This is a genomic window from Halopelagius longus (assembly GCF_900100875.1).
Lineage (GTDB): Archaea > Halobacteriota > Halobacteria > Halobacteriales > Haloferacaceae > Halopelagius > Halopelagius longus.
The window spans coordinates 219,636-276,483 of sequence record NZ_FNKQ01000003.1 but is presented as its reverse complement, the minus strand read 5'-3'; the positions used below and the strand labels follow the sequence as shown (position 1 = coordinate 276,483).

The following is a 56,848-nucleotide window of genomic DNA, read 5'->3' as shown; positions in this document are numbered from 1 at the left end:
CGGACGAGAGGTCGAAGACGGCCTGCACGGGGCCGCTTCGGCCGCTTCCCTTCGCCTCGATGGCCTTCTCCTCGCGCAACTTCTCTAACACCTCGTCGGCGCGCCCCACCACCGGGCCGGGGACGCCGGCGAGTTCCGCGACGTGAATCCCGTACGAACGGTCCGTCGGGCCCTCCTCGACCGTCCGCAGGAACGTCACGTCTCCGTCTCGTTCCTCCGCGGCGACGTGGACGTTTGCCACGCGTTCGAGATGGTCGGCCAACGATGTAAGTTCATGGTAGTGGGTGGCGAACAGCGTTTTGGCTCGCACCTCGTTGTGGAGATACTCCGTGGCCGCCCACGCGATGGAGATGCCGTCGTACGTCGCCGTCCCGCGGCCCACCTCGTCTAAGATGACCAGCGACTCTTCCGTCGCGGAGTGGAGGATGTTCGAAAGCTCCTGCATCTCGACCATGAACGTCGAGCGACCCTGCGCGAGTTCGTCCAGCGCGCCGACGCGGGTGTAGATACCGTCCACGAGGCCGATTTCGGCGTCGCGCGCGGGGACGAAACTCCCCACCTGCGCCAACAGGACGATGAGCGCCACCTGCCGCATGTACGTGGACTTCCCCGACATGTTCGGCCCGGTGACGATGAGGAAGCCGCGTTCCTCGTCCATGTGAAGGTCGTTCGGGACGAACTCGGTGGTGCGTTCGACGACGGGGTGTCGCCCGGCGTCGATGCGGAGGGGACCGGACGGCGAGAGCGTCGGGCGCGTCCAGTCGTTGCCGGCGGCGTGGACGGCCAGCGACGCCAACACGTCCACCTCCGCCAGCGTCCGCCCCACGTCCTGCAGGAGTTCCGCGCGGGCGGCCACCCGTTCGCGCAGTTCGCAGAAGAGGTCGTACTCTACGTCGCCGCGCGTCTCCTCCAAGCGGAGTATCGTCCGCTCTTTCTCCTCTAACTCCTCCGTGACGAACCGCTTTGAGTTCTTCAGCGTCTTTATCTCGCGGTAGTGCTCCGGCACCCGGTCTGCGACGGACTTGCCGACTTGGATGTAGTAGCCGTCCGTCTTGTTGCGGTCCACCGTCACGTGCGAGAGGCCGTGCTGGCGCTTCTCCCTCTCGGCGAGGGTGTCTATCCACTCTTCTGCGGACTCGTGGCGGTCGATGAGTTCGTCGAGTTCGTCGTCGTACCCGCGCTTGAACAGGCCGCCCTGCGTCACCGTCTTCGGGGGGTCCTCCGCGAGTGCGGCTTCGAGTTCCTCGCGGACGTCGGCGGCCGCCTCCCTGTCGGGTCGGGCCACCACGTCCGCGAGGGGCGAGTCGGCGAGGCGACTCCCCTCTATCGCCTCCGCGAGTTCCGGGAGGACCGCGAGGGTGTCGCGGACGGCCAAGAGGTCCGACGCGTCGGCGCTTCCGGACGCCGCGCGGGCGGCGAGTCGTTCGAGGTCGTACGCGCCGTCTAAGGCGTCGCGGACGCGTTCGCGCGCCAACGCCTCGGCGGCGAGGGCCTCCACGCAGTCGAGGCGGCGGCGGAGTTCCTCGGTGTCGCGGCGGGGACGCGTCACCCACTCCCGCAGGAGGCGGCCGCCGGGACTCGTGACGGTGTGGTCGATGGCGTCCACGAGCGTCCCTTTTCGCTCGCCGTGCATCGTCTCCGTCAGTTCGAGGTTCCGCTGTGTCGTCGCGTCGAGTTCGAGGTGGTCGCGCGTCTCGTACGTCTGCAGGCGCGTCATCGACTGGAGGACGCCCGCGCCCGTCTCCTCGACGTACCGCAGGACGCCGCCCGCGGCCCGAACCGCGAGGTCGGACTCCAAGCCGACGCTTTCGAGCGTCTCGCGGCCGAACTGCTCTCGGACGACGTGCTTCGACCGGCCGGGCGCGAACGCCTCCGCCTCGAAGAGAGACAGGGAGGCGTCGGTCCCCTCCCGGAGGCGGCGGAGGAACTCGTCGTCGCTCCGAACGGTCGGCCCGGGGAGTATCTCGACGGGCGCGAAGCGGTACAGTTCCGAGTGGGCGGCGTCGGCGTCCTCGGCCTCGGTCACGAAGAACCGGCCGGTGGTCACGTCGGCGAACGCGAGGCCGACGCCCGCCTCGGTTCCGGCGTCGTCCGACACGACGGCGGCGATGTACCGCGCGTCGTCGTCCGTCGTCTCCAGTAGCGTCCCGGGGGTGACGACGCGCGTCACCTCCCGGTAGTGGCCGCCGGAGTCGTCCTCGAACTGGTCGGCGACGGCCACCCGGTAGCCGCGTTCGACCAGCGCTTTCAGGTACGGTGTCAGGTCGTCGAGGGGGACCCCCGCCATCGGGTACGACGACCCGTGGGAGGACTTCTGTGAGACCTTCAGGTCGAGTTCCTCGCCGACCAACTCGGCGTCGTCGGCGAAGAACTCGTAGAAGTCGCCGCACTGCATCGTCAGGAGGTCCGCGTCCGTCTCGGACTTGAGAGAGAGAAACTCCCCGACGATTCCCTGCGAAGTCATATCCGAAGGTGGGGGTTCAGGCGGATAAAACGCTGTGGTCCCGGGGTTCGACACCCTCCCCCATCTCCCGGGCGAGTCGCCGGACGCCCCGACGACGCCGACGGCGCGCGCGGTAAAAATTGCGGCGAGACGCTCCGAGACCCCCGTCGGCGAACCGCCGTCGAGCACTCTCGTTATCATCGCTGATAGTAAACTCGGCCGGGATTTCTTTCACGAACGATTCAACGAGGGCGAAAATCGACGGACGGAAGCGGGGCGATCGATTCATCTCGTTCGGCTGTCACCTCCGCGGAAGTTTAATTCGCAGTTCCGATATTCGTTTTTATGGCTAAACGTTATCAACAGATGTACGTTCCGGGGAGCTAACGTGAAGTCAGATATCTCTACACGGAGCGACGGTACGACGTCGCGGCGGCGTTTCCTCGCCGCCGGCGTCGGCACCCTCGGACTCGGTACGTTCGGCGGGTGTCTGAGCTCGGTTCGGGGAGACGGCCGGGACCCGGTCAAGTTCGGGATGGTCGCTCCCCTGAGCGGGTCGCTCGAACGTATCGGGACGCACTGCAAGCGCGCGGTCGAACAGGCCGTCGCCGACGTGAACGACGCGGGCGGCGTCCTCGACCGGCCGGTCGAACTCGTGGTCGTAGACAGCGGTGCCAGCGCCGAAACCGCGGTCTCCGAGTACGAGTCCATGCGCGGGGAGGGCGTAGTCGGCTTCGTCGGCGGCCTCGTCAGCGACGTGTCGATAGCCCTCGCGCCGAAAGCGGCGGAGGACGGACTCATGGAGGTCAGCCCCGCGAGTACCAGCCCCTCGCTGACCGGGGCCGGGGTGAACGGCGACCGCACCTTCTTCGGTCGGACCATCCCCAGCGACCTCCTCCAGTCTGTCGTCATGGCGAAGGCGCTCGACGACCCGCGGTACGTCGACGCCGACCGCGTTTCGCTCGTCTACATCGACAACGCGTACGGGAGCGGACTCGCGGAGGCGCTTCACGAGAACCTCTCCGCGTCCGTCGCCGCGGATGTCGCGTACGATCCTTCGGCGGACGACTTCGCTCCCGTCGTCGAGGAAGCGTTCGCCGACGACCCCGACGCGGTCGGATTCGTCAGCGCGTCCGGACAGGAGAAGGGCGTCCTCGACGCCTACGACGCCTCCGACTACGAAGCGCCGTGGGTGTTCTCGACGGGGATGCTCTCCGGCGACCTTCCCTCCTACTACGAGGGGTTCTACAGCGCGTCGCTGTCGTCGGTCCGGACGAACGGCTACCTCACTCTGACGAAGAAGCTCTCCGAACTCGACCCCATCGCGCCGTACGCCGTCAACGGCTACGACGCGCTGATGCTCATGGCCGCCGCGGCGGAGCACGCAGGCGAAGCCGCGGGGCCGGCCATCGCCGACTCGATTCGGGCGGTGTCCGGCGGAACGGGTCACACGTTCTCGGTCGGCGAGTTCGACCGCGCACGGGCGCTTCTGGACGCCGGTCGCGACGTGAACTATCAGGGCGCCGCGAGCGGCGTCGACCTGAACGCCGACCTCGAACCGCTCAGCCCCTACGTCGTCGAACGCGTCACGGACGGCGGGGTGGAACAGCTCGAACTCATCCAGAAGGGGTACTTCGGGGGTGACGGCCAGTGAGCGACGGGTCTCGAGGCGTCGTCTCGCGCCTCCTCGGCACGTTCGAACGCCTCCTGCCGAACGTGATTCGCCGGCGGTACGCCGCGAAGTTCGGACTCGTCCTCCTCGTCATCGTCGTCCTCATCGCGGCGGCGGGGACGTTCATCCACCTCGACACGAAGGCGTCGGTCGAACAGCAGACCGAATCGCAGATTCGCGGCGTCGCCGACACTGAAGCCCGGGCCGTCGCGGAGTGGGTCTCGAAGAAGCGCTCGACCGCCTCCTTGCTCGCGGGGTCGCTCTCCGAACGCGGCGCGAACACCACCGACGCGGAGAACGAACGGTGGCTCGAACAGAAACTCATCGAGATGCCGAGCGACGTTCGAGCGATTCACTACGTCAACGCCGACACGGGGAACGTCGCCGCCAGCACGACGGACAGCCTCGGCGGGACCGGACTCTCCGGCCACGACGCGCCGTGGGCCTCCGACGCCGGGTCGTTCCTCGAAACCACCGACACGACGGTGACGAGTCCGTACTCGCTCGACGGCGAACCGGTCGTCGCGTTCGTCGCGCCCGTCTCGGGGCAGGACGGGTTCGTCGTCCTCACCGCGTCGCTCCGAGAGCGCTCCTACCAGTTCAAATCGCCCATCGCGACGGGCGACACGAAGGTCGTAGACGCCGAGGGCACCATCCTGATGGACAGCAGGAACCAGAACCTGCTCGACGCGTACGAACCCCTCGGCGGGGGGAACGTGACCGCTATCGAGTCGGGACTCCACGGTAACGCGGGCTACCACGTCGTCGGCGCGCGCACCGGCATGGAGTCCGGCGAGTACGCCATGGCGTACTCCCCCGTCGTCGGAACCGACTGGGTGCTGACCTACCACGTTCCGAAGGAGCGCGCGTTCGCGCTCCAGTCGCAGGTGACGACTAACCTCGAACTCCTCGTCGGACTCGCACTCGCGGCCCTCCTGCTGGTGGGTGCGACGCTCGGTCGGGGCACCGCGAAGTCGCTCTCGACCATCGCCGCGAGCGCCGACGCCATCGCGGGCGGCGACTTGGACGTCGACGTACCCGAGACCCACCGCATCGACGAGATGGGTCGGCTCTACGACTCGTTCGACTCGATGAGCGACTACCTCGACACCGTCGCGGGGCAGACCGAAGCGCTCGCGGAGAAGGACTTCGACGACCCGGTCCTCGACGAGGAGGTGCCGGGGACGTTCGGCGAGTCGCTCTCGCGCACGCAGACCGAACTCGAAGGCCTCATCACGGAACTCGAACGGAAGGCCGAGGAGTTCGGCGACGTGATGGCGTCGGCGGCCGAGGGCGACCTGACTCGCCGGATGGCCGTCGACGGCGACAACGAGTCGATGAACGGCGTCGCGCGGTCGTTCAACGAGATGATGGTCGAACTGGAAGCGACCATCGCGGAGGTGTCGCAGTTCGCCGAGACGGTCGCCGCCGCCAGCGAGGAAGTGACCGCGAGCGCTCAGGAGATAGAGCGCGCGAGCCAAGAGGTGAGCGAATCGACGCAGCTGATGGCCGAGGGGGCCGACGAGCAACAACAACACCTCGAACAGACCGCCACGGAGACGAGCAACCTCTCTGCGACCATCGAGGAAGTCGCCTCGTCGGCCTCGGAGCTGTCCGAGACGGCCGAGAACACGGAAGCCGCGAGCGACGAGGGGCGCGAGGCGGCCGAGACGGCCCTCGATACGATGTCCGAAATCGAGCGACAGACCGTCGAGACGGTCGAACACATCGAGGACCTCGAAGACGACATGAGCCGCATCGGCGACATCGTCGAACTCATCTCCAGCATCGCGGAGCAGACGAACATCCTCGCGCTCAACGCCAACATCGAGGCGGCGCGGGCGGGCGAGGCCGGCGAAGGGTTCGCCGTCGTCGCCGAGGAGGTCAAATCGCTCGCCGAGGAGACCCAAGAGTCCGCACAGGAGATAGAGGAGACCATCGACACGGTCCAAGAGAAGTCCGCCGACGCCTTAGAGGAGGTTCACGGCGCGCGGGAGGCCGTAGACGAGGGCGTCGAAGCGGTCGAACACGCCCACTCCTCGCTCGACGACATCGTGACGAACGTCGAGGAGACGACGGAGGGCGTCGCGGAGATAAGCCGCACGACCGACGAGCAGGCGGCCTCCACCGAGGAAGTCGCCTCGATGATGGACCGGGTGACCGACCTCAGCAACGAGGCGGCCGACCGGGCGCAGAACGTCGCCGCCGCCGCCGAGGAGCAGTCGTCGTCGCTCTCTGAGGTGTCCGACGGCACGGAGGAACTCGCCTCGCAGTCCGAGCGCCTCATGTCGCTCGTCGCGCAGTTCACCGTCGGTAGCGACGCGGCGACGGGCGCGGCGGCGGGCGACGACGGGTCGCCGTCGCCGACCCCCCCCGACGCCGACCGGACGCCCACCGTCACCGACGGCGGCGAGTAAGCTCCGGTCGCTCGCGTTTCCGCTCTCGTTTTCTCCGCTTCTGTCTCTCCTCCCGCGTCAGTCGTCGTCCTCGACGCGCCCGGTGTGACGCTCGAACAACCACTCTCGGAGGGAGAGCCGACGCCGCCGGTTCTCGTCGGGGAATCGGTGTTCGGTCTGGCCGAAGTTCAGCAGGGTGACCAGCACCACCCCGCCGAGGGTGTTGCCGACGAGCACCGGAAGCGGAAACTGGACGAGGGCCGTGAGAAGTCCCAGTTCGCCGGCGAAGACGACGTAGACGGCGTCGGTGAAGCTGACGACGATGTGGTTCAGCCCCGTCGCGGGGATGGTGAAGATGACGAGGTACACGAGGACGACGCGGGAGATTGAGTCCCGAACCGCGTGTTCGAGCCACACCATCCCGGCGACCAACCACCCCGCGAACATCCCCTTGAACACGAGGTCCCACCACGCCGTCTCGACGCCCTTGGTGCCGATATCGACAGCGGCCGTCGCCGCCGCCGAGGAGAACACCCCGGTGTTCGCCAAGACGAACGCGCCGACGGCCCCGCCGGTGAGGTTCCCCGCGAGGACGAACACCCAGACGCGGAGGACCGACGGAACGCTCGTCACGCGGGTCAACGCCAGCGTGACGGGCGTGAGCGTGTTCTCCGTGTAGAGTTGGTACCGTCCGATGATGATGTAGACGAAGCCGACCGGATACAGGAGGGGAGCGAGCAGTCCGGCGGCGTCGATACCCTCCGCCGCCGCCGTCATCGACGCGTAGAAGAAGAAGGTGAGCGTGATGGCGAACCCCGCGGCGAGACCGCTGAGGAAAAGTCTCGTCGCCGACGCTCCGACTTCCTCGTCGGCGGTGGCGACCACGCGCTGGAATATTTCGTCAGTCGAGAAGCGGTCCCTGACCGCGCCGCCCACCGCGGGGGCACCGCTTCGGGAACGGTCGGCCGTATCTCTGACCGCGCTGTCGTCGCGCCCTCGGTCGCGAGAACTCATCCTGTACCCGTCCGGTCGCACGCGGCGCGTATCAAAACTGGCCCGTCCGCCCCGCGGCGGGTCCCTCGAATGCCCGAACTCGAACGCCGATACCGAGACGATAAATCGGCCGTTCCGGTCGCACGACTCCCCTTCTCGCCGGTCGTGAATTATCAAATGTGGGAATCGGCGCGACAGAGTTATGTTGGGGATGTGTGAGGTGTTCACGATGTCAGACTCGTTGTTCTCTCGACTCGCCGCGGTACTGCCGTTCGGCGGCGAGCGAACCCGGGCGGATGGTGGGGTTACCACCGGTGACGCACGGACCGTAACGGGAGTTGCGCGTTCGCTCGCACCGGCGCAACTGCTCGACGGCGTGGGGTCGCCCGTGTTCGTCCTCGACGCGGACGGACGAGTCGTCGCGTGGAACCGGCCCATCCAGGGTCTCACCGGCGTCTCCGCGGAGGAGGCGCTCGGTTCGGAGCACGCCAGCGAGGCGTTCTACCCCGACGGCCGCCGCGCGAAGACGCTCGCGGACAAGGTGCTCGAAGCGCCGCGCGACGCCGACGAACGGTTCGGCGTCACCTCCGTCGAGGACACGGTGGCCTTCGAGGACGCGAGCACGATGGTGACCGCAGACGGCGTCGAACGGCACATCCGCTTCGTCGCCCAACCCATCTTCGACGGCGACGAACTCGTCGCGGTGATGGAAGTCGTCCACGACCAGACGGACACCGTCGCGCGGGACAACGCGTCGCTCGCACTCGTTCACGAACTCCTCGACACCATCGGCGCTCTCGCCGACGGCGACCTGTCGGCGCGCGTCGAGTACCGGGACGAACGCGGCGTCCTCGACGAGGACGTTCTCACCATCGTCCCCGAGTTCAACGCGATGGCCTCCCGCTTCGAACGACTCGCGGACGAGGTAGACGAGAAGGCCGCCCACCTCGGCGAGGCGATAGAGCGCGCGGCCAACGCCGCGACGCGCATCGAGGCGCAGGTGGGCGAACAGAGCACGCTCCTCGATAAGGGAGCCGACGAGATGCAGGACCTCTCTGCGAGCATGGAGGAGATAGCCGCCACCTCGGACGAAGTCGCCACCGCGGCCGAACAGGCCCGGTCCGCGGCGGAGAACGGCCGCGAGGCCGGCGAGTCCGTCCGGACGGCGACGGACAACGTCATCGACATCTCCGACGACCTACTGGAGAGCGTCACCGAACTCCAAGAGCGGATGGGCGCGATAGAGGAAGTCGTCGAGGTCATCGCGGAAGTCGCGGACCGGACGAACCTGCTGGCCCTCAACGCCAACATCGAGGCGGCGCGGGCGGGCGAGGCCGGCGAGGGCTTCTCCGTCGTCGCAGACGAGGTGAAGCAACTCGCCAACCAGACGCACACCCACACCGAGGAGATAGCCGAGAGCATCGAGGAGATTCAGGAACAGGCCGACGTGACCGTGGACGCCTCCGAACAGTCCCACGAGCAGATACAGGTCGCCTCCGGCGAGATAGAGGACGTGCTGGGGTCGCTCGAAGAGATAGCCGACGCGGCGGACGCCGCCGCAAACGGCGTCTCGGAAGTCGCGCGCGCGACGGACAGTCAGGCCACGAACATCGAGGGCGTCACGACGACGATTCAGTCCGCACAGACGCACGCAAGCGACACGGAGGAGGCGTCCGCGGAGATTACCGACGCCACCGCCGACCAGACGATGGCCCTCGACGAACTCACGGAACGCGTCGCCCGCCTCTGCGGCGACGCCTCCGCTACGGACGTGGACATCGACTTCGACGCCCACGGCGCGGACTCGAACGGCGACGAGGCGACGGCGGAGACGCGCCCGGACGGCGGGAGCGACGGAGAGGCGGACGTAGAGCAGATGACCGGCGGCGGTCAGGCGCAGACCGACGGGGGTCACGCAACTGAGGGAGCACGTCGGACGGAGTCCGACGGCGGTCACGCATCTTCCGATGCGGGAGAACGTGAGACGGAGTCTGACGGCGGATTCGAGTTCGACACCTGAATCGGAATCGGCTTCTTTCGTTCGCCGCGCGCCGCGGAGCGACGCGACTACCGCGACACCGCGCAGGCGTCCGCGTACTCGACGTCCGTCACGGAGTCGATGGGGTCGTCGCCGCAGACGGGGCAGTCGGGGTTCCGCCGGTACTGTACCGTCTCGAACGTCGCGTCCATCGCGTCGTAGAAGAGGATGCGGCCGACGAGGGGTTCGCCGACGTCGAGGACGAGTTTCGCGGCTTCCGTCGCCTGCAGACAGCCGAGCGTCCCCGGCAGGACGCCGAGGACGCCCGTCGTCGCGCAGTCGGGGACGGTGCCCGGTTCGGGCGCTTCGGGGAACAGACACCGGTAACAGGGGCCGTCGGGGACGAGCGTCGTCGCCTGTCCCTCGAACTTGTATATCGCCCCGTGGGCGACCGGAATCTCCCGGAGGCGACAGAAGTCGTTGAGGAGGTAGCGCGTCGGGAAGTTGTCGGAGGCGTCCACCACCACGTCGTAGCCCGGAACCACCTCGGAGACGTTCGATTTCTCGAGTCGCGTCTCGTACGTCTCGACGGTCACGTCGGGGTTGAGGTTCGCCACGAAGTCGGCGGCGCTCTCGACTTTCGGCCGGCCGACGTCGTCGTCGCCGTGGACGACCTGTCGCTGGAGGTTGCTCCGTTCGACGGCGTCGTCGTCGACGATGCCGAGGGTGCCGACGCCCGCGCCCGCCAAGTACTGGACGACGGGCGACCCGAGTCCGCCCGCGCCGACGACGAGGACGCGCGAGTCGAGGAGTCGTTCCTGTCCCTCCGGGCCGACTTCGTCCATGATGATGTGCCGGGAGTACCTGTCCAACTGCGTGGAGTCGAGCGAGAGGGGCATACCCCTACGTCGGAATCGGACCCGGATAACTCCTCCCCGCCCGGCCGAACGCGCCGGTACCGGACGGCGAACGCGGCGGCCGAGGCGAACGCAGGTGTGGACGCACGCGCGGAAGCCGAACCGTAGCCGGTTTCAGTCGCCGTCCGAACCTCCTCGTATGGTACCCGAGACGACTCCCGACGAACTGGCGTCGAAACTCGACGCCGACGGAGAGACCGACCTCACCGTCCTCGACATCCGAGACCCTTCGTCGTACGACGAGGGCCACGTCGCGGGCGCGGAGAACGTCCCCGCCCAGCGACTCTCGGCGGAGACGCTTGACCGCGAGTGGGGCGACGAGGTGGTCGTCGCCTGCTACGTCGGCAAGAGTTCTCGGCGCGTCGCTTCGATACTCGATTCGCGCCTCGACGCCGACGTCTCCAGTCTCAGCGGCGGGTTCGACGCGTGGGACGGTCCCACGGAGTCGGCGGACGACTGACCGGCGGTTCGTCGCCGCGTTTATCCGCTCACCGGACATGTTGCCACTATGACGATGCGCTCGCCCACCGACGCGTCCGCCGGGTCCGGCGGAACCGACGCCGGCGGCGGGTCGTATCTGCGGCGCGCGGGTGCGCTCCTCGGGTTGGGGCTCGTCGGCGTCGCCTCCCTCGGGGCGACCATCGCGCTCACGGGTGCGCTCCCCGTCGTGCCCGGACTCTCGACGCTCGCGGTGTTATTTCTCTCCTTGGTCGCTCCGACGACGTTTCTCCTCCTCGCCGTCCTCGTCGGGACGCGGGCGGCTTCCCTCGTCGGCCTTCGCTCCCTCGTCGCCGACCGGGTGACCCACGGAACGCCGGTGCTCCCCGAACTCGGCGATATCGCCCCCTACGCTATCGGCGCGGGTGCGGCCGTCGGCCTCCTGTTGGCGTCGCTGGACGTCGTCTTCGCGCCGTTGGGGGCGACGCCCGCGGTGGAGGGGCGGCCGACGTTCCTTCAAGTGTTCGCGTCGGTGCCCGTCCGGTTCCTCTACGGCGGCATCACCGAGGAACTCATCCTCCGGTGGGGGGTGCTCTCGGCCGTCGCGTGGGTGGGCTGGCGCGCCACCGGCGGCGTCCGCAAACCTGGACCGACCGTGATGTGGCCCGCCATCGGCATCACCGCCCTCCTGTTCGGTCTGGGCCACCTCCCGGCGGTGGCGGGCATCGGGACGCTCACGCCGTCCGTCGTCGCCCGGACGGTGCTTTTGAACGCCCTCGGCGGCGTCGTCTACGGGTGGTTCGCGTGGCGGTACCACCTCGAAGCCGCCATGCTGGCGCACGCCGGAACCCACGTCGTCTTCGTGACGCTTTCGCTGTTGGTCGTCGTGCTCTCCTGAGGGCGGCCCGTCGAATCGCCGGAGCGGTCGCTGTTCGGGCGGTCGCGAAAGAAAATCCGAATCGGAGCGGCGCGTTACTTGCCGCGGCGGCGGTTGCTGCCGACGCTGGGACGGGTGTGTTCCGAACCCTTCCCGCGCTTGCGGAGGCCGCGGTTCGACTTGCCCGAGTTCGTCAGACCGCGGAAGGCGCGGCCCTTGTGGTCGTCGCTGCAGATCCAGTTGAGTTCGTCGTCGCTCTGGATGGCGGGGTGCTCGGGGTCCACGAGAATCACTTCGTGCCACTTCTGGGAGCCGTCTTCGCCGACCCAGTACGACGCGAGGACGCGCAGGTTCGGGAACTTCCGCGAGGCGCGTTCCTCGGCGATGCGCTGGATGCTCTTGCGGCGACCGATGCGGTTGACGCCCTGCCGCTTCGACCGGCGTCCGGCCTTGTGGCGCTGCTTGCGCGCGTTACCCTTGCGGACGGAGACGCGCGCGACGACGATGCCCTGCTTTGCCTTGTAGCCGAGTTCGCGGGCCTTGTCGAGGCGCGTCGGACGCTCGATGCGCTCTATCGCGCCTTGGTCGCGCCACTCCTGCTTTCGCTGCCACTGCAGCTCGGCGAGTTTGCCGTCGCCGGGCTGCTTCCATGCCTCCTTGATGTGAGAGTAGAAGCTTCGTGCCATAGTTTCACCACGGGCGCTTGCGATTCGGAGGGGCGTTCGACGCTCCTCCACATTTCGTCCCGTTCTCACGGGTGCCCGCTGGCGTGCCCGTCTGACCAGCGAGTTACCGAACCTTCCTTCGGTTCGCCTTTAACGACTTCGAATCCGCACCGAACGCGTGGGAACGTCTCTCGGGGGACGGGAGGGCGTCGGTCGCCGCGCCCCGTCGCCGATACGCGCGCACGCGAAGAAAAGATATAACCGCGGGTTCAGCCTTCCATCCCGCTGAACGAGAGGCCGCCCTCGATGTACCGTTGGGCGAACAGGTACACGAGCATGATGGGCGCGGCGAACGTGAGCGCGAACGCCGAGAACCGCGCCCACGGGATGGAGTACTCGCTTATCAGCGAGAACAACCCGACCGGGAGCGTGTAGTTCTCCGTGCCGAGGAGGGTTTGGGCGACGACGAACTCCGTCCACCCCGTCAGGAAGGTGAAGATGAACACCGTCGCCAGTCCCGCCGCAGACAGGGGGACGATGACTTCGGTGACGACGCGCCACGGCGGCGCGCCGTCCACCACCGCCGCCTCCTCGTAGGAGACGGGGATGCCGTCCATGTACGTCTTCAAGAGCCACGTGTTGAACGGCACCGCCGTCGCCGCGTAGTAGACGGCGAGTGCGAGTTTGTTGTCGTTGATGCCGAACTGGACGTACACCGTGTACAGTCCGATGAGGAGGGCGATGCCGAGTCCGCTCCCCACCTGCGTCATCAGCACGTAGACGAACAGAATCTTCCGGCGGAGGATGAACTCCCGCCGCGAGAGGGCGTATGCCGCCGGGACGACCAGACACATCGAGATGATGACCGTCGGAATCGCCACGGTGAGGCTGTTCCAGAAGAACTTCTTGAACGTCGAGGGGTTCTCGACGGGTTGGACGCCGAACCCGGGGAACAGTTCGGTCGAACCGAACGCGATTCGCCCGACCGTCCCCGGTTTCAGCGCGCTCACGTCGAGGAACACCACCTGCGGCGTGTTGAACACGACGGCGATATCGCTCAACGGAACGTTCAGCGAGATGCTGTACGCCGGGATTATCAGGTCGCCGACGACCCAGAGGAACGGCACCAAGGACGGACTCTCCGGGAACAGTTTCAGACCGCTGGAGGAGTAGATGGAGCCGCCGGTCCCCGAGAGCGCCGCGATGAGTATCCAGTAGATGGGAAACAGGAGCAACAGGACGCCGACGAGTGCGCCGAGCGTCGCGCCCGTCGTCTTCAGCGGTTCGACGGGCGATATCTCGCCGTTGCGGACGCCCTCGACGGTGTACGCCGCGTCGCGGGCGACTTCGAGGGGTGCGGAGACGACGGTGAGCGTGTCCTCCTTCAACTTCCGTGCGACGCCGTCGAAGAGGCTCACGCTTCGTTCACCCCGTCTGCGAGTCGTCCGCGCTTGACGTTCAACCACATGAACGCGCCGATGAACAGGACGGCGATGAGGCTTATCGCCGCCCCGCGACCGTACTGCGAGAACGACAACGCCTCGCGGTAGCCGTACACGACGATGAGTTCGTTCTGCCGCGCCGGTCCGCCCTCGTTGAACACGAAGGGGATGAGGAACTGCTGGAACGACGCCGCCGCGGTCAGAATCGACGCGAACAGCACCGGCTTCTTGATGGAGGGAAGGGTGACGTGGAAGAAGCGAGCGACGTAGCCCGCGCCGTCGACCATCGCCGCCTCGTGGAGTTCGTCGGGCACGTCCTGAAGCGCGCTGACGGTGATGATGACCATGAACGGGTAGGCCAACCACGCCTCCGTGACGTTGTAGGCGAGGAACGCCATCCACCGGTTACTGAGCCACGACACCGTCTCCAACCCGAGCGCGGCGAGAATCTGGTTCGCGAGCCCGAACTCGGCGGAACTGAAGATGCCGCGCCAGACGGTGATGGTGAAGATGGCGGGCAGCCCCATCGGGAGGATGATGAGCGAACGCATGAACCGCTTGCCGCGGACCCGTTCGCCGGTCACGACCAAGGCGATCGTCAGACTCAGCGTGATCTTCAGCGTGACGCTCGTGGCGACGAACAGCCACGTCACGCCGAAGGAGTTCCAAAACTGGCCGTTTATCGGCAGGGTAAGGAGCGTCTCGCCGAACAACACGACGTCGAACGTGCCGCCGAACAGCACCTGTGTGTAGTTCTCCAAGCCGACGAACGCCGCCTCTCCGAACGTCAGCACCGACAGTGCGCCTTCGCCGGCGAACAGGTTCGCGGGCGCGGCGTTCGTAAAGGAGATGCCGAGCAGGTACAGCACCGGAAACAGCATGAACGCCGAGAAGACGAACAGTCCCGGCAGGACGAAGAGGAGCGACACGTCGCTCTTGTCGAGGAACGGAACCTCCTTGACGCGGCGTGCAACGCGTGAAGCAGTACTCATTGGTCGTCCTTACTCCCAGTTTCCGCGGATTTCCGTCGCGGCCGCATCCATCGCCTTCTGGACGTCCTTCCCGTTGAACCCCTTCGTCAGCGCGGCCTTCACGGGGTCCCACACCTTGTTCATCTTCGGGTGCGCGGGCATCGGGTAGCCCTGCTGGACCGCCTCGGCGAAGCCCTGCACGTTCTCCGGCAGGTCGCCGCTCTCGGCGAGACTCGTCAGGACGGGGATGCTCCCCGTCTCCTCGGCGCGCTTCCGAAGCAGGTCCTCGTTCGTGACGTACCACTCGATGAACTCGCGGGCCGCCGCGGCGGACGCGCCGCCCTCGCCCATCTTCTTCGAGAAGTACCAGAGGGTGATTCCCGTGTAGGGCCTCGGTTCGCCGCCCTCGGGCGTCGGCAGTTTCGCGATGCCGTAGTCGACGCCCTTCTCGTTGAGCGTCGAGAGGTACCACGGGCCGTTGATGGCGAACGCGGCGTTACCCTCCGCGAAGGCGGACGCCTGCGGTTCGTACGTGGGGTCGTTCGGCATGTACGGCACGAAGTTGTCCACCGCGAACTGGACGCCCTCGACGGTTTCGGACTTCGCGACGCCGAGCGGTTCGTCCTTCGAGTGGTCGAAGTAGTAGCCGCCGAACGCGTGCGCCCACGCGCTCAGGAAGTAGGGGTCAGCGAAGGGCATCCCCAGCCCGTACTGGTTGTTGCTCGGGTCGTGGTGCTCCTCCATCACGGCCTTCATGTCCGCGACGGTTTCCGGCGCTTCGTCCACGTACTCCTTGTTGTAGAGGAGGGCGACGGTTTCGGCCGTGTGCGGCAGTCCGACGACGTTCCCGTCGTACTGCGCCGCTTCGGCCGCCGCGTCGGTGAACTCATCGAGGCTCAGGCTCAGTTCGTCCCCTTGGCCGACGATGAAGCCGCGGTTGAGGTAGTCTCCCGCCAAGTCGTGCGCCCACTCGAACGTCTCCGGTCCCTGTCCGGCGGGAATCGCGCTCGTCGTCTTCTTGCGCATGTCCGAGATGTCCGCGCCCTTTATCGTGTGCTCGGACTGCTCGTTGAATTGCTTTAGCGCGGCCTCCCGAGCGGGAAGCTCCGTATCGGAGAGCCTGTACCACGCTTTCGCGGTTCCGGCGGAGGCGTCGTCCGTCCCACCCTCGGCGGACGACTCGCCGCCCGACTGCGCCGTCTGGTCTCCTTGGCTCTGGACGCCCACGCACCCCGCGAGCGCCGCGGCGACGCCCGCGGTTCCGAGACGCTTCAGCAGCGTTCTGCGTTCCATGGTCATGGCTGAACGTGAGATGAATTATTCGTTCACGACTTAATTCATTCGGATCCCTCACCGTTTATCATCCGAGTGGAGCGGGAAAGGGGGCGTCGAAGCCCGAACGGGCCGGCGATAGCGTCTCGGTAGCAGAGGCCGTAAAAGAACTACGAAATAGTGCATCACAAATCCACGAGAGAGGGTAAGAACTATACACCGTCGTAACAAGTCACGGGGCAATGGCAACCGTAACGCTCGATAATCTCAGAAAGGAGTTCGACAACGGGCGCATCGTCGCGGTGGACGACGTGTCGCTCGACGTCGAGGACGGAGAGTTCGTCACCGTGGTCGGTCCCTCGGGGTGCGGGAAATCGACCACGCTCCGGATGCTGGCGGGACTGGAATCGCCCACGTCGGGGACCATCGAAATCGACGGCGAGGACGTGACCGACGTGCACGCCCGCCGGCGCGACGTGGCGATGGTGTTTCAGAACTACGCGCTGTACCCGCACAAGACCGTCCGGCAGAACATGGCGTTCGGTCTGCGGATGAGCACCGACCTCTCGAAGGACGAACGCGAGGAGCGAGTCCGCGAGACGGCCGAGATGATGGACATCGAGGAACTGCTGGACGACCGACCAGACGAACTGTCCGGCGGGCAGAAACAGCGAGTCGCCCTCGGGCGCGCCATCGTGCGCGAACCCGACGTGTTCCTGTTCGACGAACCGCTCTCGAACCTCGACGCGAAACTCCGGACGACGATGCGGACGGAGATTCAGCGCCTCCAGAACGAACTCGGCATCACCGCCATCTACGTCACGCACGACCAAGAGGAGGCGATGACGATGGGCGACCGCATCGCCATCCTCAACGACGGCGTCCTCCAGCAGACGGGCGCGCCGAAGGAGGTGTACCGCAACCCGCGCAACGAGTTCGTCGGCGGGTTCGTCGGGTCGCCGTCGATGAACTTCCTCGACGTGGCCGTTGCGGGCGACGGCGGACGCGTCGCCCTCACGAACGACGACGGCTTCGAGTACGAACTGACGGGCGAGGCGGCCCGCGCCGTCTCGGAGACGGGCGTGACCGAGGCGCGCCTCGGAATCCGCCCGGAGAACGTCACCGTCACCGACGGCGAGGACGGCCTCCTCGCCACCGTCGAGGTGGTCGAACCCGTCGGGAGCGACAACTACCTCCACTTGGACCTCGGTCCCGACTTCATCGCCCGCGTGGACTCGCACGTCGAACCGTCGAACGGCGACGCGATTCGCGTGACGTTCGACCAACGCGACGTCACCCTGTTCGACGCGGCGTCGGGCGAGTCGCTCCTCTGGGAGGAACCGACCGAACGGAAGAAAGCGACGGCGTAATCGGAGTTCAGTCGTCGGCGTCGGGCGTTCCGACGTTCGCGCTCCGCCGAGGCGGCAGACGCTCCGTCGCCGCCGATCCCGCATCTATCATCTCGTACTCGTCCATCAGCGCCACCGTCGCGAGTCGGAGGGCGTGGGGCCACCCCAACGGCGTCGCGCTATCGGGCGTCCCCTCGTCGAACACCTGTTCGGGGAGGTAGCCGTTCGCCAGACAGAGCGACCCGCCGGGGAGGACGTGCCCGAGGAGTTCGCTCGCCGTCGCCGCCAGCGACTCCGCCCGGTCGTCGCCGCGGTCCGAGAGGTGCGCGCTCAGGCTCGCGGCGGCGTGTGCGCCCCACGCCGTCGAGACGGTCCAAATCTTCTCGTCGTCCTGCGTTCGCGTCCGCCAGCCGTCGCCCTCGTAGCGGATCAGTCCCGCCACGTCGCTCTCTGCGGGGTCGCGGTACAGTTCCTCGGTGACCGTTTCGACGTGGGAGACGAGGCGGTCGAGTCGCCGTTCGTCCACCTCGCCCACCTCGGCGTACGTGCGGTGCGCGCTCGAAAGCGCAAGCGCCGCCGAGTCGCAGCGTTCGTCGAGTTCGCCCGCCCGGTCGGCGTCGGGGCCGTACTCCCGGAGGGCGTAGATGCCGCGTTCCGGCACCCACAGGTCGTCGATGGCGCGGTAGACGTCCTCGGCGCGGGCGAGCGCTCGCTCCGAGAGCCCCTCGATATCGGCCGCCGCGAGCGCCGAGTAGGCTTCGAGGAACGTCGCCGCCGTGTGGGCGAACCGCCCCGACGCGTCCTCCCAGGCGTTCTGGCACGTCGCGGGGCGGCCGTCGTCGGCCAGCGTGTCGTCCATCCCGTCGAACGCGCGTTCGAGCGTCTCTCGAACCGCCTCGGCCTCCTCGCCGTCGGTCTCCGCGAGGTACGACGCGAGGAAGGAGACGACGCTCCCGGTCTGGTCGGCTTGGTACTCCACGTCGTCGCCCGCTTCGAGTCGGCCGTTCGCCCATCCGGGGGCTAACGACCCGTCGAACGGCCAGACGCGGTGGGGCCACGACCCGTCGTCCAGTTGGGTCTCGCGGTACGACCGCGCGCTCTTCTCGTGCCACTCCGAGAGTCCGAGCCCGAACCGCCGGTCCGACTCCAGCAGGAACAGCGATATCTCCGAGTCGTCGCGGAACCACGTGTAGCCGTACCCGCCGGAGTAGACGTAGTAGGGGTCGAAATCCGGACCGGCGGCGCGGAGGCCGCGCGGTCCCGAGAGGAGAGAGAGGACGCGCAGGTCGGCGGCGACGGCATCGGCGTACGGTCCCGAGACGTCTCCCACCTGCGCCTCGGCGGCGCGTTCCAGCGCCGATACGTCGGCGTACTCCGCTGCGGCCGTCCGCACGGCGTCGAGGGCGTCCGCCCGGGGGCGCTCGGAGCGGTCGGTCAGGAGCGTCGCGAACGTCGCCGACCCGTCGGGCGCGGGGAGGACGCCCACCACGTCGCCGCTCAGTTGGCCGTCCTCGTACCGGTCCTCGGAGACGGGACGCGGGTACGGGTCGGGGGCGTCGCCCGCGAGTCCGTCGAACCCGCCGAACGCCTCGCCGCGGAGCGTCTCGAACCCCGTCGCGCTGGCGAGGTAGTCGTGCTCCTCGGCGTGGTACACCTCGACGGCGTCGCCGTGGCGCAGTTGACCGATCTGCGTGTCGCGGCCGTCGGGGCCGAAGCCGACGCACGCCGCCACGTCGAGTTCGCCGTCGGCCTCCGAGGCGTCCACGTGCGTCACGTGCACGTCGCCCAGCGTCAGGTCGTACTGCGAGACGACGCCGTGCGGCGTCTCGTGCGTCGTCACGACGAGCGCGGTGTCCCCGTGGTAGCGCTGGTCGCCCCCCTCGGCGTCGAACCACGTCGTCTCGGAGTCCGCCGCGCCCGCGGGCCGGACGCCCACTCTGGACCGGACGACGCCGGTCAGTCCGACGAGGGGGTAGCTGAAGTCGCGTAATCGCCCGTCTTCGTCGACGTGGACCAACCGACCGTCCAGTCCGGAGAAGCGACCGGTCGTCGTCCGGCACTCGCCCGGAAACCGGGTCTCGTGGTCCCGGTGACGCTTGTAGTCGTTCAGCGCGTCTCGAAGTTGCATCGTGGGAGCCTCCCCGCCGCAGCGACATAACTTTTGGTGTAATATTCGTTCACAGATTCATCTCGGAGCGAAACAGTAAACAGGGTCGAACGTGGGCGTGTCCGTATGCACCATCCCGGACCGCCCCGGTTCACGCACGTCGGGTCGCCGGTCGAACTCGCGCCTCGGAACCCGGACGCGACGGCCGCGTTCTCGTGGCGCCTCCTCGAACGGCCCGACGGAAGCGAGGCGACGGTCGGCGATTCGCCGGTCGTCCACCTCGACCCGGACGTGACCGGCACGTACAGACTCGAACTCGACGCGCCCGACGGCACGCACCGACAGACCGTCCGCGCGTTCCCCGACCCCCGAACGACCGTCCGCGTCTCCGTGGCGGCCGACGAGGTGGACGTCGACCCCGAATCGGTCGACTCCGCCTCGGTCATCGGGCGGTTCAACGACTTCACGATGGGTCGACACCGCGCGGAGTACGACGAAGAGAGAGAAGAGTGGGCCGTCGAAGCGCGCCTCCCGCCGGGCGACCACAACCTCGTCTTCGCGTTCGACGACGAGTTCGAACCGTACGCCGACGTGGACGTCTCCGTGGCGGGGCCGGGCCGCCCGCGCGTCTCCCTTCGGGGTCGGCGCGAGGGCGACGAACTCGTGGTCGCCGCGGACGCCGACCCCGCGCCGGACGGTGCCGCCCCCGAAGTGGAGTTCTACCTCGACGGCCGCGACGCCCTCTCGCGGGGCGACGTTCTCGTCGCCGACGACGAACTGCGCGTCCCCGCCGATGCAATCTCGGAACTGACGCGCGTCCACGCCGTCCCGGTGGCCGAACGCCACGGTATCGCCGACACCCTCGAACTCGCAGTCGAGGGCGGGGAGGCGTCGTTCCGCCGCCCCGCCGACCCGCCGGCGTGGGTCCGCGACGCCACCGTCTATCAGATATTCGTCCGCGAGTTCGCCGGCGAGACGGTGGAGACGACGTTCGAGGAGATTCGCCGCCGCGTCCCGTACCTCGAACACCTCGGCGTCGATACGCTCTGGTTGACGCCCGTCGCCGAGAGTCCGACCCGCCACGGCTACCACATCACCGACCTGTTCGACACCGCCTCCGACCTCGGGACGCGCGAGGAGTTCGAGTCGCTGGTCGACCGACTCCACGAGGCCGGAATTCGGGTCCTCTTCGATTTGGTCGTCAACCACACCTCCCGGGACCACCCGGCCTACCAACTCCACGAGGCGGGCGTCGAGGGGTACGAGGACCTGTACGGCCGCGTCCCCGCCGCGGAGGACACCTCCGAAATCGAGTGGTCCGCCGACGGCGCGCCCGCCTACTACTTCAACTGGACGAAGATTCCGAACCTCAACTACGACTCCCTCCGGACGAGAGAGTGGATGCTCGACGTGGTCGAAGAGTGGCTACCCGTCGTCGACGGGTTCCGGTGCGACGTGGCGTGGGGCGTCCCCCACGGCTTCTGGAAGGAGGTCCGCGCCCGCGCGAAGGCACGGGACCCCGAGTTCCTCCTCTTGGACGAGACGGTGCCGCGGAACGCCGACTTCCGGGAGAACGAGTTCGACCTGCACTACGACACGGACCTCTATCACACCCTCCGGCGGATAGGCGGCGGCGAGGCCTCCGCGACGGAACTGTTCGACGCCCTCGCGGACTCGGAGCGCCGGGGCTACCCCGACGAGGCGGTCCACATGCGGTACGTCGAGAACCACGACGAGGACCGCTACCTCGCGGAGTGCGGCCCAGACGCCCTCCCCGCCGCGGCGGCGGCGACGCTGACGCTCCCCGGCGCGCCGATGATATACTACGGGCAGGAACGCGGCGTGACGGAGCAACGCGGCACGATGAAGTGGCACGACGGCGACGCCGAACTCACCGAGTTCCACCGCCGCCTCGTCGCCGTCCGGAACGCGGAACCCGCCCTCCGGAGCGAACGCGTCGAACCCGTGAACGTCGAGGTCACGGGCGCGGCGGCCGACGACGTGGTCGCCTACGAACGCGGCGAGGGCGACGACCGACTCGTCGTCGTCCTGAACTTCGGCGGCGACGCCGCGACGGTGAGGCTGGACCGGGTTCCCTCGGCGACGACCGACCTCGTCTCCGACGAGGAGGTCGGCACCGGGGACGGCATTCGCGTCGAGGACGCCGTCGTCCTCCGGGTCGAGTAGCGAGAACCGCCCACCCCCGGCGCTTCGGGGGTCGAACTGACCGAGTGATGTAAGTACGGCCCCTCTGCATGTAGCCGTATGGACGATGCGTCGCTCGCCGACATGCTGGAGCGATTCGGATTCTCGGACAAGGAGGTAGATACGTATCTGACGATTCTGGAGCTCGGCGAGGCGAAGGCGAGCACCATCGCCGACGAGGCGGGCGTCTCGAAGCGGTACGTGTACAGCATCGCGGAGAAACTCGACGATAGGGGGTTCGTCGAGGTCAACGACCACGCCGTCCCGACGACGATTCGGGCGAACCCGCCCGCGGACGTGGTTGAGACGCTCACGTCGGACTTAGACGACATGCGCCCCGCGCTGGAGTCGCGGTTCTCGCGGGCGGCCCCCCGGTCGGAGCGCTTCGAGGTGGTGAAATCGCGGGTGACGGTGCTGAAGCGCGTCTCCGAACTCGTCGCCCGCGCGGAGACGGAGGTGACGCTCGGCATCCCCTACCACCTGCTGGACGAGGTGGCCGACGAACTGCGCGCCGCCGTCGAACGCGGCGTCCTCGTCCTCCTCATCGTCACGGGCGTCGAACCCGGCACGGACGCGGAACTGTCCGGTCTCGCCTCCGTCGCGCGGGCGTGGGACCAACCGATGCCGACGATGCTCACCGTCGACTACGAGGCGGGTCTCGTCGCCCCCGCGGAGATGGTCACCCGGTCCAACAGCGAGGCGCAGGCCATCGTCTTCGCCCAAGAGCAGCTCGGCCCGGTCATCGTCGGGTCGTTCCTCGGGAACTACTGGCCGATGGCCGCCGAGGTGTACACGCGGGAACCCGCGGACCTGCCGGCGACGTACGAGGACTTCCGGCACGCCGTCTTCCAAGCGACGCTCCACCTCCGCGCGGGCCACGACGTGGCGGCGCGCGTCGCCGGCCGTCCGGTCCACGTCGACGACGGCCCGACGGAACTCGAAGGGCAGATAGTGGACGTGCGGCAGGGACTGCTCGAACCCTCGACGAACTCCTTCCCCGTCGAGAACACCCTCGTCGTCACCGCCGAGGAGGGGACGTTCAGCGTCGGCGGCGGCGGCGCGTTCGTCGAGGATTTCGAGGCCGACACCGTCGAACTCTCCGTCCTCTGAGCGCTCCGGCCAGAACTCGCCGTTCACGACGTATGGGACCGCCGCTGCGGTACGGTCGGCTGTCCGGGCCTGTTTCGGTATCTCGGTCGGCCCCCTGCTTCGTGCGTCGGCCGAAAGGGCGCGTCGTTTCCGTAGGAACTTGTATCAGCCGCGAGTTCGTCCGATATGGTCGGCGTCCACGCCGAGCTCGAAGTCGACGGCGTCACCGGATGTCCCGTCGCCCCGATGAGCGAGGATTTGGAGGTGGAGTCCGTCGTCACCGACAGGCAGGCGGCGTCCCGAGGCGGGTCCGTCGTCGGCGAGGTGACGGTGAAACGCGACGGAGACGACTCGCCCGTCCCCGACGACGCGGAACGAGTGTTCGCCGACGGTTCGCGGTCCGTGTTCCGGTTCGAGGCGGCGGGCGAGGACTGCCCCTGCGGGCGCGTCCCGAACCACGGCTGTCCCGTCCGCGCACTCGACGCCGACGGCGGAACCGTCGCCGTCTCGTTCGTCGCGCCCGACGTGGAGACGGTGCGGCGCGTCGTCTCGGACCTCCGGTCGCGGTGCGACGCCGTCGGCGTCCGCCGACTGGTGCGGTCCGGGCCGGACGACGAACGGTCGTTGCTCCTCGTGGACCGGTCGGCGTTCACCGACCGGCAGTACGAAGTGCTCAGCACCGCCCACGAGATGGGCTACTTCGAACGACCGAAGGAGGCCGACTCCGCCGACGTGGCGTCGGCACTCGGCGTCTCCGTCTCCACGTTCACCGAACATCTCGCCGTCGCGCAGTCGAAACTTCTGAACCAAATTCTCCGAGTCTGATCCGTCCGTCGGGTTTCGTCCTCTCGCTTATATAACGCCGGACATGTGGGTGTGAGAGACTACGGTGACGCTCCGTCAACGTACGTGCGTCCCCGATGTCCGAATCCGTATATCGGCAGATAGGCGGTAAAGAAGCCGTGAAAGCAGTCGTCGACGATTTCTACGAACGGGTGTTGTCCGACGAACGACTCGTCGGGTACTTCGACGGGATGGATATGCAAGAACTCCGCGCGCACCAAGTGCAGTTCATCAGTTCCGTCGCGGGCGGCCCCGTGGACTACTCCGCCGACATGTACGAGGCGCACGCCCACCTCGACATCACCGAGGCGGACTTCGACGCCGTCGCCGACCACCTCGAACGCGCACTCCGCGAGAACGGCGTCGGAGACGACAACGTCGAGGCCATCATGTCGGAAGTCGCGGCCCTGAAAGACCCAATCGTCGCAGACTAACGCGGGGTCGGTCCCCCAGTTTCTCACTTTCCCGCGTCACCGCCGGCGGCGTTCGCCGCCTCTACGTCGTCCCGCCCGGCGGTTCGCCGATTCGCCGATTCGAGCAGTTACGCCGCGTAGCGCCCGAGTCGCCGACATCGCGGTCCGGGCGGGACGCTCGTCTGTATCCCTGACCGTCTCCCGTTCGGACCGATTTGATATCGCGTCATTCAGTTTATCGTGTCTCTTTCGCGTGTATCTTCCCGTCTGCGGACACCGCTTGCACGGCGTGCGAATCGGTCCCTACCGTTTTCGGCGTCGCGCCGCTAGAGACGCTATGGCCATCGCACGCCACGGGACGGGGACGAGAGCGGCGGTCGGCGCCCTCGCGTCGCAGGTGCATCCGGTGTTCATGCTGCCGCCGCTTGCGGCGTCGTGGTTCGGTGCCATCCTCGCGGGCGAGTTCGGCCTCCTCGTCGGCGCAGTCCACGCCCTCACGATATTCTTCGCCGTCTACACGGCCCACGTCAAGGACGGGTACGTGGACTTCTACCGCCGCGGCGAGGACGACGACCATCCGATGAGTCGCCGCGGGTGTCACGTCGGGTTAGCGGGCGCGACGCTCGGGTTCGTAGCGTGCGCCGCCGCCCTCGCCTCCCTCGTCGACGTCGGCGTCCTCGCCCTCGTCGTTCCCACGTGGTTTCTCGGCTTCTTTCACGCCCCGCAACTCGACACGAACCCCGTGACGGCGACGGCGGGCTACCCCTCCGGAATCGCGCTCAGCATCCTCGGCGGGTACTACGCGCAGACGGGCGGCGTCGCCGCGACGCCCGCGGCGTTCGCGGCGGTGTTTCTGCTCGTCCTCTCGGGCGTCAAAATCATCGACGACGCCCAAGACTACCAGTACGACCGCTCTATCGGCAAGCGAACCGTCGCCGTCGCCCTCGGGTACGCGAACGCCTTCCGCCTCGCGGACGCCCTCGTCGGCCTCGGCCTGTTTCTCGTCGTCGCGGGCGCGATAACCGGCCTGTTCCCCGCGTTCGCCCCCGTCGCCGCAGTCGCGTTCGGGGCCGTCGTCGTCGTCGCGCGCGGGGCGACGCCGCAACTCGCGACGATGCTTCTCATCCGCGGCGCGTACGTCTTCCTCGCCCTGTTGGTCGTCGCCGTCGCGTACCGCCCCCTCGCGGGCGTTCCGCTCCCCGATATCGGCGTCCTCGGGCCGTACACGTATCTGGCGACGGAGGTCCTGTTCGGTACGTTCGCCGCCGTCCTCCTCGTTCGCGCCGGCCGAGACGCCGTTCGGCGGACGGCCCGGACGATAGCAGTCGTCTACCCCGTCGCGTACGTCTGGGACTGGTACACGCTCGAAGTCGGCGTCTTCGCCATCCCGTTGCGGACGGGCGTCGAACTGCTCGGCATCCCCCTCGAAGAACACGTCTTCATGGTCGTCGTCCCCGCGTTCGTCCTCGGGATTCACGAGACGCTCGCGGCCAGAGACCCTCCCGCGGCCCGTTCGTCGAACGCCTCGGAGTGAGAACGAACGTTACTCGGCGTGGTCGCGGACCGTCTCGAACTCGTCGGCGGCGACGGCGTCGCAGACGCTCGGTTCGTCCACCGCCTCGGGCATCGCGGAGGGGTACTTCCGCCGGAAGTAGCCGAGCAGGTTCTTCACGTCGCGGGCGAGGAGTTCGCGGGCGTTGTCGTGGTCCGTCGGGACGGCCTGCGGCCAGTCGAAGACGGTGACGCCGTTCTCCGCGACTGCGACGTTGTACTCGCTCATGTCGGCGTGGACGTAGCCCGCCTCGTACGCGGCGGCGACTTCGGCGAGAATCAGATCGAGGACGCCCACCGCCTGTTCGTCGGCGAGTTTGGCCTTTCCCAGTTCGACGCCCTCCAGTTTCTCCATGACGATGGCGTGGCGGTTCTGGTCGACGGGCCGCGGCACCGACACGTCGGGGTAGAGGTCCTCCAGCGCCTCGTACTCGCGTTCTGCCGCCTTGCGGGCCGTGTAGAGCCACGAGACGTGCTGTCGGTCGGAGGTGTAGTCGCGTTCGCGCATCACCTCCCGGAAGTTCGTGTACCCCTCGCGGTGGAACTTCAGCGCGAGCGGCTTGTACGACTGCACCTCCAACACGTCGCTCTCCTTGCCGACGCCGAGGGGCGCGCCGACGCCCTGTATCGTGTCGCGCTTCGAGAACGTCCGGAGGGCGAGGGCGTCGTACCCCTTCACGGAGAGCTTGTACCCCTCGTACTGGATGGTCTTCCGCTCTATCAGCTCTCTCGTCGCGCACCGGTCTAACCTGTACTCGACGTTCTCCGGGGTGAGACCGGTGAGTTCGGGGAGTTTGCCGCGATTGACCCACTCGCTGAAGCGCATCCCCTGCTCGACGCCCGAGAGGAGATAGAAGTCCTCGGGTTCGAGCTCGGCCATCACGCCGGCGACGTTCCGCACCATACCCGACCCGAAGCCCGCGAGCCGTATAAGGGACGCGAGTTCCCCGCCGCCCGCTCGTACACCACATATTGCGATACGAAATCCGGACATTCTCGCGTAGTTTTATATCGTCGCTCGAACACCGGCGACTATGGTCGAGGGACTCCTCATCGGCGACGATCTCCTGAAAGCGAAGGTGAAAGGAGAGCGCGCGGGCGCGGAAGTCGCAGGGATGCAGTACGTGGGGTACGAAGTGGGCGTGACCGAAGGGAGCGTCCACGTCTTAGGGAAGCACTGTCGGGCCGACATCGCCGACGAGGACTTCCGGTACGTCGTCGTCCCCCTCGACGCCGTCACCGGACTGAAGATGGTGGACCACACGGACCACGGCCAGACCATCGAACTGCAGACGGCCAAGGAGAACGTCGTCCTCCAGAGCGAGAAGCAGTCGACGCTCTCGAAGAACCTCGAACGGTTGTTCAGGCTGATGTGTCAGTTGCTGGCCTGAGGGCCCTCCGACGCCGTTCGCCCGCCGAGCGACGAAACCACTTTCCGGCGTTCAGTCGTACCCCGGGGCATGACCGAGGATGCCCGCGGACCCCTCGCGGACCGCGAGTGGCGACTGATACGCGAGGAGGCCCGCGACGGGCCGATGCAGATGGCGCTCGACGAGATAGCCGCCGAGACGGCGGCGTCGGGCGGCCCGCGAACCGTGCGCGTCTACCGGTGGGAACCGAGCACGCTCTCTCTCGGCTACCACCAAGACCCCGACACCGTCGATTGGGATCACTGCGCGGAGGCGGGCGTCTCCGTCACCCGACGGCAGACGGGCGGCGGCGGCATCTACCACGACTACGACGGCGACGTCTCGTACTCCATCGTCGCGCCGAAGTCCGACCTTCCGGGCGACCTGATGGACTGTTACCGCATCCTCTGTGAACCTATCCTCGACGCCTTCCGCCGGATGGGCGTCGGCGCCGACTTCGTGGCCGAGGAGTCCCCCGAGATATGGTCGCCCGCCTGCTACCTGCGCGCACTCCACCCCGCCCACGACGTGGTGGCCGAGGGCCGGAAGATAAGCGGTAACGCCCAGTACCGCCGGCGGGACGCGGTCATCCAGCACGGGTCGCTCACGTACTCGGTGCACGCGGAGGACCACCTCGACGTCTTCTCGGGCCACGACGTCTCGCCGGAGGCGTTCCGCGAACGCGTCGTCGGCGTCGACGAACTCTCGGAGACGACGCGTTCGGACGCGGTGGCGGCCGTCGAATCCGCCCTCGCGGAGTGGGCCGACGCCGCGGCGGGGTCCTGGAGCGACGAGGAACTGGACCGCGCGCGGGAACGCGTAGCGGAGAAGTACGCCGACGACGAGTGGGTCCGGCGGCGTCCGAAGGGTCGGTAACGGGGTCCGTCGGGCGGCCGTCTTCGATCACTCTCCCGTCCGTTCGACTGACTGTCTCCACTCCGAAGTTCCTATAGCCCCGTAGTTCCTGCGCTCCGTCATGCGAGTTGGCGCACACGAATCTATCGCGGGCGGCGTGTTCAACGCCGTCGACAGGCAACTGGAAGACGGCGGCAACTGCGGGCAGATATTCACCCACTCCCCGCAGGTGTGGCAGGACCCGAACATCGCCGACGACGACGCGGAGCGGTTTCGGTCGCTGTCGGAGGAGAACGACGTGGGGCCGTGGGTCATCCACACCTCCTACCTCGTTAACCTCTGTACGCCGAAGGACGGCCTCCGGAAGAAGTCGCTCGATTCGATGCAGAAGGAGGTCGACGCCGCCCACAAACTCGGCATTCCGTACGTCAACGTCCACCTCGGCGCGCACACCGGCGCAGGGGAACAGCAGGGCCTCGACAACGCCGTCTCCGTCCTCGACGAACTCGATATCCCCGACGACGTGACCGTCCTCATCGAGAGCGACGCCGGGAGCGGAACGAAGATGGGCGACGAGTTCGAGCATCTGGCGTACGTCCTCGAAGAATCCGAACAGGACCTCGACATCTGCCTCGACACCGCCCACGCCTTCGCCGCGGGGTACGACCTCTCGACGGCCGAGGGCGTCGAGGAGACGGTGGCGGAACTCGACGCCACCGTCGGCCTCGAACACCTGCAGTGCGTCCACCTCAACGACTCGAAACACGAGTGCGGGACGAACAAGGACGAACACGCCCACATCGGCGAGGGACTCATCGGCGAGGAGGGGATGCGCGCGTTCATCAACCACCCGGACCTCGCTGACGTCCCCCTCGTCTTGGAGACGCCGAACGAGGACGGCAAAGGGTTCGAGTGGAATATCAACCGAGTGAGAGAACTCCGAGAAGACTGACGACACAGCCACCGAAGTCCGTGTATATCTGACTTTTTCACTAATCAAAATTAGAAGATATTTTATGTGTGGTGGAGGAGTTCGTCTCGAATGGACTCCGGGACCCCCGTGACGACCCTCTCTCGACGAACCGCCCTCCGCGCCGGCGCACTCGCCGCCGGTCTCTCCGTGACCGGACTCGCCGCGTCTCGTTCGGCGCGCGCCCGCGCGGACGAGAGCGTGACAGTCGCGACGCGCAACCTCGGTCTCGGCGCGAACCTCTTTGCGCTGTTTTTCGTCCGCTCGGAGGACGAACTGGCCGAGACGGTCGGAACGCTCTACCGCGACGTTCGGGCCAGTTCGGTCCCCGAACGGATGGCCGCCGTCGCGGACGAACTCGCGACGCACGAACCGGATATCGTCGGCGTCCAGGAGGCGGCCCTCGTGCGGACGGACGACTCCGCCGAGGCGACGTCGCTCGGGGAGACGAACGCCGACCACGTCGTCGTCGACTTCCTCGCCGAACTCACCGCGACCCTCGCAGAGAGAGGGGCGCCGTACGAGGTGGCGCAGGTGACGACGAACGCCGACGCCGAGTTTCCGGCCGCCACCGACGACGGCCGCCTCGACGTGCGCCTGACCGACCGCGACGCCGTCCTCGTCCGCGAGGGAGCCGACGTCTCCGTCGAATCCGCGTCGCAGACGCACTTCGACGCCGCACTCGAAATGCCCGTCGACGGGGAAACCTACCGGCTCGAACGGGGGTACGGCGTCGTTCGCGCGACGGTTCGCGGGCGGGACGTGTCCGTGGTGAACACCCACCTCGAATCGGCGTCGGAGCGCGTCCGGAACGCGCAGGCGACCCAACTGGAGGAGACGCTGTCGTCGCTCGACGACCCCCTCGTCGTCCTCGGCGACCTGAACGACAGCCCCGAGTACGGCGGCGGTGCCTACGAGACGCTCTCGGCGGACTTCACCGACGCGTGGGCGACCGCGCGCCCGGACGACGCGGGGTACACCTGCTGTCAGGACCCGACGCTCGGGAACGAGCGTTCCCTCCTCGACGAACGCGTGGACCACGTCCTCGTCCGCGGCGGTCCGACGCCCGCGGAGGCGGTTCTCGTCGGCGCGTCGCCGTCCGACCGCGTGGACGGGTCCGACGGGCGGACGCTGTGGCCCTCCGACCACGCGGGCGTGATTGCGACGCTCCAGTGGCGCGCCGACGGGTCGGGGTCGGTTCGGGAGCGAACGGCGTCGGCCGACGAGGCCGCGTCCGGGACGGCGACGCCGACGAACCGAACCGCCGCCCCGACGCGGACTGAGGACCCGAGAAACGAGACGGCCGCAAACGAGACGGCCGCAAACGGGACGGCGAACGCGACGCGAGGGGCGGCGAACGACTCGGGGGCCGCGGGGCCCGGGTCGGAGGTCACCTCGGACGCGGAGGCGCCGGGATTCGGGCCGGTGGCGGGCCTCGCCGGAGTGGTCGGCGGCGTCGCCGCCCTCGTCCGGCGGACGCGGCGCGGCGGCGACGACTGACCGGGTGCGAGCGTCGACCGGACGGCGCGGACCGACTCTCTTTTGTCGCCGCCGCGGGTACCGACGCCCGTGCGGAAGTTCTCGAAATCGTACCTCCGGCGGACGCGCGAGGGCATGTGGGACGACTCCCGCGACGCCCTCTCGGATCTCTCGTTGGGCGACCGAGCGCGCGTCTTAGACGCCGGGGCCGGAACGGGCGAACTCGCCCGCGTCCTCGCCGAGGAGACGCCCGGCGAGGTGGTCTGCCTCGACGCGGACCCCGAACTCGCCCGCGTCGCCCGCGAGGAGACGGGACTGCAGACCCTGACCGGCGACGCCACGCGACCGCCGTTCGCGGACGATTCCTTCGACTTAGCCGTCTGTCAGGCGCTTCTCGTGAACCTGCCCGACCCCGCCGAAGCGGTATCCGCGTTCGCCCGCGTCTCCTCTGACCTCGTCGCCGCCGTCGAACCGGACAACGCCGACGTGGGCGTCGATTCGACGGTGGCCGCCGAAGTCCCCCTCGAACGCTCCGTCCGCGAGGCGTACATCGAGGGCGTCGGCACGAACGTCGCCCTCGGCGACCGGGTGGCCAACCTGTTCGAGGCGGCGGGCCTGCGCGACGTGCGGACGCGGCGCTACTACCACCAGAAGACGGTCGAACCGCCGTACGACCAACACCAACTGGAGAGTGCGGCGCGGAAGGCAAACGGCGCGGGCCTCGACGCCCACGAGACGGAACTCCGGCGCGTCCTCTCGGAGGCGGAGTACGACGCGCTTCGCCGCGACTGGCGGGAGATGGGTCGGGCCGTCGTCGAACAGATGCGCGAGGGGCGGTACCGCCGCGCGGAAGTCGTCCCGTTCGACGTCACCGTCGGGCGCGTGCCCGACGCGGAGTGACTACCCCAAGAACAGGTCCGCGAGGTTGCCGCTGGAACTGCGGCGGTACAGTTCGGAGTAGCCGCAGTTCGTACAGGTGACGACGGTGAAACTTCGGTTCTGTACGTCGAACAGCTTCGAGAAGCCGGTTCCGCTCGTCGCTATCGAGTCCATCTCGGTTTCGGTGCCGCCGCACTTCGGACAGCCTTTCTCGTCGTCGCGTTCTGGAGGGCTCATACGTTCGCTAGTTCCGACAGGAGAATAAATATCTTCTCCGTAACGTGGGGGAAGAATTACTTCCCGAGAGCGCGGACGTTCGCGCATGCAAGGTACCGGCTTCGCCCTGTTCACCGTCGTCTTCGCCCTCCTCTCCGCCGCCGGAGCGTTCGCGCTCTACTCGGTCATCGACGCCGAGACGTCGAATCCGAGGGTGGTCGAACGCGAAGAGGCCGAATCGATCGCCCGCGAGGAGGCGGAGCGTCGGGCGCGGAACCTCGGACGCCGCGAAGAGTGAGTCGCCGGGGGACTACCCCAGCGAGACGAACGGAATCGTCGCCAGTTCGCCTTCGCCGTACGCCAGAGCGTCCGACTGCGAGACGCCCTCGGGCGTCAACAGGTCGGCGATGCGCGGCGCGTTCTCGACCGCTCCGGCCGTCGCCCCGCCGAAGACGTACTCGGCGCTCTCCTCTTGGACCGGGCGGAGACTGCCCCGGTCCTCCGATTGGACCATCGGGACGACCTCTAACTCGGCGGCGTCGGCGCCGCCGAACGCGGCGCGGTCGATGCTCAGACTGACCGTGTTCGCCGACGCGTCCACGGACTCGCCGACCGCGACGGCGTTCCCGTCGGCGTCGGTCAACGTCGCGCCGGCGGAATCGACCGCGCTCTTGGTGAATCCGCTGATTTCGAGGCGGTAGTGCCACGCGTCCTCGAACGACGCGGTGGCGCTCAGGTCGTCGAGTGTCTCGGTGGTTCCGCCGGACGCGTTCGGGTTCCGGACCCAGAGGACGAACATCTGCGGCGAGAAGCCCCGGTCGCTCCCGAAGGCGTTGTACAGGTTCGCCACCTCGAAGGTGAACTCGTACTCGCTCGGCGTCTGTTCGACGGTGAACGACCGAAGGTCGAACGCCCCCTCCTCGAAGTCGCCCGCGGTGGGGTAGGTGTACTCGCCGGGGCCGGCGTCGTCGCCCGACGGGTCCGAGAGGGAGGCGACGGTCACCGGCGGCTTGACCGTCACGCGCTTCGACGCCAGCGTCGTCCCGTCCGTCGTCCGAACGGTCACGTCGTACGTGCCGGGGTCGTCGATGGCGTAGGAGAACTCGTACGTCGCCTCCTCCGAGTTCGGCGGGAAGCGGACGTTCGCCGTCGCGGCCACTTCCCCGTCCACGACCAGTTCGACCGTCGTACCGCCGACGTAGTCGCCGTCGTTTGAACCGGTGGCTTCGACGAACTGCTCTCTGACGAACGTCTCACCCGAGATGGAGACGTCCACGTCCTGTCGAGGCCGTTCGTACGTCGGCAACTCGGCGGCCTCCTCCCGACCGGCCGGGCGGAGTCTGAGGGCGGTGCCGCCGGACTCTATCATCGACGCCAGCACCGTCGTCTCCGCGTCCACGAGGAACTCGTCGACGCGCACGTCCGTCAGGTTCTCGTCGTAGGCGGCGTCGACGCCGTCGGAGTACATCTCCGCGACGTACGTCCCTTTGGTGTGGCCCTTCCCCTCGCCGTTCTTCTTCTCGTGACCCTCGCCGTTTTCCTTCCCCTTCTCGTGGCCCTTCCGTTCGCCGGGCGCGGCGTCGAGGAAGTCCAACGGGACATCGAGTGCGCGGCCGTCCTCGTCGGTCATCGCGCCGACGTACCACTCCTCGCCCTTGCGACGGGCGGTCACGGTGTAGGAGCCGATTTCGCCGTCGAGCATCCGGGTGTCGTCCCACCCCGCGGCGGGCACGTCCTCGATGAACCGGAAGGCGTCCACCGTCGGTCCGCGGATGGGGTCCGTCTCCGGGTCGGGCATCGACTCGCCCGTCGCCGTGACCGCCACGGCGTCGAGGTTGAGGCCGCCGGTGTCCTCGTCGGTCAGCACCACCGAGAGGTCGTTGTCGCCCGATTCCAGCGAGACGGTGGTCGAAACCGTCGCCCACTCGTCCCAGTACTCCGTCGGCGGGAAGGTGACCTGCGCGCTCTCGTCGTTTACGGTCACGGTGGCCGTCCGGTCGGCGTCGGCGGGGACGGCGTTCTCCTCCTCGTCGCTGGCGTAGCGGAGGTGGACGTCGTACTCGCCCGCCTCCGCGACGCCCTCGACGGTCCACGACACGGAGGATCCGGCGTCGGCGCTGTTGGGGTCCACGGCGACGTAGCGTTCGCCCTGCGCGCCGGCCCACTTCGCGGCGGTGGGGAAGCCCTCGGACTCGCCGAACTCCGCCTGCGCCACCTCGCCGACGCCGACTGTGGCCTCCCGGTCCGCGAGGTAGGAACTCGGCAGGTCCGCGACCATCTGGAGGCCGCTGAAGTACGTCGGGTACATGGCGAGTTGCTTCGCCCGCGTCGTCTCGATGCCGCCGGACCCCGAGTCCACGTCGAAGATGCCGGGCGTGTACTCGACGGGGCCGCCGAGCATCCGCGTGAACGGGAACGTGACGTGGTGCGACGGCGAGATATCGCCGAAGGCGTCGTACTCCTGTCCCAACACGCCCTCGCGGGTCATCACGTTGGGGTAGGTCCGACGCTCGCCGGTCGGCTTGATGGGTTCGTGCACCTCCAGCATCTGGCGGTGTTTCGCCGCCTCCCGGTAGACGAGGTGGTGGTGGTTGACGAGCGGTTGGCAGTGGTGGTTGTACGTCGTCCCGTCGATGGTGACGCCGCTATCTGCGACGTAGCCCGTCTTGATGGAGTTGATTCCCAACTCGTCGTAGAACGCGAAGGGGCTGGAGTCGGAGCGCAGTTGGGACTCGTAGTTCGAGACGTTGCCCGCCGTCTCGTTGTGCGACGTCATCGCCACCGGCGGGTCGAGTTCCTGCCCGTACTCCGTCACCTCTCGGATGTCGAAGTCGGGGTACGTCTCGTCGAAGTCCATCGTGTTCCCGTCGCCGGGGTAGGAGTCCCAGCCTTGGTTCCACCCCTCCACGAGGACGCTCGGAATTCCGTGTTCGCTGGCGAACTCCATGTACCGCTTCATCCGGCCGGTCTGTGCGCCGTGGTTGCCCGTCTCCGGGCCCTGATACTCCCAGTCCGCGCGGCCGGTTATCATCAGCCACCAGACGCCGATGAACTTCTGCGGCTCTATCCAGTCCGTCCCCTGCGGGAACGCCTCCTCGTCGCGGGGTTCGTTGAGGTTGACGACGAGGTTCGACTCCACGAGTTCGCCGGGCCGCGTCGCCACCTGAATCGTCCGCCACGGGGTTCGGTGCGGCGCGGACGCCGTCACCTTCGTCCCGTCGGGCAGGGGGGCCAGCGTCGATTCGAACGTGGTCGACCCCTCCGAGGCGGGTTCGACGGCCATCGACGCGTAGTCCACGAGATTCGCCTCGTGGACGCTCACGTAGCTGTCTTCGCCAGCCTTCATCGTCATCGGCGTGTGCGCGCCGCCGAAGGAGCTCTGCGCGCCGATTTCGCTCAGCGGCGTCTCCTCGTAGGCGTACTCGTAGCTGTTGAAGTCGTTCGGTATCCACCACGAGGTGTAGTCGCCGGCGAAGGCGAACTCCGTCCGTTCCGAGGTTATCACGAAGTCGCCGAACCCGCTGTCCTCCGGGAAGACGTACCGGAAGCCGACGCCGTCGTCGAACGCTCGAACCTCCAGTGTGAGCGCTCGCCCCTCGCCGCCGGACTCCTGCAGCCCGATTCGGAGTTCCTCGTAGTGCTCGCGTATCCGGTCGTACTGGTCCCAGACGGGCGTCCACGTCTCGTCCGTCGTCGAACGCTCGGTGCCCGTGACGGACACTCCTTCGCCGAAGGCGTCCTGATTCCGGAACTCGAATCCCAGCGCCGAGTCCTCGACGACGGTGGTTCCGTCGTGGACGACGCAGTAACTCGGGACGCCGTCCGAGACGTCGACTGTCACCTCGACGGTTCCGTCCGGCGAGGAGAGCGTCTGCGCGTTCGAATCGTCACCGTTCGTCACCTGCGCCGCGGCGGCCTCGTCGACGGACAGCGAGAACGCCGACGCCGCGAACAACGACGTGAGTCCGCCGACGAACCCCCGGCGACTCAGCCGCGACGACTCCGGTACATCGCGTTGGTTTGACATCACGTCCCAACACACAAACGTTTGTGATAAATTTTGTTCACACTTTCACAGCGTGACTCCGACCCGAGCGCGCTACGCGGAGGAGGAACCTTTAGATACGTCTCTCTGGCGGGTGAGACGTCTCGAGAACGGACTACGGAGGATTCGTCGCTCAGACCACGTCGCCGCGAACCGTCGCGCCGGATTGGGAGAGTCGGTAGTCCTGAACCGCCGCCGCCGCCTCCTCGGCCTCGTCCTCGTCGAGTCCGAGCATTTCGAGCGACTCCGAGAGGGTCGGAAAGACGAGTTCGCCGCCGCGGAGTTTCTCCAGGGCGTCCTCGGAACGTCGGCCGTCGGCGTACAGGCAGACGCCGCGGGGGTCGAGTATCTGTTCGTACGCGTCGCGGGCCACCGCGCCCTTCAGTCGTTGCGTGACGTTGTCCTCGAAGGAGGCGTTGCACACTTCGAGGTGGACGGGTTCGTCCTCCTCCAAGAGGTGCGCGGCGAGGCACTTCTCCGGCGCGGCGTGGCCGTTGGCGTTCGCGCGGAGGTGTTCGGGGTACTCCTCGGCCCACTCCGCGGAGACGCTCTTGCCGACGCCCTTGACGCCGTGGGACTTCCGGAACTCCTCCTCGCGGTCGGCGTCGCCGCCGAAGAGCAAGTCCTTCGTCACGTACACGTCGAGTCGCTCCACCGGGTCGAGTCCGAGTGCCACGTCGCCGTACACCCACAGTTCGCGGACGGGAACCGGCGTCGGCCCGGACGTCACCGCGTCGAGAATCTCCGTCACCCGGTCGAGGGCGCGAGTTCGCTCCATGGCCGTTGGTCCGACCTTCGTCGGGGAATACGTTTCGCCACCGGTACCGTTAGACCGATGGACATTTAAGCGACGTGACGGGATATACCGGTAGCATCCGGGGAGGCGTTCGGTTCGGTCGTTCCCCTTTCCCCCTCACGTGGGCCGTCCGGTGCGCACTCGTCGGATGCTCACCCCATCCCCACCCCCTTCCCCCCATTCCACACGCTCGTTTCTTCCCCCTCCGACCGACGCCCGGCGACCGGCGGGTCCGTCGGCCGCGGTCACCGACGCGTCGTCGGGGGACCGGAGACGAAACCGGTATCCTTCCCGGCGGGTAACGACCCGGTGATGGAGTGCGACAAGTGCGACCGCGACGCGGTGATGCACGCGGCCTACTCCGGGGGTCACCTGTGCGAGAAGCACTTCTGTGCCTCGGTCGAAAAGCGCGTCCGCGGCCGCATCCGGAAGGACAGTCTCGTACCGCGAGACGCCACGCCCGAGAACCCCCAGACGTGGGTCATCGGCCTCTCGGGCGGGAAAGATAGCGTCGTGCTCACCCACATCTTAGACGAGACGTTCGGCCCCGACCCCCGAATCGAGATGGTGGCGTTGACCATCCACGAGGGCATCGAGGGCTACCGGGACGAGAGCGTCGACGCCTGCGTCGAACTCGCCGAGGACATCCAGATGCGACACGAACTCGTCTCCTACGAGGAGGAGTTCGGCGTCCGCATGGACGACGTGGTGGAGGACGACCCAGAGAACATGGCCGCCTGCGCGTACTGCGGCGTCTTCCGCCGGGACCTGCTCGAACGCTACGCCGACGAGTTCGGCGCGGACAAACTGCTGACGGGGCACAACTTGGACGACGAGGCGGAGACGGCGCTGATGAACATCCTCGAAGGCGACGTCGAGCAGATGGCGCGGCACTTCGACGCCAGTCTCGGCCGCTTCGAGGACCGAAACCGCTCCGAGGACTTCGTCCCGCGGGCGAAACCGCTCCGTGACATCCCCGAGAAGGAAGTCGCCCTGTACGCCCACCTGAAGGACCTCCCCGCCCACATCACGGAGTGCCCGCACGCCTCCGAGGCGTTCCGCGGCGAGATTCAGGAGTTGATGCTCGAACTCGAAGACAAACACCCGGGGACGAGACACTCGATAATGTCCGGGTACGAGGAGATAGCCGAACTCGCCGCCGACCGGTACCGAGGCGACGACGACGTGGACCTCAACGAGTGCGAGCGGTGCGGTTCGAAGACGGCCCGCGACGTCTGCCGGAAGTGCCGCCTGCTGGAGTCGCTTCGGGCGGTGTAGTCGGCGTCTGCGGGTTCACATCTTCTGCCGAGAGCGACCGCTCTTCGGTACTGTCGAGCGTCGCAAAAGTGGTCCCGCGCGGCGGGTCTGGCCGCGCGGGCCCGAGGAACCGAGTTCAGTTAACGTTGGCGAGGTGGGCGACCGATAGAGTCCGCGGTCGTGTTCGAAACGTTAGCGGATAACGTCCAGCCCGTTGCTCTCTTCGGACTGGTCGCGCCCGCCGTCGGACTGCCACGACCCGCCGGTGTTGGACCGACCGGACGTGCCGGACCGACCGGACGGGTTCGGGGCTTCGACGTTGTTGCTCGCGTCGAACTCCGAAGGCGACTCGAGGCTCTGTCGCGACTTGTCGGCCTGCTTCTGGGTCGTCGGGCCGAGGACCTGCGCCGACTGGACGCCGGTCATGATGGCCATGACGCGTACCTTGCCCTTGTACTCGTCCTGAATGCGAGCGCCCCAGATGACGTTCGCGGACGCTTCGAGGCGTTCGGTGATGTTGTTCGCGATACCCTCGGCCTCCTTGAGTGTGAGGTCGGGGCCGCCGGTTATGTGGACGAGGCCGCCGGATGCGCCCCGGTAGTCCACGTCGAGAAGCGGGTGGTTCATCGCGTCGTTGACCACCTCTTGGGTCTTGTTCTTGTCCTGCGTCTCGCCGACGAGCATCACCGCGACGCCGCCCTGGTTCATGATGGTGGACATGTCCGCGTAGTCCAGGTTGATGAGCGAGGGCTGGGTGATGGTCTCGGAGATGCCCTTGACCGTCTCCGCGATGATCTGGTCCATCACGGAGAACGCCTTCCCGATGGGGAGGTTGGGCACGTAGTCCAGCAGGCGGTTGTTGTCGAGGACGATGATGGAGTCCGCCTCGTTGCGGAGTTTCTCCAGTCCTTCCTCGGCCTTCACCGTGCGCGCGCGCTCGACGTTGAACGGCGTCGAGACCATGCCCACGACGATGGCTCCCTGCTCTTTGGCGATCTTCGAGACGACGGGCGCCGCACCGGTCCCGGTGCCGCCACCCATGCCGGCGGTGACGAACACGAGGTCGGCGTTACCGAGGACCTCTTTGACGGTCCCTTGGGCCATCTCGGTCGCGCGCTCGCCCATCGAGGGGTCGCCGCCCGCGCCGAGACCCTGCGTGAGGGACTTGCCGACGAGAATCTTCGTGTCGGCCTCTATCATCTTCAGGTGCTGTTTGTCGGTGTTGATGGCCACCGTCTCGGCACCGTCGACGCCGATGTTGTAGAGGCGATTGATCGTGTTGTTTCCAGCGCCGCCGCAGCCCACGATGACGATTCGGGGGTCACCGAATCCGTCGTCGTCGTCGGCCATGTCGGCGGCCTGTTTCTCTTCCTCGTCGCGTTCCATGGCCTCGCGGACGATATCCTGCATCGTCTACACCTTGGCCCAGGTTCGCTTGCCCGAGTGTTCGCGGTTCTCGGACTGCTGTTCGTTGAGCATCTCGCGCACCGCTGAACGGATGGCCTCGCTCCGGTTCGGGAATTCCCCGGTTTCGACCATGCGTTCAACTTCCTCGATCTGCTGCTTCGGAATTCGTAGTGTCACACGCTCCATATTTTTGCATTCCCCCGGTAAGACGGCGCGCACCGTTGTGCGAGCATCTTACACACCCGAAAACGCGGGACGGAGAGCGTTTCCCCGCCGCGAGGCCGGTGTGTAAGACGACCGTCTTACGCGACAGTTACCACAGAGCGATACGTTATAAATGTAACGGCGAGTGTAAGACAAACCGCTCAGACTGTCGTATGCGGACGACTGAAGGCGTTTACGGGCGTTCGAGCACGTCCGCCGCGGAGGTGCGGCGGCCGCATCCGGGGCAGAACGCCCAGTCGGAGCGGAGTTCGTCCCCGCACTCGCAGAACACCCGATGGTTCGCTTTCTCGCCGCAGTTCGGACAGTACACGTGTTCGTCGGACACCTCCTCGCCGCACTTCTCGCAGGCGTCCGTTCGACTCTCGGCGGCCGTCCGGTCCTCGTCGGCCTCTGTCTTACGCGCCTCGGACGCGCCGTCGGCGCTCTCGCCGGCGTTTACGCCGTTTTCGACGGTTTTCGCTCCCTCGACGGTGAGGTTGACGTTTACGTCGCGCGGCGGCGTCCGTCGCTCGCCGAGGCGCGTGGCGAGTAGTTCGTCGACTCGTTCGGTGACGAGTTCGTCGACGTACGCGGCGAGTGCGGCGTCGATGGTGCCAGTCGCGCCCGACCGGTCGGCGTCGGACGACTCACGCTCCGCCCGGTCGAGGTACGTACGCAACGCGTCGCGCATCACCTCGCTCTTGGAGGTGTCTAACCCCTCCAGTCGCTCGACGAGGTCGTCGTCGGCGCGGAACGTTATTTTACTCATTCGTCACGTCCATTCTCCCGATGGTATTTCAATGTTCGGACGCGTCGGTTCGGAACGGACGAAATTGATAATCCTTAAGAGCGGCAGTCCGATAGACGAACGTGACCGCTCTTAGCTCAGCTTGGTAGAGCAGCCGACTGTAGATCGGCTTGCCCCCCGTTCAAATCGGGGAGAGCGGACTTCTCCTGCGAACGAAGTGAGCGGTGAACGGTCCGTCTCGGTCCGATTCGAGCAGCGAACGAATCTCCGATTTGCGAGCGAGTTCAAATCGGGGAGAGCGGATTGACTCGTTTTCGCGCCGAAATCGGAGCGTCGTAGCGGTTCACGCTACGGCGTCCGGTCCTCCGCCTCGACCAGCGTCGCGTGTTCGAGTTGTTCGATGGTCCCTTCCCGTCGAATCTGGACCGTCGTCCCGGGAAGTTCGCCGCCCCTCGAGTCCGCCTCCTCGGGCATCGTCACGGCCGTAACGTCGTCGAGAGTGACCTCCCGGCGCTGAATCGGCGACCCCTCGTACTCCACGGTCTCCCATATGTCGGCGTCGATGTCGAGTTCCTCGCCGAAGTACTCCTCCGAGTCGGGGTTCACCGAGTCCTCCGTCTGGGACTCGCCGGTCGTCCGGTTGTCGTCGAACTGGACCTCCTCGTGCTTGTACTGATAGAGAGTGACTAACATGTTGCGTAGAACGGGGTCGGAGTAGTAGAATGTTCTTGGGAGGGAGGCGGACATTGTTCGCGGAGAAAACGAAGCGAGGCGTCCGACGCGCGCCCCGCGGGACGAACCGGACGGCGTCTCACTCCGGCGGAGTGACCTCCACCACGCCGTCGCTGAGAACGGCGACGTCGCAGTCGTGGTAACTGAACCGGACTCGGCCGGAGATGGCGGGCGACCCGTCGTCTCGGAACATCTCGTCGAGGGCGTCCGGGTCGATGACGCTGTACAGGGGGTCGAGTACGGGGGCGGTGTCGCCCTCGCCCGCGGGTTCGGTCGCGACGGGTCTGTACCCCGCTACCGCGGCCACAGCCGAGACGACTGCGTTACTCGGAGACTCCTTCGGGGAGATATCGTATGCGAACGGAGACGGCTTGCTTCGTCCCGTAGAATTTGACATTATGTCCTACTTCGGTTCGGATTCGGTTCAGCGGTGGCACTAATTATGAAACCCATTTAAATGGGTCCCTACGAGGGGTCAGTATCGACGATAGTCGCCGTGAGGAGGTTGCGGTATCCCCGCTTGAGGCGCGCCGAGAGCGACGGACGCGAGATGCCGAGTTCCGAGGCGAGTTCCTCCAGATTCGTCCGCCGCGGTTCGTCGTAGTACCCCCGCTCGAAGGCGAGGACCAACGCCTCGTACTGCTCTTCGGTCAGGTCGTAGCCCGAACCGGTCGTCGTCTCGGTGAGTCTGCTGAGGCGGGTGAGTCGCACGGGTATCTCGTGGTCGTCGCAGTAGCGTTGGAACTGCGAGAACGACTCCGCGGACCGGGCGCGGAGTTCGAACGTCCACCCCGACTCCGCCCCGCTAGCGGAGACGACGGTCACGTCCGTCGCGGCGATAGCCCCCATGATGCCCATGTAGTCGGGGTCCCACTCCGCGCGGAACAGTCCCTTGTCGCCTAAGTCCTCCATCAGGACGACCGACCGCAACTCCGGGAGGTCGTCGAACACCGCCAAGATGTCCTCCATCTCGTCTCCGGGGTAGTGCACCCAGAAGAACGGCATCACCGTGTCCGCGTTCGGAACCACGCGGTCGAGTTCCAGTCGCACCTCCGGCCGTTCTTCGAAGACCCTCCCCAACGGGAAGGCGGCGGCGGGCATGAGGAAGTCGGCTATGGACGTCATGGGTAGCAATAGGGGCGGGCCGGCCGTTAAACGGCGGGTCCGCTCACCCCTCGAACGGATCCTCGTAGTCGTTGCGGATGAAGTACCGGACCCAGTTCCCGTACGTTCGGTCGGCGGGGTGGTCCGCGACCTGTTCGTACCGGACGGTCCCGTCCTCGTCGACGACGTACGTCGCGGCGACGCCCGTGAGTCCGTGGCTCGTCTCCTCGGTTCCGCTGTACTGCTCTGCGACGGTACCGTCGGGGTCGGCGAGCAGTTGGATGTCGAGGTCGAAGCGGTCGCGCATCTCCGTCACCTCGTCCATCGGGTCCGTCACGACGGGAACGACGTCTATGCCGTCGTTGAACCACAGGTCGTACGACACCTCGCTGAACGTCTGGAGTTGTTCGGCGCAGAAGCTACACCAGTGGCCGCGGTTGACGAGGAGGACGGTCGGTCCGGAGTCGAGCGTCTCCGAGAGCGTCGTTTCGCCGCCGCCGGTGTTTTCGAGCGTGAAGTCGGGCGCTTGCGTCTGTTCGAGAGTCACGTCCGTGGCGACGGCCGCCGCGCGTATACCCTCGGGGCCGTTGGGTGCTTCGCGCGCACGACACCCCCGCGGGCGTATCCGTCCGACGAGACGCTTTCTACCGCGTCCTCCCGCGCGTTCTGCCGGTGAACCTACACTTACGGGCCGGGGACGACACCCGTTACCCATGGACCACCGACCGCTCGGAACGACGGGCTACGACGTGACCGAAATCGGACTCGGGACGTGGCAACTCGGCGGCGACTGGGGCGACGTGTCGGACGAGGCGGGGCGCGACGCCGTCCGCGCGGCGTTGGACGAGGGCATCGATTTCCTCGATACCGCGGACGTGTACGGCGACGGCCGGAGCGAACGACTCGTCGGCGAGGTCGTAGAGGAGTACGACGCCTGGGACGACGTGACCGTCGCCACGAAGGCGGGCCGCCGTCTCGACCCTCACGAGGCCGACGGCTACACCGCCGAGAACCTCGAACGGTTCGTCGACCGGAGTCGCGAGAACCTCGGCGTCGATTCGCTGGACCTCCTTCAACTCCACTGCCCGCCCCGCGAGGTGTACTACCGCCCCGAGGTGTTCGACGCCCTCGCGGACCTGCGGGACGACGGCAAACTCTCCCACTACGGCGTGAGCGTCGAGAAAGTCGAGGAGGGACTGAAGGCCATCGAGTATCCGGGCGTCGAGACGGTGCAGATAATCTTCAATCCGTTCCGTCAGCGTCCCGCCGAGGTGTTCTTCCGCGAGGCGAAGCGACGGAACGTGGGCGTCATCGTCCGCGTTCCCCTCGCTTCGGGCCTCCTCACGGGCGCGCTCTCGCGGGATACCGAGTTCCCCGAGGACGACCACCGCAACTACAACCGCGAGGGCGACGCGTTCGACGTGGGCGAGACGTTCGCGGGCGTCCCCTTCGAGGAGGGACTGGCGGCGGCGGAGGAACTGGACGCCGTCGTCCCCGAAGGTACGACGCTGGCGCAGTTCACGCTCCGGTGGATTCTCTCGTTCGACGCCGTCTCGACGATCATCCCCGGGTCGCTGAACCCCGACCACATCGCCGACAACGTCGCCGCCGCGTCGCTTCCGCCCCTCTCTGCGGACCAACTCGAACGCGTCGAGTCGGTGTACGACGAACGCGTGCGCGAACACGTCCACCACCGCTGGTGACGCCGTAGGGGGACGACTCGGACGGACGTATCGGAAACTGAACTTATCGAGACGTTGCCTAAACCCGCCTATTTTCCGTACTGTGACTGTGTTTTTCCGATGAATGACACCCACCAAACACCTATTGCGCCGCCCCCCTTACCGGCGAAACCACGCATGGAGGACGACCGCTCTTTCACGACGCCGCTACAGATGGGAGTCATCGGGCTGGGATACATCGGGACCACCGTCGGGGGTGAGTTCGACGCGCATCCGGACGTCAGCGTCACCGCGCTCTGCGACGTGAACGAGTCCGCGCGGAAGCAGGGCGGCGAGACGTTCCACGTCCCGGAGTCCTCGCAGTACGAGGACTACCAGCGGATGTACGACGAGGAGGCGGAGTTGGACGCGGTGCTCGTCGGGACGCCCCACACGCTCCACTACGAGCAGGTGTCCGCCGCGTTCGACGCCGGCCTCCACGTCTACTGCGACAAGCCGATGACGACGGACTTGGAGACGGCCCGGGAGTTGTACGAACGGTCCCAAGAGAGCGAGGAGATGCTGATGGTCGGCTACCAGCGTCACCTCAACCCCTCGTTCCGGTCGGCCCGGAAGCGATGGAAGGGCCCCGACCGGTGGCCGAACTGGCTCACCGCCGAGGTGACGCAGGACTGGGTGGACCGCTTCGAGGGGACGTGGCGGCAGGACCCCGACCTGAGCGGCGGCGGGTACCTCTACGACACCGGGAGCCACCTGCTCGACGCCATCCTCTGGACCACCGGCCTGACGCCGACGGCCGTCTCCGCCGACATGCAGTTCATCGACGACGAGCAACGCGTCGACGGCGTCGGAAGCCTGCGCATCAAGTTCGAGGAGGGCGCGACGGCCACCGTCTCGGTGAACGGCGACGCCCCCGCGACGCGCGAGCACATCCACGTCTGGGACGACGAGGGCGCGGTGTACCTCGAAGGCCGCGAGTGGGAGCCTCGCAACCTGAAGACCATCGACCCCGACAGCACCGAGCACGTCCCGTACGTGGACTTCGAGAAGCAGCACAACCGCGCGGCTGACTTCCTGCGCGCACTCCGCGACGGGACGGACCCGCCCGCGACGGCCCACGACGGTCTGCGCGTCACCGCCGTCACCGAGGCGGCCTACGAGTCGGCCCGCGCCGACGGCGAGTGGGTGGACATCGACATCGACTCCGTCGCCGAGGCGACGGCCGAGACGACGCCGAACTCGTCGGACGCATCGGACGACTGAGCGCCGACGCGGAGCGGTCGGCCGCCGCGCGCTTTCGACCTCGCTTTCTGACCTATCGTCCGAGGGGCCACAGGACCCTTTCGTGTCGATACCCTCCTCTCCGATATGGCACAGGACGACTCCGACGACTTGGCGGAACGGGACATCCGAGACGCGAACGACCGCAGACACGAACGCACGGAACACGTCGAGAACATCCTCAAAGAGACGGACACCTCCCTCGACGACCACAAGTACCCCGCGACCAGCGAGGAACTCTCCCGCGCGTACGGAGACCAGACCACGGACCTGCCGAACGAGACGGAGTCGCTCGGAAGCGTCTTCGACCGCCTCGACGACGAGTACGACACGGCCCAAGAGGCGCGCGAGGCCGTCTACAACGAACTGACCGGCGAGGCGATGTCGGACCGCACGCCCGAGGGCGGCGTCAACGCGGCGGAGGCGAACGACCAGCGAAACCTCGAAGAGATAGACGACGTCGAGAAGGACCGCACGGACGACGCCTGAGCGTCGGACGCTCGCCCTTCCGACCGTCCCGCCGTCCGAGCGTTTCCGCCTCTCGTGGCTATTTATCCGCGCACTTCCGACGTGCGAGTATGACGACTCGTCTCCCCGACTCCGAGTTCGAAACCCGCCTCACGCTCGTCCGCGGCCGACTCGCCGACGCGGACGCCGACGCGGGGGTGTGGTTCGACGCGACGAGCATCGAGTACCTCACGGGCTTTCACCACGTCCAGACGGAGCGACCGGTCGTCCTCGCGGTGACCGAGGACCGCGTCGAAATCACCGTCCCCCGCCTCGAAGTCGAACGCGTCTCCGAGACGCCGACCATCGACGAGGTTCACCACTACTTCGACTACCCCGGCGGCGACCCCACGGAGACGGCGGCGGAGATGCTCCGCGGACTCGGCGCGGAACGCGTCGCCGCAGACGCCGACGGCGCGCCGGGCGTCATGGGCTTTCGCGGCCCGTCGCTGTCCGCGTTTCTCGACGTCGAGACGCAGAACTGGGTCGGACGGATGCGCTGGGAGAAGTCCGACGCCGAAATCGACTGCATCCGCGAGTCGGCGAAGTGGGCCAACCTCGGGCACCGCCGCCTCGCCGAGTACACCGAAGTCGGCGCGCACCCCGCCACCGTCTCCCAACGCGCCTCGATGGAGGCGTCGCGCGCGATGCTCGATACCCTCGGCGACCGGTACGCCGTCCGCGTCCGCGGCGACGGCCCCGTGACCGCAGGGTACGTAAGCGGCCGCGAGACGGCGCTTCCGCACGGCCACACGCCGAACGAACGTCTCTCCGAGGGCGACGTGATAATCACCGGCGCGACGGCGAACGTCGACGGCTACTACTCCGAACTCGAACGCACGATGTTCGTCGGCGACCCCTCGCCGGAGGACGCCCACTACTTCGAGGTGATGCTCGAAGCCCAGTCCGTCGCCATCGACGCTCTCGGCCCGGACGTCGAGATAGCGTACGTGGACGACGCCGTCACCGAGTACTTCGAAGAACAGGGCGTGGCCGACTTAGCCCGCCACCACGTCGGACACAACATCGGCCTCGACGGGCACGAACCGCCGTACATCGACGGCGGGTGGACGGACCACGCGGCCGCGGACTACGCCGCCGCCTCCGAGGGTGACGAGCGGATGGCACCGGGACACGTCTACACCGTCGAACCCGGCATCTACACCGAGGAGGCGGGTTACCGCCACTCCGACACCGTCGTGGTCACCGAGAACGGGACGGAGACGATGACGTACTACCCACGGGACCTCGAATCGAACGTGATCCGGTAGCGCCGCACACCACTTCCGCCGAACCGGTCACTTTCACTCCGCTCTCGGCGGAGGTTCAAGGGGAGTCGAGCGCTGGTCCCGCCATGGCAGTTGCGAAGCGGACGAGTCTCGCGCTTCCCGTCGCGCCGCCGTACGACTTCCGGCGGTCGGTCGAGTACTTCGACCAGTTCGCGCCCGCGGCCGGCGGCACCGCCCGCCATCGCGACGCCGTCGTCACGGGCGGGTTCGCCCCCGAACCGTTCGTCGCCCGCCTCCGCGCGGACGAGTCGGGTCTCGTCCACGCCCGCGTGGAGTGGATCGAAGAACCGGGCGACGGGAGCGCGGTTGCGGAGCGCCTCGATTCGTTCCTTTCTCTCTCCGACGACCTCTCGCCGTTGTACGACGCCGCCGCCTCGGACCCGGCGTTCGCCCGCGCCGTCGCCGACCTGTACGGCTACCACCACGTCCGCTTTCCGACGCCGTTCGAGGCCGCCTGTTGGGCCGTCCTCTCCCGCCGGACGCCGACGCTGACGGCCCTCCGGCGGAAACGGTCGCTCGCGGAGTCGGCCGGTCGCGTCGTCTCCGTCGACGGACTGCGCCCGCCCCGCCGGCCCGCGTCCGGCGACGTCGAGGAGTCGCCCCTCCGACTGTTTCCGACGCCGGAACGCGTCGCGGCGGCGTCCGACGCGGTCCGCGAAACGCTGGACGACGACCCCGCGCGGGCCGTCCTCGGGGCCGCGGCGGCGTTCGAGAGCGAGGACCTCTCGGCGCTGTCGTCGCGGAGTCTCGTCGCCCGCCTCTGCGAGATTCGAGGGTTCGACCCGCGGTCGGCCACCTTCGTCGCCCGCCGCGGGTTCGGCCGAACGTCGCTCCTCCCCGTCCGAGAGCGTCGCCTCCGGACGGCCGTCGCCGACCTGTACGGCCTCGACGACGCCACCGACGACGACATCGTGCGGTTGAGCGACCCTTACGGCGACAGTCGGGGGTACTGGGCGCACTACGTCCGCGCGTGGGCGTCCCTCCGCGGCGACGGCGGCGGTGGCGACGGTGGCCGCGACGGCGACGACTGACCGCCGTCCACCTCCGGCATATTGAAGTCGAATTTCGCTCACTCTCCTGACGTGGCAGTCTCTTTCGACCTCTTCGGAACCCTCGTCTCCGTGGACCGCACCGCAGACCCCGCGGCGGCGGTGGCGGCGGAACTCCGCGAACGGGGCGTCGCCGTCCCGGCCGACTGGGCCGAGGCGTACGGCGACGTCCACGTGGACGCCCCCGAGGGCGCGGAAGTCCCCCTCCCGGCGCACGTCGCCGCCGCCCTGCGCTCTCGCGGCGTCGAGGTGCCCGCGAACGCCGCCCGGCGGGCCGTCGTCGCCGCCTTCGACCCCGATGTGGAGACGCGTCCCGGCACGGCGGAGGCCGTCGCCGCGGCGGCGGAACGCGGTCCCGTGGGTCTCCTCTCGAACTGTTCGGTCCCCGAACTCGTCGCGCGGACGACCATCCGCGCGGACTTCGACCGCGACGCGTTCGACGCGACGGTGACGAGCGTCGCCTGCGGGTGGCGAAAGCCCCACCCCGAGGCGTTCCGCACGCTGGCGACCCGACTGGACGTCGCCCCCCAGACGCTCGTCCACGTCGGCGACGACCCGGAGGCGGACGGCGGCGTCGAGGCCGTCGGCGGGCGGTTCGTGGACGTTTCCGAGGTACCGCTGGAGACGCTGGCGGCGCGTCTCCGCGACGGGGGGGACCCGTGCCCCTGACCGCAACCGCGGCGGTGGGCCTCGCGGCCGTCTTGGACGCCGCGTTCGCCGAACCGCCCGCAGGCGTCCATCCGGTCGCGCGGTTCGGCCGCCTCGTGGGCGCGGTGGACCGCGAGTGGTCCCGTCCCCGACTCGTCGGCGTCGCCGCCGCCGCCTCGCTCCCACTCCTCTTCGCTGGCGCGGGCGCGGGCGCCGTCGCCCTCGGGTCGGCGCTCGACCCCCGAATCGGCGCGCTCCTCGCCGGACTCGTCCTCTTCTCGACGACGAGTCTCAGGATGCTCCTCGATTCCGCCCGCGAGGTGGTCGCCGAGGCGGACGCCGACGTCGACGCCGCGCGCCTGTCGCTCCGCTCTCTGGCCGGGCGCGACGCCTCCGCGTTGGACGCCGCGCACCTCCGCTCTGCGGCCGTCGAGAGCGTCGCGGAGAACCTCGCGGACGGCCTCGTCGCGCCCCTCGCGGCCTTCGCCGTCTGCGCGCCCGTCTCGCTCTCCCTCGCCGCCGGGGCGGCCGCGTGGGTGAAAGGCGTCAACACGCTCGACTCGATGCTCGGCTACCGGTCGAAGCCGGTCGGGTGGGCTCCCGCCCGTCTGGACGACGCCGTCATGTGGCTTCCGGCGCGCCTCTCGGCCGTCCTCGTGGCCGTCGCCGCCGGGACGCCGACGCTCGTCGCGTCCGACCGGGTTCGCTCGCTGGCCCGGCGGCCCGCCTCGCCGAACTCGGGGTGGCCGATGGCGGCGATGGCGGCGGCGCTCCCGGCGCGACTGACGAAACCGGGCGCGTACGACCTCGACCCGGGCGCGGCCGCCGGGGGGCCGTCCTCGTCGCTTCCCTCCGCCGACGACGCCGCCCGCGCCGTCGCGGTGACGCGCCGCGCCGGACTGCTCGCCGTCGCCCTCGCGGGGGTGATCGCGTGGTTCTGACCCTGACCGCCGTCCGCGGCGGCCTGACGTTCCTCACGCGCCTCCCAGTCGAGAGCGACGAGGAGTCGTGGGAGGCGTTCCGCCGGACGCCCGCCGCGTTCCCCCTCGTCGGCTACGTCGTCGGCCTCCTCGCGGCACTCGTCCTCTCGCTTTCGCTTCCGGCCCCGACGGCGGTTGCGCTCTACCTCCTCGTCCTCTACCTCCTCACGGGCGTCACGCACGCCGACGGCCTCGCGGACGTGGGCGACGCCGCCGCCGTCCACGGCGAGGCCGAGCGTCGCACGGCGGTGCTGAAAGACTCCGCAACCGGCGTCGGGGGTGCCCTGTCTCTGGGCGTCGTCCTCCTCGTTCTCGCCCTCGGCGCTCTCTCCCTCGCGGACGCCTCCCGGTGGGCGTACCCGGCGGCCGTCTTCGCCATCGCCCTCGCGGCGGAAGTCGGTGCGAAGACGGGGATGGCGTATCTCGTCTGTACGGGGTCGCCCGCCCACGAGGGGATGGGATCGGCGCTCGCGGGCGAGGCGGACGCGGCGGACTTCCGGTCCGCGTTGGTTCCGCTGATCCCTCTCGCCCTCGTCGCCGCGTTCGCCGGCGGGGCGGGCGTCGTCGCCGCGGCACTCGCGCCCGTCGGCGCCGCGCACCTCGTCGGTCGGTGGGCGGAGGACCGCCTCGGCGGCGTCAGCGGCGACGTCTTCGGCGCGGCGAACGAACTCGGGCGCGCCGTCGGACTCCACGCGGGGGTGATAGCGTGGACGCTCTTCTGATGTGCGGCGGCCGCGGCACCCGACTCGGCGGTGAGACGGAGAAACCGCTCGTCCCTATAGACGGAACGCCGATGTTCGACCGCGCGGCGGCGGCACTCCGCGAGAGTCGCGTCGATACCGTCTACGCCGTCGTCTCGCCGAACGCCCCCGAGACGGCCGCTCACGCGCGAGAGCGGGGCGTCCCGACCGTCGAGACGCCCGGCGAGGGGTACGTCGAGGACCTAGAGTGTGCTCTCGGGGAGGTGGGCCGACCGGTCGTCACCGTCGCCGCCGACCTCCCCCTCCTCGCGGCCGACCACGTGGACGACGCTATCGCGGCGGCGCGCCGGGACGAGGCGGGATGCGAGGACGACGCCTTCGACTCGGTGACGGTCTGCGTCCCGGCGGCGTTGAAGCGTCGACTCGGCGCGTCGGCGGACTCGACGTTCGAGTGCGAGGGCCGGGAACTCGCGCCGACCGGACTGAACGTCGTGTCGGACGCACCGGACGACACCGTGCGGATTACGTACGACGCCCGCCTCGCGGTCAACGTGAACCGACCGGACGACGCGGAACTCGCGGAGGACCTGTGCGACTGATACTCGTCGCGGGCACCACCCGCACGGCGGAGCGAGACGGAATCAGCGCCGCCGGGGCGACGCGCGACCTCCTCCTGCACACGCCGAGCGCCGACGCCGAGATTCTGACGTACGGCGAGCCGATTCGCGCGCCGGTCACGCCCGTCAGCCCGTCGGGGTGTCCGACCCCCGCGGCGGTCACCCGCGCGGTGTACGAACTGCTGGACTTCGAGGCGACGGTCGTAGACGGCGGTCTCGCCCGCCCGACGGCGGCCCCGACGGTGGCGATGGGCGCGAAACCCGGCCGCGACATCGGCGAACCGGACCCCGTCCAGACCGCGCCGGGGGCGTTCGCCGCCGCGCGGGAACTCGGACGCGCGCTTCCGGACGCGGAGATAGTCGTCGGCGAGACGGTTCCCGGCGGGACGACGACGGCGATGGCCGTCCTCCGCGCCCTCGGCGAGGAGTGGCCCGTCTCCTCGTCGTTCCCCGAGAACCCGGTCGAACTGAAAGAGCGAGTCGTCGCCGAGGCGTTCGAGTCGTCGGATATGGACCCGGGGCAGGCGGCCCACACGCCCGAGTTGGCCGTCCGGTTCGTCGGCGACCCCGTCCTCGCCGTCGCCGCGGGACTGGCCGCGGGCGCACTCGAATCGGGGACCGAGGTGATTCTCGGCGGCGGCACGCAGATGCTCGCCGTCGCCGCACTCGTCCGCCACGCGGGCGTCCCCGAACCGATGACGCTCGCCACCACGTCGTACCTCCGCGACGACGTGCCCGAACTCTCCGCCGCGGCGTCGTCGTTCGACCTCGACCTGGTCGTCACCGACCCCGGGTTCGACGCGCCCGAGGCCGGTCCGCTCTCGGCGTACGCCGACGGCGTCGCAAAGGAGGGGGCCGCGATGGGCGGCGCGTTGCATCTCGCCGCGCGGGAAGGGGTCCGCGAGCGCGTAATCGACGCAACGCTTGATACGCTGGCACGTCTCAACGCGGACGATGGACCCTGATGCCGTCTCCTCCGTGTCTCGGGTTCCGCACGGCGGCTCCGACGACGACCGACTCGTGGACTTCAGCGCCAACACGAACCCGCGGCGACCGCCGGGGGCGGCGATGGCGTACGAGGCGGCGTTCGGCGTCACCTCGCGGTACCCCTCCGACGACTACGCCGACTTCCGCATCGCCGCCGCGAGATACGTCGACTGCGACCCCCAACAGGTCGTGCCCACCGCCGGCGGACTCGCCGCCCTCCGACTCGCCTTCGGCGTGACGGTCGATAGCGGGGAAACGGTCGTCCTCCCCGAGCCGAGTTTCGGCGAGTACGACCGCGAAGTCCGGCTACAGGGCGGCGTCCCCGTTCCGGTCGCCCACGACGAACTGCTCTCCGTGGACCCGTCGGGCCACGCCGCCGTCGTCGTCTGCAACCCGAACAACCCGACCGGCGAAGCGTACCACCCGAACGACCTCCGCGAGTTCCTCGCGCGGTGCCGCGAGGCCGGCACCGTCCTCGTCGCCGACGAGGCGTTCCTCGACTTCACGGACTACCCCAGTCTGGCGGGCGAGGACGGCGTCGTCGTCGCTCGCTCCCTGACGAAGATGTTCGGCATGCCCGGGTTGCGCGCGGGGTTCGCCGTCGCCACCGGCACCCTCCTCGACAGACTCGAATGCGCGCGCCCGACGTGGGCGCTGTCGGCCCCCGCCGCCGACGTGGGCGAGTACTGCATGAAGCAGTCGTCGTTCGTCGCCGAGACGCGCGACCGGGTGTTCGAGGAACGCGCCCGGATGCGGAACGCCCTCGACGGCGCGTACGGCGTCCACCCCTCCGAGGCTCCCTTCCTCCTCCTCGACGTGGGCGACAGAGACGTGGACGCCCTGTTGGACCACGCCCGCGGGCGCGGCCTGACGCTCCGCGACGCGCGGACGTTCCCCCGCCTCGACTCGCACGTCCGCGTCGCCGTCCGCCTCCCGGAGGAGAACGACAGACTCATCGACGCCCTCCTCGACGCCTGAGGCGTGTCCGACCCCGCCGAACCGACCGCCGGCGTCTTCGACTGTCTCGTCCGCGACGGCGTCTGCCGCCTCCGCAGACCTGAGACCCGGTGGCTCTCGACGGGGCACGCCGGCGGCGAATCCGTCGGCCCCGTCGCGTACAACGTGAGCGTCCCCGAAGGCTGGGCCGAAAGGGACGTAGACGGCTACGTCGCGCGCCGACTCGCGGACGCCGGGTTCGACGCCGACGGCCCGGCGTTGCTCACCGGCGTCTCGATGCGTCACGCGCGCGTCGCCCGACTCGGCCCCGTCGAAGCCGTCGTCACGGCGGGCGTCGACAACCCCGCCGCGTTACCTGTCTCGGAGGAAAAGACCGCTGGAGACGGCGGTTCCGACGCCGACACGGACGCGACGCCCGCCGGCACCGTGAACGTCTTCGTCGGGACGACGCGCGCCCTCGAACCGGGTGCGCTCGAAAACCTCGTCGCCCTCGCCGCCGAGGCGAAGGCGGCGACGCTCGTCTCGCGGACGGGCGTTCCGGGGACGACGACGGACGCGGTGGTCGCCGCCTGCGACCCCGCGGGCGACGCCGCCGCCTACTCCGGGAGCGCGACGGAGGTGGGTGCCGCGGCCCGCGCCTGCGTTCGCGACGCTCTCCTCGCCGCCCTCGATTCGCGTTACGCCGACGAGGACCCGCCCGCGTCCGTCGCCGAGGCGGAACACGGCGTCGTCACCGACGAGACGGCGGCGGTGTCGCGGCCGCCGGGCGCGGACCGGTGATATTCTTGTTCCGGGCGACCACCGTGGGCGTATGACCGACGGAGAACCCCGCCCCGCCCGAACGCTCCTCGTCGCGGGCACCGCGAGCCACGTCGGCAAGAGCACCGTCGTCGCCGGCCTCTGCCGCCGCCTCGCGGACCGCGGCGTCTCCGTCGCGCCGTTCAAGGCCCAGAACATGAGCAACAACGCCCGCGCCGTCCCGCGGGCCGACGCGGTTCGGGACGAAAGCGAGAGCGACCGGAACGTCTTCGGCGAGGTGGGCGTCTCCCAGTACGTCCAAGCGCGGGCGGCGCGCGTCCGCCCGACGACGGACCACAACCCCGTCCTGTTGAAACCCCGCGGCGACGGCGAGTCGCAACTCGTCGTCGACGGCGAGGCGGTGGCGCACCTCTCTGCGGGCGAGTACTACGACGCTCACTGGGACCGCGCGCGGACCGCCGCGGCGGACGCTCACGCCCGCCTCGCCGCCGACCACGACGTTATCGTCGCCGAGGGTGCGGGCTCGATAGCGGAGATAAACCTCCACGACAGGGACCTCTCGAACGTCGAGACGACGCGCTTTTCCGACGCGGACGTGCTTCTCGTCGCGGACATCGAACGCGGCGGCGTCTTCGCCTCCCTCGTGGGAACGCTCGAGCTGATGCCCGACGACGTGCGCGAACGCGTCGTCGGCGCGGTGGTGACGAAGTTCCGCGGCGACCGCTCGATTCTCGAACCGGGCCTCGACGCCTTCGAGGAGCGAACCGAGGTCCCGATTCTGGCCGTCCTGCCGTACGACGACCCCGGCCTCCCCGAGGAGGACAGCGTCTCGCTTCCCGCCGAGGGCGAACGGGCGACGCTCGGAGACGCCTCGCCCGCCGACGACGGCGTCACCGTCGCCGTCCCGCGCCTGCCGCGCGTCTCGAACGCGACGGACCTCGAACCCCTCGCGGCGGAACCCGGCGTCCGCGTCGCCTTCGTCCCCCTCGATTCGGACCTCTCTTCCGCCGACGCCGTCGTCCTCCCGGGGACGAAGAACACCGCCGACGACCTTCTCGCCTGCCGCGAGGCCGGACTCCACGACCGACTGCGGGCGTTCGACGGCCCCGTCGTCGGCCTCTGCGGCGGCTATCAGTTGCTCGGAGAGCGACTCCTCGCGGCCGACGCCGAGGGGACGGGCGACCGGACGGAGATTCCCGGCGTCGGACTGCTCCCCGTCGAGACGGCGTTCTCCCCGGAGAAACGCGTCGCGGCCGTCGAGTGGACCGTCGATGGGTCGGGTCCCCTCGCGGGCGCGGCAGGCCCCGTCTCCGGCTACGAGATTCACGCGGGCGAGACGCGGGCCACGGCGGCGGTGGAGACGCCGTTTACGGACCCCGATACGGGCGCGAGCGACGCCTCCCTCGGCGCTCGCCGCGGCGACGCCCTCGGCACGTACCTCCACGGCCTCTTCGAGAACGACGCGGCGCGGGCGGCGTTCGTCCGCCGCGTCTTCGAGGCGGCGGCGGTCGAACCGCCGGCGCGCGAATCCGAGGGGGACGCCCGACCCGCCGACCCGTACGACCGCGCGGCGACGCTCGTCTCGGATATCTCGCTCGACGCGCTCTTCGGGACCGACGCGCCGTTCGCTTCCGGTTCCGAGGAGTGACCGTCCGCCGAACGCCTCATACCCTTCGCGCCCTTCGAATCCGACGATGGAGACGCCGTACGCCCTCCGGGCGAACCTCTCGACGGGCGAGACGCGCCGCGAACGACTCCCCGAAGACTGGGGAGAGCGGTTCGTCGGCGGCAAGGGCCTCGCCGCGCGCTACCTCTACGAGACGCTAGACCCCGGAACGGACCCCCTCGCTCCGGAGAACGTCCTGATTTTCGCGCTCGGTCCCCTCTCCGGCCATCTCCCGGGCGAGACGCGCGTCGCGGCCGTCACGAAGTCGCCGCTCTCGGGCACGTTTCTCGACTCCTACGTCGGCGGGTCGTTCGCCTCCCGCCTCGTCGGGTCGCTCCGACCGAACGCGCTCCTCGTCGTCGAGGGCGTCGCCCCCGAACCGTCTGCGCTCGTCGTCTCCGACGGCGACGTTCGGATCGAACGGACCGACTCGTGGGGCGACGACGCACCCGCGACCGACGAGGCGTTCGACGGCGGCGTCGCCTGCATCGGCCCGGCGGGCGAGAACCGCGTCCGGTTCGCCACCGTCGCGGTGGACGGCGGCGACCACCACTTCGGGCGGGGCGGCGTCGGGGCCGTCTTCGGGTCGAAGCGACTGAAGGCCGTCGCCGCCAGCGACGACCCGGAGACGCCGAGCGAGGAGTCCGAGGAACTCGCGGCGTCGTTCCGGTCCAGCGACGCCGGCCGGTGGTTGGACGCCCACGGAACCGTCGGCACCGTCGAGTTCGCCGACGCGGCGGACGTGCTTCCGACGCGCGGGTGGCGCGACGGCACGTTCGCGGGCGCTGAGGACATCGGCATCGAGGCGGTGCGGGCGGCGGCCGTCGCGCGCGAAACGTCCGACGACGACGTTCCCGGCGACTTCCGAGTCGCGGGGCGAGACGACGACGGCGACGACGGCGGGCCCGGCGACGGGGAGACGGTGCCGCGCGGCGCGACGCCCATCTCCCTCGGCGCGGCCCTCGGCATCGACGACTTCGACGCCGTCGCCGAACTCGGCGGCCTCTGCGACAGACTCGGTCTCGACGTCATCTCGGCCGGTAACGCCGTCGCGTGGGCCATCCGCGCCGCCGAGGAGGGGCACCTCTCCGCGGACGCGCCGACCTTCGGCGACCCCGACGCCGCGCGGGAACTCTTAGAGAACGTCGCCCGACGGGAGACGGACCTGGGGAACGCGCTGGCCGACGGCGTGGCGGCCGCCGCGAGTCGATTCGGCGGTGCGGACCTGATTCCGATAATCAAGGGCGTCTCGCTCCCGACGTACGACCCCCGAGGCTCCCCGGCGCAGGCACTCGCCTACGCGACGAGCGACAGAGGCGCGTGCCACCGCCGCGCCCGACCGGTCGTCGAGGAGGTGTTCGCCACCGAGGCGTGGACGGAGGCGGAACGCGCCGCCAGCGTCGCCGCCGAACAGGACGCCCGCGCCGCCTCGTGGTGCCTCGTCGCGGACGACTTCGTGGGCGACGTGCTGTCGGACCGCGCGGCGGCGATGCTCGAAGAGCGCGGCTACGACGGCGACTTGGAGACGCTCGGAGAACGAGTGTGGAACCTCACGCGCCTGTTCAACGTCCGCGAGGGGTTCGACCGCTCGGACGACTCCCTGCCGGCGGCCCTCCGTCGGTCGCAGGAACGGGGCCACCGCGAGGGGTTAGACGCCGACGCGTTCGAGTCGTTGCTCTCGGCGTACTACGAGCGTCGCGGGTGGGACGACCGGGGGCGGCCGACCCGTTCGACGCTCGAACGGTTGGACCTGCTCTCGGACGCGGACGCGGAGACGCCCCTCGGCGGGTGAGGTTAGTCGTCCGCGCCGGACTCGCCGGCGCCCGGACTCCGTCCCTCTTCGCGGCCCGCCGTGGCGTCGCCGGGCATCTCGACGGTGAACGGTTCCTCGTCGGGGTCCGCGCCCAGCGGCTCGATCTTCACGCTCGACACCTTGTACTCGGGGATGTGCGAGGTGGGGTCGGTTTCGTGCGACGTGAGTTCGTTCACCGCGCCGCGGGCGA

52 protein-coding genes and 1 tRNA gene (2 of these 53 only partly in view) are annotated in these 56,848 nt (G+C 68.4%); 33 read left to right on the top strand and 20 right to left on the bottom strand.

The genetic code is table 11. From position 1 onward, the window contains the following. A protein-coding gene (mutS, locus tag BLS11_RS12080) for a DNA mismatch repair protein MutS (protein ID WP_092537791.1) crosses the window boundary here: on the bottom strand, positions 1-2,464 show its 5' portion. It extends 299 nt beyond the left edge of the window; the window shows 2,464 of its 2,763 coding nt (coding positions 1-2,464); its start codon is at positions 2,462-2,464; the stop codon falls past the left edge of the window. A gap of 469 nt (positions 2,465-2,933) precedes the next feature. Here mutS and BLS11_RS12075 point away from each other — a divergent pair, with 469 nt between their 5' ends. Together BLS11_RS12075 and BLS11_RS12070 are read left to right on the top strand one after the other, a co-directional pair. Next, a complete protein-coding gene (locus tag BLS11_RS12075) occupies positions 2,934-4,097 on the top strand; it encodes an ABC transporter substrate-binding protein (protein WP_258555517.1) in 1,164 nt (387 codons plus the stop codon). Next, positions 4,094-6,532: a methyl-accepting chemotaxis protein gene (locus tag BLS11_RS12070; protein WP_092537789.1), complete on the top strand. Its 2,439-nt coding sequence runs from the start codon at positions 4,094-4,096 to the stop codon at positions 6,530-6,532. Before BLS11_RS12075 ends, BLS11_RS12070 begins: the two co-directional genes overlap by 4 nt. Positions 6,533-6,589: 57 nt before the next feature. Here the strand turns inward: BLS11_RS12070 and BLS11_RS12065 are convergent, their stop codons facing one another. Beyond that, positions 6,590-7,525 (bottom strand): formate/nitrite transporter family protein, encoded by a 936-nt coding sequence (locus BLS11_RS12065; RefSeq protein ID WP_092537787.1) that lies wholly within the window; start codon positions 7,523-7,525, stop codon positions 6,590-6,592. A 208-nt stretch (positions 7,526-7,733) separates the two neighbouring features. On the opposite strand from BLS11_RS12065, the gene BLS11_RS12060 reads away from it, so the two are divergent. After that, positions 7,734-9,524, top strand: a complete 1,791-nt coding sequence (locus tag BLS11_RS12060; RefSeq protein WP_092538592.1) for a methyl-accepting chemotaxis protein — start codon at positions 7,734-7,736, stop codon at positions 9,522-9,524. A gap of 47 nt (positions 9,525-9,571) precedes the next feature. On the opposite strand, the gene ubaA is transcribed toward BLS11_RS12060, so the two are convergent. Then, positions 9,572-10,381, bottom strand: a complete 810-nt coding sequence (gene ubaA / locus BLS11_RS12055) for an SAMP-activating enzyme E1 (RefSeq protein WP_092537786.1) — start codon at positions 10,379-10,381, stop codon at positions 9,572-9,574. A gap of 157 nt (positions 10,382-10,538) precedes the next feature. Here ubaA and BLS11_RS12050 point away from each other — a divergent pair, with 157 nt between their 5' ends. Both BLS11_RS12050 and BLS11_RS12045 read left to right on the top strand, forming a co-directional pair. Beyond that, positions 10,539-10,859 (top strand): rhodanese-like domain-containing protein, encoded by a 321-nt coding sequence (locus BLS11_RS12050; RefSeq protein ID WP_092537784.1) that lies wholly within the window; start codon positions 10,539-10,541, stop codon positions 10,857-10,859. A gap of 48 nt (positions 10,860-10,907) precedes the next feature. After that, positions 10,908-11,735 (top strand): CPBP family intramembrane glutamic endopeptidase, encoded by an 828-nt coding sequence (locus BLS11_RS12045; protein ID WP_245698889.1) that lies wholly within the window; start codon positions 10,908-10,910, stop codon positions 11,733-11,735. A gap of 74 nt (positions 11,736-11,809) precedes the next feature. On the opposite strand, the gene BLS11_RS12040 is transcribed toward BLS11_RS12045, so the two are convergent. The 4 genes from BLS11_RS12040 to BLS11_RS12025 all read right to left on the bottom strand — a co-directional run bounded on the left by BLS11_RS12040 (position 11,810) and on the right by BLS11_RS12025 (position 16,091). Then, positions 11,810-12,400, bottom strand: a complete 591-nt coding sequence (locus BLS11_RS12040; protein WP_092537782.1) for a 50S ribosomal protein L15e — start codon at positions 12,398-12,400, stop codon at positions 11,810-11,812. Positions 12,401-12,648: 248 nt separating this feature from the next. Then, positions 12,649-13,797, bottom strand: coding sequence for a sugar ABC transporter permease (locus BLS11_RS12035; RefSeq protein ID WP_092537780.1), 1,149 nt, complete (start codon positions 13,795-13,797; stop codon positions 12,649-12,651). Further along, complete coding sequence (locus BLS11_RS12030; protein ID WP_092537778.1) at positions 13,794-14,813, bottom strand: carbohydrate ABC transporter permease; 1,020 nt, start codon at positions 14,811-14,813, stop codon at positions 13,794-13,796. The genes BLS11_RS12035 and BLS11_RS12030 overlap by 4 nt, the downstream gene beginning before the upstream one ends. A 9-nt stretch (positions 14,814-14,822) precedes the next feature. Next, the gene (locus tag BLS11_RS12025; RefSeq protein ID WP_092537776.1) at positions 14,823-16,091 is read right to left on the bottom strand and encodes a sugar ABC transporter substrate-binding protein; all 1,269 of its coding nucleotides are present in this window, start codon (positions 16,089-16,091) and stop codon (positions 14,823-14,825) included. Between the two features lie 215 nt (positions 16,092-16,306). Between BLS11_RS12025 and BLS11_RS12020 the strand changes: the two genes are divergently transcribed. Next, positions 16,307-17,434: an ABC transporter ATP-binding protein gene (locus tag BLS11_RS12020; protein WP_092537774.1), complete on the top strand. Its 1,128-nt coding sequence runs from the start codon at positions 16,307-16,309 to the stop codon at positions 17,432-17,434. A 7-nt stretch (positions 17,435-17,441) separates the two neighbouring features. On the opposite strand, the gene BLS11_RS12015 is transcribed toward BLS11_RS12020, so the two are convergent. Next, positions 17,442-19,541 carry a DUF7997 domain-containing protein gene (locus BLS11_RS12015; RefSeq protein ID WP_217629017.1) on the bottom strand — a complete coding sequence of 700 codons (2,100 nt, stop codon included), beginning with the start codon at positions 19,539-19,541 and terminating at the stop codon, positions 17,442-17,444. A 105-nt stretch (positions 19,542-19,646) separates the two neighbouring features. Between BLS11_RS12015 and BLS11_RS12010 the strand changes: the two genes are divergently transcribed. From BLS11_RS12010 to BLS11_RS11990, 5 genes are all read left to right on the top strand, one after another. Next, positions 19,647-21,707 (top strand): alpha-amylase family glycosyl hydrolase, encoded by a 2,061-nt coding sequence (locus BLS11_RS12010; protein ID WP_092537772.1) that lies wholly within the window; start codon positions 19,647-19,649, stop codon positions 21,705-21,707. Positions 21,708-21,785: 78 nt separating this feature from the next. Next, on the top strand, positions 21,786-22,835 hold the full coding sequence (locus BLS11_RS12005) for a TrmB family transcriptional regulator (RefSeq protein ID WP_092537770.1): 1,050 nt from the start codon (positions 21,786-21,788) through the stop codon (positions 22,833-22,835). Positions 22,836-23,000: 165 nt separating this feature from the next. After that, positions 23,001-23,639 (top strand): helix-turn-helix domain-containing protein, encoded by a 639-nt coding sequence (locus BLS11_RS12000; protein ID WP_092537768.1) that lies wholly within the window; start codon positions 23,001-23,003, stop codon positions 23,637-23,639. 95 nt (positions 23,640-23,734) lie between these two features. Beyond that, positions 23,735-24,091, top strand: a complete 357-nt coding sequence (locus BLS11_RS11995; RefSeq protein ID WP_092537766.1) for a group I truncated hemoglobin — start codon at positions 23,735-23,737, stop codon at positions 24,089-24,091. Positions 24,092-24,407: 316 nt separating this feature from the next. Continuing rightward, positions 24,408-25,604, top strand: coding sequence for a lycopene cyclase domain-containing protein (locus BLS11_RS11990; protein WP_092537764.1), 1,197 nt, complete (start codon positions 24,408-24,410; stop codon positions 25,602-25,604). A gap of 9 nt (positions 25,605-25,613) precedes the next feature. Here the strand turns inward: BLS11_RS11990 and BLS11_RS11985 are convergent, their stop codons facing one another. Then, entirely contained in the window at positions 25,614-26,525 is a 912-nt protein-coding gene (locus BLS11_RS11985; protein ID WP_092537762.1) for a serine/threonine-protein kinase RIO2, read from the bottom strand. A 130-nt stretch (positions 26,526-26,655) separates the two neighbouring features. Between BLS11_RS11985 and BLS11_RS11980 the strand changes: the two genes are divergently transcribed. The 5 genes from BLS11_RS11980 (at position 26,656) to BLS11_RS11960 (ending at position 31,234) form a co-directional block, all read left to right on the top strand. Next, positions 26,656-27,012: a hypothetical protein gene (locus tag BLS11_RS11980; protein ID WP_092537760.1), complete on the top strand. Its 357-nt coding sequence runs from the start codon at positions 26,656-26,658 to the stop codon at positions 27,010-27,012. Between the two features lie 69 nt (positions 27,013-27,081). Next, positions 27,082-27,906: a lipoate--protein ligase family protein gene (locus BLS11_RS11975; protein ID WP_092537758.1), complete on the top strand. Its 825-nt coding sequence runs from the start codon at positions 27,082-27,084 to the stop codon at positions 27,904-27,906. Positions 27,907-28,006: 100 nt separating this feature from the next. Then, complete coding sequence (locus BLS11_RS11970) at positions 28,007-28,837, top strand: deoxyribonuclease IV (RefSeq protein ID WP_092537757.1); 831 nt, start codon at positions 28,007-28,009, stop codon at positions 28,835-28,837. A 90-nt stretch (positions 28,838-28,927) separates the two neighbouring features. Beyond that, positions 28,928-30,355, top strand: a complete 1,428-nt coding sequence (locus BLS11_RS11965) for an endonuclease/exonuclease/phosphatase family protein (RefSeq protein ID WP_092537755.1) — start codon at positions 28,928-28,930, stop codon at positions 30,353-30,355. Positions 30,356-30,424: 69 nt separating this feature from the next. Then, positions 30,425-31,234 (top strand): class I SAM-dependent methyltransferase, encoded by an 810-nt coding sequence (locus tag BLS11_RS11960; protein WP_092537753.1) that lies wholly within the window; start codon positions 30,425-30,427, stop codon positions 31,232-31,234. On the opposite strand, the gene BLS11_RS11955 is transcribed toward BLS11_RS11960, so the two are convergent. Next, on the bottom strand, positions 31,235-31,450 hold the full coding sequence (locus BLS11_RS11955; protein WP_092537751.1) for a zinc ribbon domain-containing protein: 216 nt from the start codon (positions 31,448-31,450) through the stop codon (positions 31,235-31,237). Positions 31,451-31,535: 85 nt separating this feature from the next. Here BLS11_RS11955 and BLS11_RS11950 point away from each other — a divergent pair, with 85 nt between their 5' ends. After that, positions 31,536-31,727, top strand: a complete 192-nt coding sequence (locus BLS11_RS11950) for a DUF8143 family protein (protein ID WP_092537749.1) — start codon at positions 31,536-31,538, stop codon at positions 31,725-31,727. 12 nt (positions 31,728-31,739) lie between these two features. Here the strand turns inward: BLS11_RS11950 and BLS11_RS11945 are convergent, their stop codons facing one another. Together BLS11_RS11945 and BLS11_RS11940 are read right to left on the bottom strand one after the other, a co-directional pair. Further along, entirely contained in the window at positions 31,740-35,456 is a 3,717-nt protein-coding gene (locus tag BLS11_RS11945) for a glycoside hydrolase family 97 N-terminal domain-containing protein (protein WP_092537747.1), read from the bottom strand. A 151-nt stretch (positions 35,457-35,607) separates the two neighbouring features. Next, a complete protein-coding gene (locus tag BLS11_RS11940; RefSeq protein WP_092537745.1) occupies positions 35,608-36,252 on the bottom strand; it encodes a DUF7095 family protein in 645 nt (214 codons plus the stop codon). A 330-nt stretch (positions 36,253-36,582) separates the two neighbouring features. On the opposite strand from BLS11_RS11940, the gene ncsA reads away from it, so the two are divergent. Next, on the top strand, positions 36,583-37,548 hold the full coding sequence (gene ncsA, locus BLS11_RS11935; protein WP_092537743.1) for a tRNA 2-thiolation protein NcsA: 966 nt from the start codon (positions 36,583-36,585) through the stop codon (positions 37,546-37,548). Between the two features lie 171 nt (positions 37,549-37,719). Here ncsA and ftsZ read toward each other — a convergent pair whose 3' ends face one another. The 3 genes from ftsZ to BLS11_RS11920 form a co-directional block, all read right to left on the bottom strand. Next, positions 37,720-38,937: a cell division protein FtsZ gene (ftsZ, locus tag BLS11_RS11930; RefSeq protein WP_092537741.1), complete on the bottom strand. Its 1,218-nt coding sequence runs from the start codon at positions 38,935-38,937 to the stop codon at positions 37,720-37,722. Positions 38,938-38,940: 3 nt separating this feature from the next. Further along, positions 38,941-39,120: a ribbon-helix-helix domain-containing protein gene (locus tag BLS11_RS11925; RefSeq protein WP_092537739.1), complete on the bottom strand. Its 180-nt coding sequence runs from the start codon at positions 39,118-39,120 to the stop codon at positions 38,941-38,943. A gap of 211 nt (positions 39,121-39,331) precedes the next feature. Then, positions 39,332-39,907: a double zinc ribbon domain-containing protein gene (locus tag BLS11_RS11920; protein WP_092537737.1), complete on the bottom strand. Its 576-nt coding sequence runs from the start codon at positions 39,905-39,907 to the stop codon at positions 39,332-39,334. Between the two features lie 105 nt (positions 39,908-40,012). Between BLS11_RS11920 and BLS11_RS11915 the strand changes: the two genes are divergently transcribed. Then, a tRNA-Tyr gene (locus BLS11_RS11915) sits at positions 40,013-40,086 on the top strand. A 148-nt stretch (positions 40,087-40,234) separates the two neighbouring features. On the opposite strand, the gene BLS11_RS11910 is transcribed toward BLS11_RS11915, so the two are convergent. From BLS11_RS11910 to BLS11_RS11895, 4 genes are all read right to left on the bottom strand, one after another. After that, positions 40,235-40,579, bottom strand: coding sequence for a hypothetical protein (locus tag BLS11_RS11910; RefSeq protein ID WP_092537735.1), 345 nt, complete (start codon positions 40,577-40,579; stop codon positions 40,235-40,237). A gap of 118 nt (positions 40,580-40,697) precedes the next feature. Then, the gene (locus tag BLS11_RS11905; RefSeq protein WP_175454444.1) at positions 40,698-41,015 is read right to left on the bottom strand and encodes a HalOD1 output domain-containing protein; all 318 of its coding nucleotides are present in this window, start codon (positions 41,013-41,015) and stop codon (positions 40,698-40,700) included. Positions 41,016-41,083: 68 nt separating this feature from the next. After that, the gene (locus tag BLS11_RS11900) at positions 41,084-41,743 is read right to left on the bottom strand and encodes a helix-turn-helix domain-containing protein (protein WP_092537734.1); all 660 of its coding nucleotides are present in this window, start codon (positions 41,741-41,743) and stop codon (positions 41,084-41,086) included. 43 nt (positions 41,744-41,786) lie between these two features. Beyond that, the gene (locus tag BLS11_RS11895) at positions 41,787-42,269 is read right to left on the bottom strand and encodes a peroxiredoxin family protein (RefSeq protein WP_092537732.1); all 483 of its coding nucleotides are present in this window, start codon (positions 42,267-42,269) and stop codon (positions 41,787-41,789) included. A gap of 166 nt (positions 42,270-42,435) precedes the next feature. Between BLS11_RS11895 and BLS11_RS11890 the strand changes: the two genes are divergently transcribed. The 14 genes from BLS11_RS11890 to BLS11_RS11825 all read left to right on the top strand — a co-directional run bounded on the left by BLS11_RS11890 (position 42,436) and on the right by BLS11_RS11825 (position 56,637). Further along, positions 42,436-43,425 (top strand): aldo/keto reductase, encoded by a 990-nt coding sequence (locus tag BLS11_RS11890; RefSeq protein WP_092537730.1) that lies wholly within the window; start codon positions 42,436-42,438, stop codon positions 43,423-43,425. A gap of 156 nt (positions 43,426-43,581) precedes the next feature. Next, complete coding sequence (locus tag BLS11_RS11885) at positions 43,582-44,667, top strand: Gfo/Idh/MocA family protein (RefSeq protein ID WP_092537728.1); 1,086 nt, start codon at positions 43,582-43,584, stop codon at positions 44,665-44,667. Between the two features lie 105 nt (positions 44,668-44,772). Continuing rightward, positions 44,773-45,174, top strand: a complete 402-nt coding sequence (locus BLS11_RS11880; protein WP_092537726.1) for a DUF5789 family protein — start codon at positions 44,773-44,775, stop codon at positions 45,172-45,174. Positions 45,175-45,263: 89 nt separating this feature from the next. Then, positions 45,264-46,463 carry a M24 family metallopeptidase gene (locus BLS11_RS11875; protein WP_092537724.1) on the top strand — a complete coding sequence of 400 codons (1,200 nt, stop codon included), beginning with the start codon at positions 45,264-45,266 and terminating at the stop codon, positions 46,461-46,463. An 83-nt stretch (positions 46,464-46,546) separates the two neighbouring features. Then, positions 46,547-47,512 (top strand): DNA glycosylase family protein, encoded by a 966-nt coding sequence (locus BLS11_RS11870; RefSeq protein ID WP_092537722.1) that lies wholly within the window; start codon positions 46,547-46,549, stop codon positions 47,510-47,512. 51 nt (positions 47,513-47,563) lie between these two features. Further along, positions 47,564-48,199: an HAD family hydrolase gene (locus BLS11_RS11865; protein ID WP_092537720.1), complete on the top strand. Its 636-nt coding sequence runs from the start codon at positions 47,564-47,566 to the stop codon at positions 48,197-48,199. Continuing rightward, positions 48,190-49,119, top strand: coding sequence for a CobD/CbiB family cobalamin biosynthesis protein (locus tag BLS11_RS11860; RefSeq protein ID WP_092537718.1), 930 nt, complete (start codon positions 48,190-48,192; stop codon positions 49,117-49,119). The genes BLS11_RS11865 and BLS11_RS11860 overlap by 10 nt, the downstream gene beginning before the upstream one ends. Then, complete coding sequence (cobS, locus tag BLS11_RS11855) at positions 49,116-49,880, top strand: adenosylcobinamide-GDP ribazoletransferase (protein ID WP_092538589.1); 765 nt, start codon at positions 49,116-49,118, stop codon at positions 49,878-49,880. The genes BLS11_RS11860 and cobS overlap by 4 nt, the downstream gene beginning before the upstream one ends. Further along, the gene (locus tag BLS11_RS11850; protein ID WP_394327396.1) at positions 49,865-50,458 is read left to right on the top strand and encodes an NTP transferase domain-containing protein; all 594 of its coding nucleotides are present in this window, start codon (positions 49,865-49,867) and stop codon (positions 50,456-50,458) included. Before cobS ends, BLS11_RS11850 begins: the two co-directional genes overlap by 16 nt. Continuing rightward, on the top strand, positions 50,449-51,441 hold the full coding sequence (locus BLS11_RS11845; RefSeq protein WP_092537714.1) for a nicotinate-nucleotide--dimethylbenzimidazole phosphoribosyltransferase: 993 nt from the start codon (positions 50,449-50,451) through the stop codon (positions 51,439-51,441). Before BLS11_RS11850 ends, BLS11_RS11845 begins: the two co-directional genes overlap by 10 nt. Next, complete coding sequence (locus tag BLS11_RS11840) at positions 51,431-52,441, top strand: threonine-phosphate decarboxylase (protein ID WP_092537712.1); 1,011 nt, start codon at positions 51,431-51,433, stop codon at positions 52,439-52,441. The genes BLS11_RS11845 and BLS11_RS11840 overlap by 11 nt, the downstream gene beginning before the upstream one ends. 3 nt (positions 52,442-52,444) lie before the next feature. Further along, positions 52,445-53,200, top strand: coding sequence for an adenosylcobinamide amidohydrolase (locus BLS11_RS11835; protein ID WP_092537710.1), 756 nt, complete (start codon positions 52,445-52,447; stop codon positions 53,198-53,200). 31 nt (positions 53,201-53,231) lie between these two features. Beyond that, entirely contained in the window at positions 53,232-54,827 is a 1,596-nt protein-coding gene (locus BLS11_RS11830) for a cobyric acid synthase (protein WP_092537708.1), read from the top strand. A 46-nt stretch (positions 54,828-54,873) separates the two neighbouring features. Further along, positions 54,874-56,637 (top strand): aldehyde ferredoxin oxidoreductase family protein, encoded by a 1,764-nt coding sequence (locus tag BLS11_RS11825; protein ID WP_092537706.1) that lies wholly within the window; start codon positions 54,874-54,876, stop codon positions 56,635-56,637. 2 nt (positions 56,638-56,639) lie between these two features. Here the strand turns inward: BLS11_RS11825 and fdhF are convergent, their stop codons facing one another. Further along, positions 56,640-56,848: the 3' end of a formate dehydrogenase subunit alpha gene (fdhF, locus tag BLS11_RS11820; protein WP_092537704.1), read on the bottom strand. 3,124 nt of this gene lie beyond the right edge of the window; 209 of the gene's 3,333 nt are visible here — the last part of the coding sequence; the start codon falls outside the window, past its right edge — the gene reads right to left on this strand; the stop codon is at positions 56,640-56,642.

Bases quoted from the DNA above. Each gene is read 5' to 3' on its own strand.
- BLS11_RS12050 (WP_092537784.1), top strand. From the start codon at position 10,539: ATGGTACCCGAGACGACTCCCGACGAACTGGCGTCGAAACTCGACGCC.
- BLS11_RS11995 (WP_092537766.1), top strand. From the start codon at position 23,735: ATGTCCGAATCCGTATATCGGCAGATAGGCGGTAAAGAAGCCGTGAAA.
- BLS11_RS11830 (WP_092537708.1), top strand. From the start codon at position 53,232: ATGACCGACGGAGAACCCCGCCCCGCCCGAACGCTCCTCGTCGCGGGC.
- BLS11_RS12065 (WP_092537787.1), bottom strand. From the start codon at position 7,525: ATGAGTTCTCGCGACCGAGGGCGCGACGACAGCGCGGTCAGAGATACG.
- ubaA (WP_092537786.1), bottom strand. From the start codon at position 10,381: ATGCCCCTCTCGCTCGACTCCACGCAGTTGGACAGGTACTCCCGGCAC.
- BLS11_RS11950 (WP_092537749.1), top strand. From the start codon at position 31,536: ATGCAAGGTACCGGCTTCGCCCTGTTCACCGTCGTCTTCGCCCTCCTC.
- BLS11_RS11890 (WP_092537730.1), top strand. From the start codon at position 42,436: ATGGACCACCGACCGCTCGGAACGACGGGCTACGACGTGACCGAAATC.
- BLS11_RS12015 (WP_217629017.1), bottom strand. From the start codon at position 19,541: ATGCAACTTCGAGACGCGCTGAACGACTACAAGCGTCACCGGGACCAC.
- BLS11_RS11990 (WP_092537764.1), top strand. From the start codon at position 24,408: ATGGCCATCGCACGCCACGGGACGGGGACGAGAGCGGCGGTCGGCGCC.
- BLS11_RS12025 (WP_092537776.1), bottom strand. From the start codon at position 16,091: ATGACCATGGAACGCAGAACGCTGCTGAAGCGTCTCGGAACCGCGGGC.
- ncsA (WP_092537743.1), top strand. From the start codon at position 36,583: ATGGAGTGCGACAAGTGCGACCGCGACGCGGTGATGCACGCGGCCTAC.
- BLS11_RS11920 (WP_092537737.1), bottom strand. From the start codon at position 39,907: ATGAGTAAAATAACGTTCCGCGCCGACGACGACCTCGTCGAGCGACTG.
- BLS11_RS12030 (WP_092537778.1), bottom strand. From the start codon at position 14,813: ATGAGTACTGCTTCACGCGTTGCACGCCGCGTCAAGGAGGTTCCGTTC.
- BLS11_RS12005 (WP_092537770.1), top strand. From the start codon at position 21,786: ATGGACGATGCGTCGCTCGCCGACATGCTGGAGCGATTCGGATTCTCG.
- BLS11_RS11910 (WP_092537735.1), bottom strand. From the start codon at position 40,579: ATGTTAGTCACTCTCTATCAGTACAAGCACGAGGAGGTCCAGTTCGAC.
- BLS11_RS11970 (WP_092537757.1), top strand. From the start codon at position 28,007: ATGCGAGTTGGCGCACACGAATCTATCGCGGGCGGCGTGTTCAACGCC.
- BLS11_RS12010 (WP_092537772.1), top strand. From the start codon at position 19,647: ATGCACCATCCCGGACCGCCCCGGTTCACGCACGTCGGGTCGCCGGTC.
- BLS11_RS11985 (WP_092537762.1), bottom strand. From the start codon at position 26,525: ATGGTGCGGAACGTCGCCGGCGTGATGGCCGAGCTCGAACCCGAGGAC.
- BLS11_RS11905 (WP_175454444.1), bottom strand. From the start codon at position 41,015: ATGTCAAATTCTACGGGACGAAGCAAGCCGTCTCCGTTCGCATACGAT.
- BLS11_RS11945 (WP_092537747.1), bottom strand. From the start codon at position 35,456: ATGTCAAACCAACGCGATGTACCGGAGTCGTCGCGGCTGAGTCGCCGG.
- BLS11_RS11885 (WP_092537728.1), top strand. From the start codon at position 43,582: ATGGAGGACGACCGCTCTTTCACGACGCCGCTACAGATGGGAGTCATC.
- BLS11_RS11965 (WP_092537755.1), top strand. From the start codon at position 28,928: ATGGACTCCGGGACCCCCGTGACGACCCTCTCTCGACGAACCGCCCTC.
- BLS11_RS11840 (WP_092537712.1), top strand. From the start codon at position 51,431: ATGGACCCTGATGCCGTCTCCTCCGTGTCTCGGGTTCCGCACGGCGGC.
- BLS11_RS12020 (WP_092537774.1), top strand. From the start codon at position 16,307: ATGGCAACCGTAACGCTCGATAATCTCAGAAAGGAGTTCGACAACGGG.
- BLS11_RS11900 (WP_092537734.1), bottom strand. From the start codon at position 41,743: ATGACGTCCATAGCCGACTTCCTCATGCCCGCCGCCGCCTTCCCGTTG.
- BLS11_RS11940 (WP_092537745.1), bottom strand. From the start codon at position 36,252: ATGGAGCGAACTCGCGCCCTCGACCGGGTGACGGAGATTCTCGACGCG.
- BLS11_RS12045 (WP_245698889.1), top strand. From the start codon at position 10,908: ATGACGATGCGCTCGCCCACCGACGCGTCCGCCGGGTCCGGCGGAACC.
- BLS11_RS11975 (WP_092537758.1), top strand. From the start codon at position 27,082: ATGACCGAGGATGCCCGCGGACCCCTCGCGGACCGCGAGTGGCGACTG.
- BLS11_RS11875 (WP_092537724.1), top strand. From the start codon at position 45,264: ATGACGACTCGTCTCCCCGACTCCGAGTTCGAAACCCGCCTCACGCTC.
- BLS11_RS12000 (WP_092537768.1), top strand. From the start codon at position 23,001: ATGGTCGGCGTCCACGCCGAGCTCGAAGTCGACGGCGTCACCGGATGT.
- BLS11_RS12060 (WP_092538592.1), top strand. From the start codon at position 7,734: ATGTCAGACTCGTTGTTCTCTCGACTCGCCGCGGTACTGCCGTTCGGC.
- BLS11_RS11980 (WP_092537760.1), top strand. From the start codon at position 26,656: ATGGTCGAGGGACTCCTCATCGGCGACGATCTCCTGAAAGCGAAGGTG.
- BLS11_RS11870 (WP_092537722.1), top strand. From the start codon at position 46,547: ATGGCAGTTGCGAAGCGGACGAGTCTCGCGCTTCCCGTCGCGCCGCCG.
- BLS11_RS11825 (WP_092537706.1), top strand. From the start codon at position 54,874: ATGGAGACGCCGTACGCCCTCCGGGCGAACCTCTCGACGGGCGAGACG.
- BLS11_RS11955 (WP_092537751.1), bottom strand. From the start codon at position 31,450: ATGAGCCCTCCAGAACGCGACGACGAGAAAGGCTGTCCGAAGTGCGGC.
- BLS11_RS12040 (WP_092537782.1), bottom strand. From the start codon at position 12,400: ATGGCACGAAGCTTCTACTCTCACATCAAGGAGGCATGGAAGCAGCCC.
- BLS11_RS11880 (WP_092537726.1), top strand. From the start codon at position 44,773: ATGGCACAGGACGACTCCGACGACTTGGCGGAACGGGACATCCGAGAC.
- ftsZ (WP_092537741.1), bottom strand. From the start codon at position 38,937: ATGCAGGATATCGTCCGCGAGGCCATGGAACGCGACGAGGAAGAGAAA.
- BLS11_RS11925 (WP_092537739.1), bottom strand. From the start codon at position 39,120: ATGGAGCGTGTGACACTACGAATTCCGAAGCAGCAGATCGAGGAAGTT.